The 56,422-nt window shown below is 68.3% G+C and carries 58 protein-coding genes (2 of these 58 running past the window's edge); 41 read left to right on the top strand and 17 right to left on the bottom strand.

Going from position 1 to position 56,422, the window contains the following annotated elements; all coding sequences use genetic code 11:
* Positions 1-562, bottom strand: the beginning of a protein-coding gene (locus tag ACNQS7_RS14370; protein WP_418013056.1) for a CoA-acylating methylmalonate-semialdehyde dehydrogenase. Its footprint begins 959 nt before the window's first position; only the first 562 of its 1,521 coding nucleotides appear in the window; the start codon lies at positions 560-562; its stop codon lies beyond the left edge, outside the window.
* Positions 563-686: 124 nt separating this feature from the next.
* Between ACNQS7_RS14370 and ACNQS7_RS14365 the strand changes: the two genes are divergently transcribed.
* From ACNQS7_RS14365 to ACNQS7_RS14355, 3 genes are read left to right on the top strand one after another with little or no spacing between them, the layout of a single operon-like run.
* On the top strand, positions 687-1,244 hold the full coding sequence (locus ACNQS7_RS14365; protein ID WP_418013055.1) for an RNA polymerase sigma factor: 558 nt from the start codon (positions 687-689) through the stop codon (positions 1,242-1,244).
* Positions 1,244-1,945 (top strand): Rieske (2Fe-2S) protein, encoded by a 702-nt coding sequence (locus ACNQS7_RS14360; protein WP_418013054.1) that lies wholly within the window; start codon positions 1,244-1,246, stop codon positions 1,943-1,945. Before ACNQS7_RS14365 ends, ACNQS7_RS14360 begins: the two co-directional genes overlap by 1 nt.
* A gap of 50 nt (positions 1,946-1,995) precedes the next feature.
* On the top strand, positions 1,996-3,267 hold the full coding sequence (locus tag ACNQS7_RS14355; protein ID WP_418015995.1) for a DUF222 domain-containing protein: 1,272 nt from the start codon (positions 1,996-1,998) through the stop codon (positions 3,265-3,267).
* On the opposite strand, the gene ACNQS7_RS14350 is transcribed toward ACNQS7_RS14355, so the two are convergent.
* The 5 genes from ACNQS7_RS14350 to ACNQS7_RS14330 are packed head-to-tail and all read right to left on the bottom strand — an operon-like array spanning position 3,264 to position 7,173.
* Positions 3,264-3,770, bottom strand: a complete 507-nt coding sequence (locus ACNQS7_RS14350; RefSeq protein WP_418013053.1) for a lipoprotein LpqH — start codon at positions 3,768-3,770, stop codon at positions 3,264-3,266. The genes ACNQS7_RS14355 and ACNQS7_RS14350 overlap by 4 nt on opposite strands.
* Positions 3,771-3,821: 51 nt before the next feature.
* The gene (gene rfbC, locus ACNQS7_RS14345) at positions 3,822-4,430 is read right to left on the bottom strand and encodes a dTDP-4-dehydrorhamnose 3,5-epimerase (RefSeq protein ID WP_418013052.1); all 609 of its coding nucleotides are present in this window, start codon (positions 4,428-4,430) and stop codon (positions 3,822-3,824) included.
* A gap of 1 nt (position 4,431) precedes the next feature.
* Complete coding sequence (gene rfbB, locus ACNQS7_RS14340; protein ID WP_055579872.1) at positions 4,432-5,427, bottom strand: dTDP-glucose 4,6-dehydratase; 996 nt, start codon at positions 5,425-5,427, stop codon at positions 4,432-4,434.
* A gap of 11 nt (positions 5,428-5,438) precedes the next feature.
* Positions 5,439-6,311 carry an LLM class F420-dependent oxidoreductase gene (locus tag ACNQS7_RS14335; protein ID WP_418013051.1) on the bottom strand — a complete coding sequence of 291 codons (873 nt, stop codon included), beginning with the start codon at positions 6,309-6,311 and terminating at the stop codon, positions 5,439-5,441.
* 19 nt (positions 6,312-6,330) lie between these two features.
* A complete protein-coding gene (locus ACNQS7_RS14330; protein ID WP_418013050.1) occupies positions 6,331-7,173 on the bottom strand; it encodes an LLM class F420-dependent oxidoreductase in 843 nt (280 codons plus the stop codon).
* 240 nt (positions 7,174-7,413) lie between these two features.
* Between ACNQS7_RS14330 and infA the strand changes: the two genes are divergently transcribed.
* The 8 genes from infA (at position 7,414) to truA (ending at position 11,938) form a co-directional block, all read left to right on the top strand.
* A complete protein-coding gene (gene infA, locus ACNQS7_RS14325) occupies positions 7,414-7,635 on the top strand; it encodes a translation initiation factor IF-1 (RefSeq protein WP_003418601.1) in 222 nt (73 codons plus the stop codon).
* A gap of 37 nt (positions 7,636-7,672) precedes the next feature.
* On the top strand, positions 7,673-7,786 hold the full coding sequence (gene rpmJ, locus ACNQS7_RS14320) for a 50S ribosomal protein L36 (protein ID WP_003886927.1): 114 nt from the start codon (positions 7,673-7,675) through the stop codon (positions 7,784-7,786).
* A 148-nt stretch (positions 7,787-7,934) separates the two neighbouring features.
* A complete protein-coding gene (gene rpsM / locus ACNQS7_RS14315) occupies positions 7,935-8,309 on the top strand; it encodes a 30S ribosomal protein S13 (RefSeq protein WP_055579869.1) in 375 nt (124 codons plus the stop codon).
* Between the two features lie 3 nt (positions 8,310-8,312).
* Positions 8,313-8,729, top strand: a complete 417-nt coding sequence (gene rpsK, locus ACNQS7_RS14310) for a 30S ribosomal protein S11 (RefSeq protein ID WP_055579868.1) — start codon at positions 8,313-8,315, stop codon at positions 8,727-8,729.
* An 18-nt stretch (positions 8,730-8,747) separates the two neighbouring features.
* Positions 8,748-9,353, top strand: coding sequence for a 30S ribosomal protein S4 (rpsD, locus tag ACNQS7_RS14305; protein WP_418013049.1), 606 nt, complete (start codon positions 8,748-8,750; stop codon positions 9,351-9,353).
* A 75-nt stretch (positions 9,354-9,428) separates the two neighbouring features.
* A complete protein-coding gene (locus ACNQS7_RS14300; RefSeq protein WP_055579866.1) occupies positions 9,429-10,472 on the top strand; it encodes a DNA-directed RNA polymerase subunit alpha in 1,044 nt (347 codons plus the stop codon).
* 58 nt (positions 10,473-10,530) lie between these two features.
* Positions 10,531-11,097 carry a 50S ribosomal protein L17 gene (gene rplQ, locus ACNQS7_RS14295; RefSeq protein ID WP_418013048.1) on the top strand — a complete coding sequence of 189 codons (567 nt, stop codon included), beginning with the start codon at positions 10,531-10,533 and terminating at the stop codon, positions 11,095-11,097.
* Complete coding sequence (gene truA, locus ACNQS7_RS14290; protein WP_418015994.1) at positions 11,042-11,938, top strand: tRNA pseudouridine(38-40) synthase TruA; 897 nt, start codon at positions 11,042-11,044, stop codon at positions 11,936-11,938. The genes rplQ and truA overlap by 56 nt, the downstream gene beginning before the upstream one ends.
* Here the strand turns inward: truA and ACNQS7_RS14285 are convergent.
* Both ACNQS7_RS14285 and ACNQS7_RS14280 read right to left on the bottom strand, forming a co-directional pair.
* Complete coding sequence (locus tag ACNQS7_RS14285) at positions 11,935-12,573, bottom strand: cutinase family protein (protein ID WP_418013047.1); 639 nt, start codon at positions 12,571-12,573, stop codon at positions 11,935-11,937. The two genes, truA and ACNQS7_RS14285, sit on opposite strands and share 4 nt — an antisense overlap.
* A gap of 31 nt (positions 12,574-12,604) precedes the next feature.
* Entirely contained in the window at positions 12,605-13,402 is a 798-nt protein-coding gene (locus tag ACNQS7_RS14280) for a cutinase family protein (RefSeq protein ID WP_418015993.1), read from the bottom strand.
* Between the two features lie 134 nt (positions 13,403-13,536).
* Here ACNQS7_RS14280 and eccB point away from each other — a divergent pair, with 134 nt between their 5' ends.
* On the top strand, positions 13,537-14,901 hold the full coding sequence (gene eccB / locus ACNQS7_RS14275; protein WP_418013046.1) for a type VII secretion protein EccB: 1,365 nt from the start codon (positions 13,537-13,539) through the stop codon (positions 14,899-14,901).
* On the opposite strand, the gene mycP is transcribed toward eccB, so the two are convergent.
* On the bottom strand, positions 14,866-16,173 hold the full coding sequence (gene mycP / locus ACNQS7_RS14270; RefSeq protein WP_418013045.1) for a type VII secretion-associated serine protease mycosin: 1,308 nt from the start codon (positions 16,171-16,173) through the stop codon (positions 14,866-14,868). The genes eccB and mycP overlap by 36 nt on opposite strands.
* Complete coding sequence (eccD, locus tag ACNQS7_RS14265; RefSeq protein WP_418013044.1) at positions 16,170-17,486, bottom strand: type VII secretion integral membrane protein EccD; 1,317 nt, start codon at positions 17,484-17,486, stop codon at positions 16,170-16,172. The genes mycP and eccD overlap by 4 nt, the downstream gene beginning before the upstream one ends.
* 93 nt (positions 17,487-17,579) lie before the next feature.
* On the opposite strand from eccD, the gene eccCb reads away from it, so the two are divergent.
* The 9 genes from eccCb to ACNQS7_RS14220 all read left to right on the top strand — a co-directional run bounded on the left by eccCb (position 17,580) and on the right by ACNQS7_RS14220 (position 27,096).
* Complete coding sequence (gene eccCb, locus ACNQS7_RS14260) at positions 17,580-21,077, top strand: type VII secretion protein EccCb (RefSeq protein WP_418013043.1); 3,498 nt, start codon at positions 17,580-17,582, stop codon at positions 21,075-21,077.
* Complete coding sequence (locus tag ACNQS7_RS14255; RefSeq protein ID WP_418015992.1) at positions 21,074-22,234, top strand: type VII secretion-associated protein; 1,161 nt, start codon at positions 21,074-21,076, stop codon at positions 22,232-22,234. The genes eccCb and ACNQS7_RS14255 overlap by 4 nt, the downstream gene beginning before the upstream one ends.
* A gap of 67 nt (positions 22,235-22,301) precedes the next feature.
* Positions 22,302-22,628, top strand: coding sequence for a WXG100 family type VII secretion target (locus ACNQS7_RS14250; RefSeq protein ID WP_418013042.1), 327 nt, complete (start codon positions 22,302-22,304; stop codon positions 22,626-22,628).
* Positions 22,629-22,640: 12 nt separating this feature from the next.
* Entirely contained in the window at positions 22,641-22,937 is a 297-nt protein-coding gene (locus ACNQS7_RS14245; protein WP_418013041.1) for a WXG100 family type VII secretion target, read from the top strand.
* A gap of 173 nt (positions 22,938-23,110) precedes the next feature.
* Entirely contained in the window at positions 23,111-23,554 is a 444-nt protein-coding gene (gene rplM / locus ACNQS7_RS14240) for a 50S ribosomal protein L13 (protein ID WP_055579855.1), read from the top strand.
* Positions 23,551-24,006: a 30S ribosomal protein S9 gene (gene rpsI, locus ACNQS7_RS14235; protein ID WP_063892910.1), complete on the top strand. Its 456-nt coding sequence runs from the start codon at positions 23,551-23,553 to the stop codon at positions 24,004-24,006. The genes rplM and rpsI overlap by 4 nt, the downstream gene beginning before the upstream one ends.
* A gap of 119 nt (positions 24,007-24,125) precedes the next feature.
* Positions 24,126-25,463 (top strand): phosphoglucosamine mutase, encoded by a 1,338-nt coding sequence (gene glmM / locus ACNQS7_RS14230; protein WP_418013040.1) that lies wholly within the window; start codon positions 24,126-24,128, stop codon positions 25,461-25,463.
* A 44-nt stretch (positions 25,464-25,507) separates the two neighbouring features.
* Complete coding sequence (locus tag ACNQS7_RS14225; RefSeq protein ID WP_418013039.1) at positions 25,508-25,795, top strand: type VII secretion target; 288 nt, start codon at positions 25,508-25,510, stop codon at positions 25,793-25,795.
* Positions 25,796-25,797: 2 nt separating this feature from the next.
* A complete protein-coding gene (locus ACNQS7_RS14220) occupies positions 25,798-27,096 on the top strand; it encodes a hypothetical protein (RefSeq protein WP_418013038.1) in 1,299 nt (432 codons plus the stop codon).
* A 2-nt stretch (positions 27,097-27,098) separates the two neighbouring features.
* Here ACNQS7_RS14220 and ACNQS7_RS14215 read toward each other — a convergent pair whose 3' ends face one another.
* Genes ACNQS7_RS14215 through ACNQS7_RS14200 form a run of 4 tightly spaced genes read right to left on the bottom strand, consistent with a single transcriptional unit; the run spans position 27,099 to position 29,877 of the window.
* On the bottom strand, positions 27,099-28,142 hold the full coding sequence (locus tag ACNQS7_RS14215) for an LLM class F420-dependent oxidoreductase (RefSeq protein WP_418013037.1): 1,044 nt from the start codon (positions 28,140-28,142) through the stop codon (positions 27,099-27,101).
* Between the two features lie 36 nt (positions 28,143-28,178).
* Positions 28,179-28,529: a nuclear transport factor 2 family protein gene (locus ACNQS7_RS14210; protein WP_418013036.1), complete on the bottom strand. Its 351-nt coding sequence runs from the start codon at positions 28,527-28,529 to the stop codon at positions 28,179-28,181.
* 46 nt (positions 28,530-28,575) lie between these two features.
* A complete protein-coding gene (locus ACNQS7_RS14205) occupies positions 28,576-29,427 on the bottom strand; it encodes a hypothetical protein (RefSeq protein ID WP_418013035.1) in 852 nt (283 codons plus the stop codon).
* A 9-nt stretch (positions 29,428-29,436) separates the two neighbouring features.
* Entirely contained in the window at positions 29,437-29,877 is a 441-nt protein-coding gene (locus ACNQS7_RS14200; RefSeq protein WP_396890925.1) for a DUF2510 domain-containing protein, read from the bottom strand.
* Between the two features lie 82 nt (positions 29,878-29,959).
* On the opposite strand from ACNQS7_RS14200, the gene glmS reads away from it, so the two are divergent.
* The 14 genes from glmS to tsaD all read left to right on the top strand — a co-directional run bounded on the left by glmS (position 29,960) and on the right by tsaD (position 47,748).
* Positions 29,960-31,837 (top strand): glutamine--fructose-6-phosphate transaminase (isomerizing), encoded by a 1,878-nt coding sequence (gene glmS, locus ACNQS7_RS14195; RefSeq protein WP_418013034.1) that lies wholly within the window; start codon positions 29,960-29,962, stop codon positions 31,835-31,837.
* An 11-nt stretch (positions 31,838-31,848) separates the two neighbouring features.
* Positions 31,849-32,691 carry a DUF4436 domain-containing protein gene (locus ACNQS7_RS14190; RefSeq protein WP_418013033.1) on the top strand — a complete coding sequence of 281 codons (843 nt, stop codon included), beginning with the start codon at positions 31,849-31,851 and terminating at the stop codon, positions 32,689-32,691.
* Positions 32,688-33,521, top strand: a complete 834-nt coding sequence (locus ACNQS7_RS14185; protein ID WP_418013032.1) for a DUF4436 domain-containing protein — start codon at positions 32,688-32,690, stop codon at positions 33,519-33,521. The genes ACNQS7_RS14190 and ACNQS7_RS14185 overlap by 4 nt, the downstream gene beginning before the upstream one ends.
* A gap of 50 nt (positions 33,522-33,571) precedes the next feature.
* On the top strand, positions 33,572-34,453 hold the full coding sequence (locus ACNQS7_RS14180; RefSeq protein WP_418013031.1) for a DUF4436 domain-containing protein: 882 nt from the start codon (positions 33,572-33,574) through the stop codon (positions 34,451-34,453).
* 53 nt (positions 34,454-34,506) lie between these two features.
* Complete coding sequence (locus ACNQS7_RS14175; RefSeq protein ID WP_418013030.1) at positions 34,507-35,223, top strand: rhomboid-like protein; 717 nt, start codon at positions 34,507-34,509, stop codon at positions 35,221-35,223.
* Between the two features lie 2 nt (positions 35,224-35,225).
* Positions 35,226-36,641 carry an NAD(P)H-hydrate dehydratase gene (locus ACNQS7_RS14170; RefSeq protein WP_418013029.1) on the top strand — a complete coding sequence of 472 codons (1,416 nt, stop codon included), beginning with the start codon at positions 35,226-35,228 and terminating at the stop codon, positions 36,639-36,641.
* A gap of 23 nt (positions 36,642-36,664) precedes the next feature.
* Positions 36,665-38,047 (top strand): glutamate decarboxylase, encoded by a 1,383-nt coding sequence (locus ACNQS7_RS14165; protein ID WP_418013028.1) that lies wholly within the window; start codon positions 36,665-36,667, stop codon positions 38,045-38,047.
* Positions 38,048-38,275: 228 nt separating this feature from the next.
* Positions 38,276-42,826 (top strand): PE family protein, encoded by a 4,551-nt coding sequence (locus ACNQS7_RS14160; RefSeq protein ID WP_418013027.1) that lies wholly within the window; start codon positions 38,276-38,278, stop codon positions 42,824-42,826.
* A 64-nt stretch (positions 42,827-42,890) separates the two neighbouring features.
* Complete coding sequence (alr, locus tag ACNQS7_RS14155; RefSeq protein ID WP_418013026.1) at positions 42,891-44,051, top strand: alanine racemase; 1,161 nt, start codon at positions 42,891-42,893, stop codon at positions 44,049-44,051.
* A 59-nt stretch (positions 44,052-44,110) separates the two neighbouring features.
* Positions 44,111-45,175: an alpha/beta fold hydrolase gene (locus ACNQS7_RS14150; RefSeq protein ID WP_418015991.1), complete on the top strand. Its 1,065-nt coding sequence runs from the start codon at positions 44,111-44,113 to the stop codon at positions 45,173-45,175.
* A complete protein-coding gene (gene tsaE, locus ACNQS7_RS14145) occupies positions 45,168-45,641 on the top strand; it encodes a tRNA (adenosine(37)-N6)-threonylcarbamoyltransferase complex ATPase subunit type 1 TsaE (RefSeq protein ID WP_418013025.1) in 474 nt (157 codons plus the stop codon). Before ACNQS7_RS14150 ends, tsaE begins: the two co-directional genes overlap by 8 nt.
* Positions 45,638-46,258 carry a tRNA (adenosine(37)-N6)-threonylcarbamoyltransferase complex dimerization subunit type 1 TsaB gene (gene tsaB, locus ACNQS7_RS14140; RefSeq protein ID WP_418013024.1) on the top strand — a complete coding sequence of 207 codons (621 nt, stop codon included), beginning with the start codon at positions 45,638-45,640 and terminating at the stop codon, positions 46,256-46,258. The genes tsaE and tsaB overlap by 4 nt, the downstream gene beginning before the upstream one ends.
* The gene (gene rimI, locus ACNQS7_RS14135) at positions 46,255-46,722 is read left to right on the top strand and encodes a ribosomal protein S18-alanine N-acetyltransferase (protein ID WP_418013023.1); all 468 of its coding nucleotides are present in this window, start codon (positions 46,255-46,257) and stop codon (positions 46,720-46,722) included. The genes tsaB and rimI overlap by 4 nt, the downstream gene beginning before the upstream one ends.
* On the top strand, positions 46,723-47,748 hold the full coding sequence (tsaD, locus tag ACNQS7_RS14130; RefSeq protein WP_418013022.1) for a tRNA (adenosine(37)-N6)-threonylcarbamoyltransferase complex transferase subunit TsaD: 1,026 nt from the start codon (positions 46,723-46,725) through the stop codon (positions 47,746-47,748).
* Here tsaD and ACNQS7_RS14125 read toward each other — a convergent pair.
* Entirely contained in the window at positions 47,745-48,983 is a 1,239-nt protein-coding gene (locus tag ACNQS7_RS14125; RefSeq protein ID WP_418013021.1) for a threonine/serine exporter family protein, read from the bottom strand. The genes tsaD and ACNQS7_RS14125 overlap by 4 nt on opposite strands.
* Before the next feature lie 487 nt (positions 48,984-49,470).
* On the opposite strand from ACNQS7_RS14125, the gene groES reads away from it, so the two are divergent.
* Both groES and groL read left to right on the top strand, forming a co-directional pair.
* Positions 49,471-49,773, top strand: a complete 303-nt coding sequence (gene groES, locus ACNQS7_RS14120; RefSeq protein WP_011739140.1) for a co-chaperone GroES — start codon at positions 49,471-49,473, stop codon at positions 49,771-49,773.
* A 109-nt stretch (positions 49,774-49,882) separates the two neighbouring features.
* Positions 49,883-51,505 carry a chaperonin GroEL gene (gene groL / locus ACNQS7_RS14115; protein WP_418013020.1) on the top strand — a complete coding sequence of 541 codons (1,623 nt, stop codon included), beginning with the start codon at positions 49,883-49,885 and terminating at the stop codon, positions 51,503-51,505.
* A 180-nt stretch (positions 51,506-51,685) separates the two neighbouring features.
* On the opposite strand, the gene ACNQS7_RS14110 is transcribed toward groL, so the two are convergent.
* Positions 51,686-52,192, bottom strand: coding sequence for a hypothetical protein (locus ACNQS7_RS14110; protein WP_418013019.1), 507 nt, complete (start codon positions 52,190-52,192; stop codon positions 51,686-51,688).
* A 26-nt stretch (positions 52,193-52,218) separates the two neighbouring features.
* On the opposite strand from ACNQS7_RS14110, the gene ACNQS7_RS14105 reads away from it, so the two are divergent.
* The 3 genes from ACNQS7_RS14105 to ACNQS7_RS14095 all read left to right on the top strand — a co-directional run bounded on the left by ACNQS7_RS14105 (position 52,219) and on the right by ACNQS7_RS14095 (position 54,782).
* Positions 52,219-53,085 (top strand): alpha/beta fold hydrolase, encoded by an 867-nt coding sequence (locus tag ACNQS7_RS14105; RefSeq protein WP_418013018.1) that lies wholly within the window; start codon positions 52,219-52,221, stop codon positions 53,083-53,085.
* Positions 53,086-53,196: 111 nt separating this feature from the next.
* Complete coding sequence (locus ACNQS7_RS14100) at positions 53,197-53,556, top strand: YciI family protein (RefSeq protein WP_418013017.1); 360 nt, start codon at positions 53,197-53,199, stop codon at positions 53,554-53,556.
* An 8-nt stretch (positions 53,557-53,564) separates the two neighbouring features.
* Positions 53,565-54,782 (top strand): RNA polymerase sigma factor, encoded by a 1,218-nt coding sequence (locus tag ACNQS7_RS14095; RefSeq protein WP_418013016.1) that lies wholly within the window; start codon positions 53,565-53,567, stop codon positions 54,780-54,782.
* Positions 54,783-54,788: 6 nt separating this feature from the next.
* On the opposite strand, the gene ACNQS7_RS14090 is transcribed toward ACNQS7_RS14095, so the two are convergent.
* Positions 54,789-56,138: a WS/DGAT/MGAT family O-acyltransferase gene (locus ACNQS7_RS14090; RefSeq protein ID WP_418013015.1), complete on the bottom strand. Its 1,350-nt coding sequence runs from the start codon at positions 56,136-56,138 to the stop codon at positions 54,789-54,791.
* 201 nt (positions 56,139-56,339) lie between these two features.
* On the opposite strand from ACNQS7_RS14090, the gene ACNQS7_RS14085 reads away from it, so the two are divergent.
* A protein-coding gene (locus tag ACNQS7_RS14085; protein ID WP_418013014.1) for a PucR family transcriptional regulator crosses the window boundary here: on the top strand, positions 56,340-56,422 show its start. 1,192 nt of this gene lie beyond the right edge of the window; 83 of the gene's 1,275 nt are visible here — the first part of the coding sequence; it begins with the start codon at positions 56,340-56,342; its stop codon lies off the right edge, out of view.

The raw sequence follows: 56,422 nt of genomic DNA, 5'->3' as shown, positions 1-56,422 counted from the left end.
CGGCCAGTCGGACCGGAACCGAGGGGTCGCGTTCACTTGGCTTGAGCACGAACGCATTTCCACACGCCAGAGCCGGGCCGGCCTTCCACAGCGGAATCATCGCCGGGAAGTTGAACGGGGTGATGCCGGCGACCACGCCCAGCGGCTGGCGCAGCGAGTAGACGTCGATGCCGGGACCGGCGCCCTCGGTGTAGTCACCCTTGAGGAGGTGCGGGATGCCGATGCAGAACTCGATGACCTCGATGCCGCGCTGAATGTCGCCTCTGGCGTCCGGCAGCGTCTTGCCGTGTTCGAGGGAGAGTAACTCGGCCAGCTCGTCGATGTTCTTGTTGACCAATTCGACGAACTTCATCAGGACCCGGGCGCGGCGCTGTGGATTCCATGCCGCCCAGCCTTGTTGGGCCTCGACGGCAGAGGCCACCGCGGCGTCGATGTCGGCCTGATTGGCCATCGGGACGGTGGACTGGACTTCTCCGGTGCTCGGATTGAGAACGTCGGCGGTGCGGGTGGAGGAGCCGGCGGTGCGCTGCCCGTCGATGAAGTGCGGAATCTGCGAGGTCATGGTTGTCCCGAGGAAGTAGGCAAGAGGTTTACTTGGATATCCTAGTAACTGTGGCCCGGGGCTGCAAGGAGGGTGGCTTGGCCCCGTCACTTGCCGGTGTAACCCGATCCCGTATTCACTATTCGTGAAGGGATCGGCGCGACGCAGGAGTCAGGAAACGGTCAGCGATCAACCACGGCCTTTGCGTGCGGTGCCGGATGACGGTTATCCCAGCTGGGAGGCCGTCTATCAGGACAACGCCACTTGGGTGTATCGCACGCTTTTCGCAAGGGTGGGCAATCGGGCGGACGCGGAAGACCTGACAACGGAAGTCTTTCTGGCAGCCTTGCGGCCGCTGCGGTTGACCGCCAGTGTGGCCGAGGTGCGGGCCTATCTGCGGGCCACCGCGCGAACCGTGCTGGCCGCGCACTGGCGCGAGACCCTGGGCCGCGAAATCACCTCGATCGACGACATCGAGCAGCCACCTCAAAGTAAGGAAGCGGTCAACAACGCACCGCAGCGCGTCGCCCGCGTACTGGACCAACTGCCGGAGAATTATCGTCGGATTCTGCAGCTGAGATTTCTGGGAGGTAATTCAATCAAGGAGTCCGCGGCCCTGCTCGGGGTGAGCGTCGCCAATGCCAAGGTGCTCCAACATCGCGCGCTGCGGCTCGCCGCACAGATGAACGAGGGGAGCGAGTAATGAACGTCCGTGCTCTGCGCCGATACCTCGACGACTTGCTCGGCGGCCGCCGTCCGCGGCCGTTCCAGCCCGACGACTTCGAGGCCGCACAGATCCGCACCGCGATAGAGCTGCGGGCCGCGCAACCCGGGGGAGACGCACCGAGGCCGGAATTTCTTGCGGAGCTGCACCGGCGCCTCGCCGAGCAGCAATCCGAATCGGTTGCGCCTCAACCGTTTAAGGCTGGGGCCACGCGCAGGCAGGTGGTGGTCGGAACGTCGGCCGCCGCTGCCGCCGCGGTGGCCGCAGTCTCCGTCGACCGGCTCGTCATCGGCGACCGCGGTCCGGCAACGCCGCCGGGAGGTGGGGAACTCACGCCCAACGCCGGGCGCTGGGTGCCGGTCGCGGCCAGCTCCGAGGTGCCCGACCGGATGATGCGGCCCTTCGACCTCGGCACGGTCAACGGATTCGTTCGACGGGTGGACGGCAAGCCCGAGGCGGTATCGGGTGTGTGCACCCACCAAGGCTGCCGACTGTGGTTCGATGCGCCAGACGACCGGCTGCGCTGCCCGTGCCACTCGGCGTCGTTTTCGCCGGCCGGCGAGGTGTTGACACACCAAAACCCGGTTGCACCAAGCCCTTTGCCGAAATTCCTGGTTCGCGAGGTGGACGGGGAGATCGAGGTGTTCGCCCCGGCGCCCCCGGACAAACCGTCCGTGTAAGGCGTCTGCGGGCGGGTCAAATTGATGGTAGTATCGAACATGTGTTCGATATGCTGCGGTTCTCGCAGGTGGACCCGGGTGCCACCGAAGCCGAACTGGTCGCGCGCATCACCGAGTTGGAGCAGGTGAAATCCGCCGCGGCCGCGGGGCAGGCGCGGGCGGCGGCCGCCCTGGATGCGGTCCGGCGTGCCGCGGAATCGGCCGCGGCAGTGCCGGCGGGCAAGCGGGGCCGCGGGGTGGCCAGCGAGGTCGCCCTGGCCCGGCGGGATTCCCCGGCCCGCGGGGGCCGGCACCTGGGGTTCGCCACAGCTTTGGTGCACGAGATGCCCCACACCCTGGCCGCGTTGGAACACGGCGCGCTCAGCGAATGGCGGGCCACCCTGATCGTGCGGGAATCGGCCTGCTTGGACGTCGAGGACCGCCGCGCGCTGGACCGCGAACTGTGCGCCGAGATGGACACGCTGGTGGGCCTGGGCGACAAGCGGATCACCGCCGCCGCCCGAAAGATCGCCTACCGCCTGGATGCGCGCGCCGTCGTCGATCGCGCCGCCCGGGCCGTGCACGACCGCACCGTCACCATCCGCCCGGCGCCGGACACCATGACCTGGGTCAGCGCCCTGCTGCCCGTGGCCCAGGGCGTCGGGGTCTACGCCGCGCTACGCCGTGCCGCCGACACCACCTTCGACGGACGCAGTCGCGGCCAGGTCATGGCCGACACTCTGATTGAGCGCATCACCGCCACCCCCGCCACCACCCCGGCCCCCATCGCCCTCAATGTGGTCATCTCCGACCGGGCCCTGCTCGGCCACACCGACGACGCCGCGACCCTCGAGGGCTACGGGCCCATCCCCGCCGAGGTCGCCCGCCGATGGCTCACCGCCGCGCTGGCCGAGAAGAACTCCCTGGCCACCCTGCGCCGCCTCTACGCCAGCCCCACCACCGGCGCCCTGGTTGCCATGGAATCACGCGCCCGCACCTTCCCCCGCGGTCTGGCCGAATTCATCAACCTGCGCGACCAAACCTGCCGCACCCCCTACTGCGACGCCCCCATCCGCCACCGCGACCACATCACCCCCGCCCACCACGGCGGACCCACCACCGCCACCAACGGCCAAGGCCTGTGCGAACGCTGCAACTACGTCAAAGAATCACCCGGCTGGCGCGTCACCGCGCACGACGACAACGGTGTGCACACCACCGAATACATCACCCCCACCGACGCCCGCTACCGATCCGTCGCGCCACCGATCTACGCCATCACCCATATCAGCGAGATGGAAGACGCCCTGGGCATCACCATCATCGACTTCCATGCCGCCTAGGGGCAGGTGGCATCGACCTCGAAGGTCTTGCTGACCTGCTGCCCCGCATCGTCGACACCCGTTGCGGTGCCGGTGATCTGGTAGGCGTTACCGTTCTTCGTCGCCTTGGCGCTGTTGCCGGGAGCGCCTTCGGTGAAGCTGAGGACCACGCCGTCGACGGTGCCCAGGCCGGCGCTGCGGACCGTGGAGGCGTCCTGCTCCAGGCCGACGATCACGCCGGTCATCATGTCACCGATGGCGATGGAGAACTTGCCCTGGTTGGTCTCGCACACGACCGCTCCGCTGACCGGCTGCGGCTGGCCGCCGATGATGACCTTCGTCTCTCCGGCGGCGGCAGGTGCGGCGGGCGGGGCGGAGCTGGTGGCCGGGTTGGCCGGCGCGGCCGCACTCGACGAAGCCGGCGAGCTGGAAGAGGTGCCCGGCGACTTCTCATCCTTCGAACATCCGGCCATGCCCACCACGAGGGTCGTCGCACTCAGGGCGACCAACAGCTCACGCTTCACCAATGTCTCCTTCGACTGATCGGCACACAGCAGATGTTGAGAAGCAGTATGTCAGTGAGCGCGCAGGTCGGCGACAAAATCTTGAGCCTGTTGCCAGGTGGGAAGCAGGCCGGAAGCCCGAACGTCGGCGAAGCTGGGCGCCGCGGCGTCGCGATCGGACAGGCTCGGTGCGGCGCCGTCGACCAGTGGCCAGTCCACCCCGATGGCTGGGTCAGTGGCGCAGATGGTGTGCTCGCGTTCCGGGTTGTATTCCGCCGAGCACAGGTACATCACGGTCGAATTGTCCTGCAGTGCAAGGAAACCGTGAGCCAGGCCCTCGGAGATGTAGACGCTTCTGCGGTCCTGGTCGTCGAGTAGCACCGAGTCCCATTTGCCGAACGTCGGTGAGCCCTCCCGGATGTCGACGACCACGTCGAACACCGCACCCCGCACGCAAGTCACGTACTTGGCCTGGCTCGGCGGCAGCTGTGCGAAATGCAAACCACGCAACACACCGGCCGAGGACGTCGAACAATTGGCCTGGCGGACATCCAACCGGTGTCCGGCGAACGCGCTGAAACCTTTGTCGGTGAGCCATTCGAAGAACACGCCGCGGGAGTCGCCGTGGACGGTAGGGGTGATCTCCCAGGCGCCCGGGATGTCGAGTTCACGAACTTTCATGTCACTGACCGCGCTTCTCGTAACGTGCCTCTGCGGCGTCTTTGATTGGCCGCCACCATGATTCGTTGTCGCGATACCAGTCGATGGTGGCTTGCAGCCCTTCTTCGAAGTTGGTGTGCTTTGGCGCCCAACCCAATTCGTTGTAGAGCAGGGTCGGGTCGATGGCATAGCGAAGATCGTGGCCGACACGGTCGGTGACGTGATCGAAGTCGTCGGGATCGCGGCCCATCAACTGCAGCAGCGTGCGCAGCACGGTCAGGTTGTCCCGCTCGCCCTCCGAGCTGATCAGATAGGTGCGGCCGGACTCACCCTTTTCCAGAATTCGCCGCACCGCGCTGTTGTGGTCCTCGACGTGGATCCAGTCGCGTACGTTGTGTCCGCTGCCGTAGAGCTTGCACCGCCGCCCCGTGAGCACGTTGGTGATCTGGCGCGGAATGAACTTCTCGATGTGCTGGAACGGGCCGTAGTTGTTCGAGCAGTTCGACAGCGTCGCGCGCACACCGTAGGACCGCACCCAGGCCCGGACCAGCATGTCGCTGCCGGCCTTGGTCGCCGAGTAGGGACTTGACGGGTTATAAGGCGTGGATTCGGTGAACCGCTGCGGGTCGTCGAGTTCCAGGTCGCCGTACACCTCGTCGGTCGAGATGTGGTGCAGTCGCACCCCGTTGCGTCGCACCGCTTCCAGAATGGTGAAGGTGCCCACCACGTTGGTGTGCAGGAACGGCTCGGGGTTGTCCAGCGCGTTGTCGACGTGAGATTCAGCCGCGAAATGGACGACCGCATCGCACTCGGCCACCAGCGCCGACACCAGTCCGGCGTCGCAGATGTCGCCCTCGACCAACCGGATCGAGTCCGCGACGCCGGCCAGTGACTCCCGGCGTCCGGCATAGGTCAACGCGTCCAGGACCGTCACGGAATCTTCGGGGTGTTCGCGCACCGTACTGTGCACGAAATTCGCCCCGATAAAGCCCGCCCCCCCGGTGACTAGCAGCCGCATGGCTACAAACCTTAACCGGAGAGCCCGAGCGCTCCTGCCAGTTCGGTGAGGGCGGGTAGCAGCTTCTCCGGTCCCGAGGAACCGAGCACCTGGATGGCGACGTGGTCGGCGCCAGCGTCCAGGTGCTCGTTGAGGCGGCGCGCGATCGCGTCCGGGGTGCCGTAGGCGACCAAGGCGTCGATCAACCGGTCACTGCCGGGCTTGCGCACGTCCTCGTCGGTGAATCCCAGCCGCAGCCAGTTGTTCACGTAGTTGCTCAGGCCCAGGTAGAAGTCAATGACCTCGCGCCCGACGGCACGCGCTTCGTCGGCGTCGGTGGTGAGCACGACCTTGTGTTCGGGTGCCAGGAACACCGTGTTGCCCAGCAGGTGACGGGCGGTGCCGGTGTGCTCGGGTGTGGTCAGATATGGGTGGGCACCCGCGCTGCGTTCGGCCGACAGCCGCAGCACCCGGGGTCCGAGTGCGGCGAGTACCCGGCGGCTGTTCGGCACCGGGTGGCCCTGAAATCCACTGTCCAGCTCGTCGAGATAGGACACGAGAGCGTCGTACGGCTTCTGGTACTGGTCGGTGTGCTCGGGGTGACCGACGCCGACGCCCAGCAGGAACCGGCCCGGATGCGCGTCTTCGATGCGGTGATAGGACTTGGCGACGGCCGCGGCCGGCGCCGCCCAGATGTTCACGATGCCGGTGGCCAGCTGCAGCGTGGTGGTCTGCTCGAGCGCCGGCTCGACCCAGGCCAGTTCGGCATCCGGTGACATGCCGATCCAGGCGGCGCCGTACCCCAGCGCCTCGATCTCGCCGGCCAACTCGGGCGCGATGCCCCGGGTGCCCAGCCATACGCCGAACTTTCCCAGGTCGGGTTTGAGTGAAACGGATTCAGTCATCGCCGGTGCCTATACCCGTTTACAGCCCGAGTGCCCCGGCCAATTCGGCAAGCGCGGGGACCAGGTTCTCGCTGCGGGTCAGAACCTGCACCGGCACGTGGTCGGCGCCGGCATCGAGGTGCTCGCGCAGCCGTGCTGCGATCGCGTCGGTGGTGCCGTAGGCGACCACGGAGTCCACCAGACGATCGCTGCCGGGTTTGGCCAGATCGTCATCGGTGAAGCCCAGTCGCTTCCAGCTGTTCAGGTAGTTGGCCAGGTTGAGGTACATGCCGAGGGCTTTTCGGCCCACGGCGCGAGCCTGCTCCGCGTCGGTAGTGAGTACCACCTTGTGCTCAGGTGCCAGGAACGCCGATGGCCCGATGAGTTCACGCGCCCGGGCGGTGTGCTCGGGCGTCGTCAGGTACGGGTGCGCGCCGGCACCGCGCTCCGCCGACAGCTTGAGGACCCGCGGGCCCAGCGCCGCCACCACCCGGCGGTTGGCGGGCACGCCGTAGTCGTCCAGCTGGTCGAGATACTCGGTGAGGGCGTCTATCGGCTTGCGGTACTCGGTGACCACCTCGCGGTGGCCGACGCCGATACCGAGCAGGAAACGCCCCGGGTAGGCCCTGTCGATCCGGTGGAACGATTCGGCGACCGGCTTGGCCGGTGCGGTCCAGATATTGACGATGCCCGTGGCGACCTGCAGCGTCGTGGTCGCGTCCAGGATCGGTTCCACCCAGTCCAGTTCAGCGGGCGGGGAACCGCCCACCCACACGGCCCCGTAGCCGAGGGCCTCGATTTCTTTGGCCTGTTGGGGCGTGACGCCGCGTCCGAACGATCCGAACCGGCCGAGATCGGGCTTGCTGTCAGCAGAAGCGGTCATGATCGCTCCAACCGGGCGGGCGGTGTGGCGTATTCCGGTTCGCGGGTGATCCGGGCGTTTTTGCGTCGAACGCGGGGCTACGGGTATCGTGGACCAACGGTGCGGCGTCCGTGCCGACTCTTGGCGTGCCCTGTCTGAAATTTCTTCCGGGAATTTCCATTATCGGCTCACGTTTTGTAGTTCGGACGAATGCTGCGCCCAACCAGGTACGGACGAAAAGTAGAGGATCTCCGAAAAGTAATGGCCAAGAAGGACGGTGCCATCGAGGTCGAGGGTCGCGTGGTCGAACCCCTGCCCAATGCGATGTTTCGCATTGAGCTGGAAAACGGCCACAAGGTGCTCGCCCACATCAGCGGCAAGATGCGGCAGCACTACATCCGCATCCTGCCCGAGGACCGGGTGGTGGTGGAGTTGTCTCCCTACGACCTTTCCCGGGGCCGCATTGTGTACCGGTACAAGTAGCAACTGACACGACCAGAAGAACAGGACCGAGACTGCCGTGAAGGTGAACCCGAGCGTCAAGCCGATCTGTGACAAGTGCAGGGTGATCCGTCGGCATGGACGGGTCATGGTGATCTGCCAAGATCCCCGTCACAAGCAGCGGCAAGGCTGATTGCCGACGTCCACAACTGAATGCTGACCTCCCAGCACCACTGAGCGAATACGTCGCTCAGACACGCCCGGACGGAGGCCGGGCCCTCACCCTCAGGTGAGGAACGGACTGGGAAAAGACCTCCGCTGAGAAAGAGGAAACGCCACCTATGGCTCGACTAGTAGGCGTCGATCTGCCGCGCGACAAGCGCATGGAGATCGCGCTGACGTACATCTTCGGCATCGGCCGCACCCGCTCGATCGAGATTCTCGCGGCCACCGGCATCGACAAGGACCTGCGCACCAAGGACCTGACAGATGACCAGCTGACCCATCTGCGCGACTACATCGAAGCGAACCTGAAGGTCGAGGGTGACCTGCGCCGTGAGGTGCAAGCCGACATTCGTCGCAAGATCGAGATCGGCTGCTACCAGGGCCTGCGACACCGTCGCGGGCTCCCCGTGCGCGGCCAGCGGACCAAGACCAATGCGCGGACCCGTAAAGGCCCCAAGCGCACCATCGCAGGCAAGAAGAAGGCCAGGTAACCGATGCCACCGAAGAAGGGAACCGCTTCGGGTCCCAAGAAGGGCCAGAAGACCCGCCGCAGGGAAAAGAAGAACATCCCGCACGGCGCCGCTCACATCAAGAGCACGTTCAACAACACGATCGTGACGATCACCGACCCTCAGGGCAACGTGATCGCCTGGGCCTCGTCGGGTCACGTCGGGTTCAAGGGATCCCGGAAGTCGACGCCGTTCGCGGCTCAGCTGGCCGCCGAGAACGCCGCCCGCAAGGCGCAGGAGCACGGTGTCAAGAAGGTCGATGTGTTCGTCAAGGGCCCGGGTTCGGGCCGCGAGACCGCGATCCGTTCGCTGCAGGCCGCGGGCCTGGAGGTGGGCGCGATCTCCGACGTCACTCCCCAGCCGCACAACGGCTGCCGCCCGCCCAAGCGTCGGCGCGTCTAGGTCTAGGAGGACATACCCATGGCTCGTTACACCGGACCCGTCACTCGCAAGTCACGCCGGCTGGGCACCGACCTCGTCGGTGGCGACCAGTCCTACGAGAAGCGGCCCTACCCGCCCGGCCAGCATGGCCGCGCCCGGGTCAAGGAAAGCGAATACCGCCAGCAGCTGCAGGAGAAGCAGAAGGCTCGCTTCACCTACGGCGTGATGGAGAAGCAGTTCCGCCGCTACTACGAAGAGGCCGTTCGCCACTCGGGCAAGACCGGTGAGGAACTGCTGCGCATCCTGGAAAGCCGGCTGGACAACGTCGTGTACCGCGCCGGCCTGGCGCGTACCCGACGGATGGCCCGCCAGCTCGTCAGCCACGGTCACTTCTCGGTCAACGGCGTGCACGTCAACGTGCCCAGCTACCGGGTGTCGCAGTACGACATCATCGATGTCCGGGACGGCTCGCTGAACACGGTGCCGTTCCAGATTGCGCGGGAGACCGCGGGCGACCGCCCGATCCCGAGTTGGCTGCAGGTGGTGGGGGAGCGGCAGCGCATCCTGATCCACCAGCTGCCTGAGCGTTCGCAGATCGACGTCCCGCTCACCGAGCAGCTGATCGTCGAGTTCTACTCGAAGTAAGAATGTTCCGCGCCGCCCGGCGCGGGATACCTAACGGCATCAAATAGCGGGTGCCGAGAAGGAGAAGAAGAAACAATGCTGATCTCTCAGCGGCCCACCCTGTCCGAGGACATCCTCACCGACAGCCGGTCCCAGTTCGTCATCGAACCGCTGGAGCCGGGATTCGGTTACACCCTTGGCAATTCGCTGCGGCGTACGTTGCTGTCGTCGATCCCCGGCGCGGCCGTCACCAGCATTCGCATCGACGGCGTCCTGCACGAGTTCACCACCGTGCCCGGCGTCAAGGAGGATGTCACCGACATCATCCTGAACCTCAAGAGCCTGGTGGTGTCCTCCGAGGAGGACGAGCCGGTCACCATGTACCTGCGTAAGCAGGGCCCGGGTGAGGTCACCGCGGGCGACATCGTGCCGCCGGCCGGTGTCACGGTGCACAACCCGTCGATGCACATCGCGACCCTGAACGACAAGGGCAAGCTCGAGGTCGAGCTCGTCGTCGAGCGCGGCCGCGGCTACGTGCCGGCGGTGCAGAACCGGGCCTCGGGCGCCGAAATCGGCCGTATCCCAGTCGATTCCATCTACTCGCCGGTTCTCAAGGTGACCTACAAGGTGGACGCGACCCGTGTCGAGCAGCGCACCGACTTCGACAAGCTGATCCTGGACGTCGAGACCAAGAGCTCGATCACCCCGCGCGACGCGCTGGCCTCGGCCGGTAAGACGCTGGTCGAATTGTTCGGTCTGGCACGCGAACTCAACGTCGAGGCCGAGGGCATCGAGATCGGACCGTCGCCGGCCGAGGCGGACCACATCGCCTCGTTCGCGCTGCCGATCGACGACCTGGACCTGACCGTGCGGTCCTACAACTGCCTCAAGCGGGAAGGCGTGCACACCGTCGGCGAACTGGTCTCCCGCACCGAGTCGGACCTGTTGGACATCCGCAACTTCGGGCAGAAGTCCATCGACGAGGTGAAGGTCAAGCTGCACCAGCTCGGCCTGTCGCTCAAGGACAGCCCGCCCAGCTTCGACCCGTCCGAGGTCGCCGGCTACGACGTCGCCACCGGCACCTGGTCCACCGAGGGTGCCTACGACGACCAGGACTACGCCGAAACCGAACAGCTCTAAAGAACCCCGTCCCGGCCCTACCTGATACGGGGGCCGGCCCCACATAGGAGAAGTCGCAATGCCCAAGCCCACCAAGGGTCCTCGTCTCGGCGGGTCGTCCTCGCACCAGAAGGCGATTCTGGCCAACCTGGCCACGTCGCTTTTCGAGCACGGCCGGATCAAGACCACCGAGCCCAAGGCGCGGGCGTTGCGGCCCTACGCGGAGAAGCTGATCACCCACGCCAAGAAGGGCACGCTGCACAACCGGCGTGAGGTGCTCAAGAAGATCCGTGACAAGGACGTCGTGCACACCCTGTTCGCGGAGATCGGACCGTTCTTCGCCGACCGCGAGGGCGGTTACACCCGCATCATCAAGGTCGAGAACCGCAAGGGCGACAACGCTCCGATGGCCGTGATCGAGCTGGTTCGGGAGAAGACGGTGACGTCGGAGGCCGACCGGGCGCGGCGGGTGCAGTCCTCGAAGAAGGCCGCGCCGGTCGCGGCGGCGGCGGCGCCTCAGGCGGCGGTCGAGCCGGAGGCGGCCGAGGGCCCGACGGCCGAGGAGGCCACCGAGGCCACCGAGACCGAGGCTGTCGAGACCGAGGCCGTCGAGGCCGACGAGACGTCGGAGAACCCCGAGAATTAGTGGGGACGTCCGTCTGCGGCTTGATATCGCCTACGACGGAACCGAATTCGCGGGCTGGGCGGCGCAAGCGGAGCAACGCACGGTCGCCGGCGTCCTCGATGCGGCGCTGACGACCGTGTTCCGCACACCGGTGCGGCTACGCGCGGCCGGACGCACTGACGCCGGCGTACACGCCACCGCGCAGGTGGCTCACGCCGATATCCCGGTCGAGGCTCTGCCGCACGCCTATTCGCGGGCCGATCGGACCGGTGAACCGGAATTCCTGGCGCTGGTGCGGCGGCTGGGCAGGTTCCTGCCGGCCGACGTCCGGGTCATCGAGATCACGCGTGCGCCAACTGGTTTTGACGCCCGATTCTCGGCGCTGCGGCGGCATTACGCGTATCGACTGTCGACAGCGCCCTACGGCGTGCTGCCGCAGCAGGCGCGCTTCGTCACCGCCTGGCCACGCGCGCTGGACCTGGACGCGATGACCCGCGCATCGCGAGAACTGTTGGGACTGCACGATTTTGCGGCTTTCTGCCGGCACCGCGCAGGTGCCACCACGATTCGGGAGCTGCAACGGCTGGACTGGACGCGCGACGGGGATCTGGTCACCGCGCATGTGAGCGCCGACGCATTCTGCTGGTCCATGGTGCGCTCGTTGGTCGGTGCGCTGCTCGCCGTTGGCGAGCATCGGCGAGACCCGCGATGGTGTCGTGAAATGCTCAGTGCAACAAGCCGATCCAGCGATTTCGCGGCAGCGCCACCGCAAGGACTGACGCTGATCGGAGTGGACTACCCGCCGGATGACCAGCTGGCCGCGCGGAATCTGATCACCCGCGACATCCGTTCGCCCCGTTAAATCCTGCCCGCGACAAAGTTCGCGGCCTCATTGGTCAGGCCGGGGACGTAGCCGAGGTGCGCCTTCCATACGTTGCCGTCGGAGCAGATCGGGTCGCCCTCGTTGCACAGATTGAGTATTTTGCCGCCGAATTGCGGGCTCAGAGCGGTTAACAAGCCGCCGGCCCGGCCGGAAGGATTGCCGAACAGGGTGACCGCGGAGACATGGTCGGCAGCCTCGGGCGGCAGTGGCTGGGTGAAACCGAGGCCGGCCAGCGGTGCGGCCGTGACGATGTCGATGACCGCGGCTCCCTGGGAATAGCCACCGAGCACCATCCTGGTGTCGGGGCAGGAGTTGGCCATCTGCTGAACATGGTCGCTGGCGTCGTTGGCTCCGTCGGTGGCGGCCAGGAAGTCCTTGCTGGCGGGATAGTTCACACCGTAGGCGCCGATATTGCGGCCGGTCTGCTGGCGCAGCGACCCGACCAGAGCGTTACCCACCCGGCCGAGGCCGGGCGGCTCGCCGGTTCCCCGGGCGAAGATCACCTCGACATCCGGACAAGCCGCCTGCGCCGGCGGTGCCAGCGGAGGGGCCATCAACAGAGCGGCCGCCGCGAGTGCGGCGGCCGTCAATCGACCCAGGGGGGCGCATCTCATGGCCCCAATGCTAGGCGTTACCGACGGTGCGTCACTGCACCTGGACGACGGGCTGCTGCACCGGGGTGATGGGAGTGGCGGGCACCTGCGGTGCCAGGGCGGGGTTCTGCGGCACGACGCCCGGTATCTGAGGAACGAGGGGCAGCTGGCCCGGCATGTGCGGAGTGCCGTTCATGATCTTGGGCGCGGCGAAAGCGGCCCCCTGGGTCGTGTAGAAGGGCACGTAGCCTTCGGTATGTCCGCTCCACTCGTTGCCGGCGCCGGCGTGGCAGATCGGGTCCTGCGGATTGCAGTAGTCGACGGCTTTGGACCCCAACAGGGTGCTCTTGGTAGGCAGTGATCCGCCGGCGCGGTCGGCGATGTCGCCGAAGGTGACCACCGCCGCGACGTTGCCGACGTATTCGGGCGGCAGGGAACTGCCCCAACTGATGCCCCCGATCGGAACGCCGGCCACGATGTCCATCACGGACGCACCCTGCGAGTAACCGCCCAGCACGATCTTGGTGTTCGGGCAGGAGGACACCGTGGCTTTGACGTGAGTGATCACGTCATTGGCTCCATCGCCGCCGTGCAGCTGCAACTTGCTGGCCGCGTAGTTGACGCCGTAGGTGCGAATGTTGAGACCACTGGTTTGTTGACGCAGCGAGTCCACGAACGCGTCGCCCACCCGGCCCAGGCCCGGCGCCTCATTGGTTCCGCGGGCGAACACCACCTCGGCGTCAGGGCAGTCGTCGGCCCACGCGGACGGCGCCGAGGCGAGCGGGCTGACCGGCAGGACAGCGGCGGACAGGGCTGCGAGGCCTACACCGGCCCGACCGGCAAGGCGCATGAAGTGCTGATACACGCCGAAATTTTACCCGCGGCGCGGCGGAGCAAAACCTCCACGGTTGTGGATAGCGGGTGAGAAGGAGCCGCTGAGCGGCCTACCGTCACAGTTAAATCGGGTGAAGACATGGGAGAAATGTGCCTCTGCAGGCGGCGACCTGGTTGCATGTGAGCGGCTACCGGTACCAGCTCCGGCGCATGGAGAATGCGTTGCTGGACGCGCAGGCCGACTCACCGGGCAGGCTGTGGCGGGGTTCGCTGGCGGCGGGCTCTGTCTTGACGGTCGTCGCCTTGGCGGGTTGCTTGTTTCTGAGCGGGCTGTGGCCCCAGCCAAGTCTGGGCGATGCCCGGATCGCCATGGGTCAGGCATCCGGAGCGCTGTACGTGAAGGTCGGTGACACCTGGCACCCGGTGCTGAACCTGGCGTCCGCGCGGTTGATCGCCGCGACCGATGCCAATCCGCGGCCGGTGGCGGAGTCTGCGCTGGCGCAGACCAAACGCGGCCCGCTGCTGGGCATCCCGGGAGCGCCGGGTTTGATCGCTCCGGCGCTGCGCGCGCAGGAGTCGCGCTGGACGGTGTGCGACGGTGCGGGAGGGACGGCGGTCTTACTGGGGGCGGATTCGCCGGCCGGTCGCGTCGGCGCCGGACAAGCGCTGCTGGTCGCCGTCCGTACCGGCGGGCCGGCCTACCTGCTGTACCGCGGCCGTCGGGCGCTGGTGGACCTTCCCGATCGTGCTGTCGTGCGAGCGCTGAGGTTGCCGGACCGGGCTCCACACATCGTCTCTCAAACTTTGCTGAACGCCGTTCCGGAGGCACCGCCCATCGCGGCTCCCCGGTTACCTGGCGCGGGCGGCCCGGCAGGGGCATGGCTGCCCGGGTTTCGGGTGGGCACTGTGCTACGAATCACACGGGCCGCGGGTGACGAGTATTACGTCGTGCTCAACGCCGGGGTCCAGCGAATCAGCCAGGTCGTCGCGGACCTGCTTCGGTTCGAGGTCTCGGCCGAGATCACCACCGCGGACCCCGCCCTGCTGCGCACGGCCCCCAATGTGGACACACTGCCGGTCTCCGGGATCCCCGAGCAGGTGCCGTCGGACCCCGGGGGTTCGACGTGGTGTGCGGTGTGGACTCCCGTCGCGTCCGGTCTGCCCGACATCGGATTCCTGGCGGACCCGCGCCCACCGGCCACGGCGGCGGTGAGGCTGGCGCAAGCCGACGGACCGGGACCGGCGGTGGATGCATTCTCCCTCGCCGGGGGCCACAGCGCCTACGTGGCCACGCAGAGCCGGGTCGGAAACAGCTCCCGGGTGGACACGCGTTATCTGGTGACCGACACCGGGGTGCGGTTCGCGATCCGCGACGACGAAGCGGCTCACCTGCTCGGGCTGCCGGCGACGCCAACGCCGGCGCCGTGGCCGGTGCTGGCCGCGTTGCCGTGCGGTCCGGAACTGAGCCGGGAGAACGCGTCAGTCGCCCGGGACAGCCTGCCGCCGGGACCCTGACCGTCGACTCGTCGCCAGCGCCCCCAGCAGGAGCGTCAGGCAGATCGCGGCGCCGACGACCATGCGCGACTGGTCGTCCGGGCGGGTGCTGGTACCCGGTGCCGGCACGCTGAGCGGCTTGGCACCGGGTGCGGCACTGGGCGGGATGTCGGCGCTGACCGCAGCGAGGGCGTCGATGGTGCCGTTGCCGACGAGTGGGTCCCATCCGGCGGCCGGGTGGTGCGCGGTGGCCTCGATGCGCTGCATCACCTGACGGGCGGTCAACGCCGGGAAGCGGGCCCGGATCAGGGCGGCTAGTCCGCTGACGACCGGAGCCGCGTAGCTGGTACCCGAGATGGCCGACTGTCCGTCGATTCGGTTCACCAGGCCGTCACCGGCCGGGCTGAGCGAGGTGACCCCCTCACCCGTGGCCGCGACATCCACCCACGGACCGGCCAGGCTGAACGATGACGGAATGCCCTGGGAATCAACCGAACCGACGGTCAGAACGTAGTCGTCGTACCAGGCCGGGCTGACCACCACCGCCACGGTGTCGCGAGTGACGCCGGCCGGCTGGGGTGGGCAGTGCGACCCACTGTTGCCGGCCGCCGCCACCACGACCGCGTTCTTGACGTCCACCGCATAGGCGAGTGCGGCGCCCAGTGCCCGGTCGTCGGGAGCCTGGGCCACCGGGACGCAGGCGACGGACGAAACATTGATCACGGTGGCCCCCAAATCGGCGGCGGTGCGCACGGCCCTGGCCAGCGTCGCGACGTCGCCGACACCGGGGTCGGAGCGTTTGGCGGCAGGCGCGAACTTGGAGCTGGACTGGCGGATGCTGATGAGCGTGACGTCGGGAGCCATACCGGTGTATGCGGAATCGGTTGCGCCGGCGATGATGCCGGCGACCAGGGTGCCGTGGGCGTCGCAGTCCTGGGTGCCGTCTCCGGTGGCTACGTAATCACCGCCGGCTATCACGTTCTTCAGTAGGGGGTGCCGGTGGACTCCGGTGTCGATGACGGCAACTCGCTGACCCGAGCCTCGGGTGAGTTGCCAGATCTGGGGCAGGTCGACGCCCGCGAGCTGCGCCGGCGCCTCTGCCCCACCCGGTTCCATCGTCGCCACCGCGCACGTCTCCCGTTGCACGGTGCGTTCCACGGGTGCCGGCAATGCCGGCGCCGGCAGCCACTTCTCGTCGACCGAAGGCGGCGTGACCGCCTGCGCCGGCGGTGCCGCACACTGGGACACCAGCACCGCGACGATCAGGGGACGCACCACCCGGACGGTGCTCACGCACGAACCAGGCTCAAGCCGCGGACGGCGCCGAACGCGCCACACGTCCAGCACGCCAGCGGAGCCACGGCGGCGAGTGCAATGCACCCCATGGCATTGACACCGCGGCGCGCCACCGGCGTAACGGCAGGAGCCACGAAACCCAGGTAGATCGCTGCGGCGGCCGCCGCAGCGGACAGCGCGGCGATCCACGGCGCCTGCTGCGGCAGGTCGATGGCCGCAATGACGAATGTGGTTGTCAGCGTTACGGTTCCGATGATGACATACATCGGTGCCCGCGCCCTGTCGGTCCGTGCGTGCAGCATCAACACGGCTGCGGTGAGGGCGGCCAGCGCGATCGCCCGGTGTGCGGCCAGCGCGGCGGTCGCGGCGGCACCGGCCGCAGCCGCCGCGCAGCCGCCGCGCAGACCGGTCAGCCAACTGTCGGCACGCAAGGCCCTGGCCGTCAGTTCACATTCGGGCCTGGGGTTATCGTGCTCGCCGGGCACCAGGCCGGCCAACCGGATCGACAGCCGCGGTGAGACCTCGATCAGTCCAAGGCAGGCGAGCGCGGTCACCGACCCGACGGCGTGCGGCGGCGCTCCGGTGACGATGGCTGCCAGCGCGGCCGCGGCCGCGACCAGCGCACAGCATGCCGTGGCTACCAATGTGACTGAGCCACAACCGGTTAAGCGGACCGCCAGGACCGCCATCGCGCCGGCCGCCATCGCGGCGAGCAGCAGATGCGGGGCACCGGGAACACCGGGCACCGCAAGTAGCCCAGCCAGCGCCGCAGACGTTGTGGCAATGAGGCTGAGGGTGAGGGCGGCAGTCGGGTCGCGGCGGACGCGCAGGACGATGACCGCGAACATCAAGGCAGTGACAGCGGCGACGCCCGCTGCCGCTGCGGCGATGTCGGCATGACCGGCGCCACCTGCCCAGCGAACCAGCACCAGCGCGCCTAGGCCGGCGAAGCAGGCGGCGGCCAGGCCGGCGGTCATTCCCTGCCAGGATCGCGGGGAGCGGACCAGCGCCGCGGACACCGCTTGGGCCTCGTCGTCGTGACGCACGGCCGGAGGTACGGGCGGCTGCCGGCTCAGCACCAACGCGGTACCGTCACAAACACCGTTCTGCCGCAGAGTTGTCGAACTCGGCAACGGGGGGCAGCCGAGCCGCGCCAGGTGGTAGCGCGTCCCCGGTGTCATGCCCCCGAACACGTCGACTATCGGCGGAATCAACTCCGCGACGGGCACCGCGGCGGGCAATGTCAGGTCGACGGAGGCGCTGCCGGCGTGGACGGCTACGCGACGCAACTCCGGATCGGGTGTAGACATCCTCGGCACGCTAAGCGGTTCGGCAGCCGGCTGCTTGCGGCTATCCACAGCTGAATTGCCGTGAATTTCGCTGCCGCTTAACGTCGTCGAACTATGGTCGCGGTCATCGAAGTAGCCGCCCCGCCCGAATTATCGCGATCGGCGTCCTCGGGCACGCTGGTGCTGCCGGCCGTGATGGCCGTCGCGTCCGTGGCCGTCGCCGGGGTGGTCTTCTGCACCGGGTCTCCCGCCGCGCGCAATCCCGCATTGTTGGCCGTTCCCGCGATGATGCTGGCGTCGCTGGCGCTGACGGCCGGACGGGACCGACGCCGGGGTGCGGCGCTGGGAGGCGACCGGGACGAGTATCTGGACTACCTGTGCGCATTGCGCCCGAAAGTCACCGAAGCCATTGTCGCGCAGCATGCGTCGTTGACGTCGTTGCATCCCGAGCCGGACAGTCTCTGGACGTTGGCAGGCGGCGAGCGCATGTGGAGGCGACAGTCCGCCGAACCGGCGTCCTGCTCGGTCAGGATCGGTATCGGAAGTATTCCGCTGGAACCCGCTCTGGTGGTCGCGCCGGGACGACCTGCGCGCCGGTGTGATCCTGTGACGGTCTCGGCCCTGAATCGTTTCGTGCGAACATATTCGACGCTCCCGGATGCGCCGATCACGATGCCGCTACGCGTACTGGACGGGGCGACCATCGACGGCGACGCAGATCGGGTGCGCGGACTGCTCCGCGCAATCGTCTGCCAGCTGGCGATAGCGCATCCGCCCGAGAAGTTGCTGATCGTCGCCGCCGTGACGGATCGAGCGGAGTGGGACTGGCTGAAGTGGCTGCCGCACAATCGACATCCGAGTGCGACGGACCCGGCCGGTTCGGCGCGGATGGTGCACCCGCATGTGGTGGTGATCGTCGACGCTGCGGGAAACGACGACGTCGAGATCAGCGGCGCGACCGTGCTGCGGACCGGCGTTCCGGCGGCATCGTTGACGATTCGCCATTCCGCCGGGCAGGACCTGCTGGAGGCTCCCGATTACCTCGACCGGGACGATGCGGTGGTGTGCGCGCGCCGGATTGCGGCGTCCGCCACAGGTGTGCCCGGACCCGCCGACGCGGCCGCTTTCCTCGGCATCCATGCTGACCCGATCACGTTGTGGCACAACCAGAACCGCCGGGACCGCTTGCGGGTCCCGATCGGCGCCACTCTGGACGGCCAGCCCGTGCTCCTGGACATCAAGGAGGCAGCCGAGGGAGGGATCGGGCCGCACGGGCTGTGCGTCGGAGCCACCGGATCGGGCAAGTCCGAGCTGCTGCGCACCGTCACGATGGGCATGATGATGCGCAACTCGCCCGAGGTGCTGAATCTACTGCTGATCGACTTCAAGGGCGGCGCTACGTTTCTCGACTTCGCCAGGGCGCCGCATGTGGCGGCGGTCATCACCAACCTCGCCGACGAGGCAGCCCTGGTCGCACGGATGCGTGAGGCCCTGGCGGGAGAGATGAACCGACGGCAACAGTTGCTGCGTAAGGCCGGTAACTTCGCCAGCGCGGCGGCGTACGCGCAGGCTCGGGTGCCCGGATCGGTTGCGCTGCCGACACTGTTCATCATCGTCGACGAGTTCTCCGAACTGCTCAGTCAGCATCCCGATTTCGCCGACACGTTCGTCGCGATCGGTCGGGTCGGGCGGTCCCTCGGCATGCACCTGCTGCTGGCCAGTCAACGCCTTGACGAGGGGCGGCTGCGTGGCCTGGAAGCCCACCTGTCCTACCGGATCTGCCTGAAGACCCTGTCCGCCGGCGATTCACGTGCAGTGCTGGGCACCACGGATGCATACGAACTGCCCAACACGCCGGGAGCGGGGTTGCTGCGGGCAGCTAGCGGAGAGCCGGTCCGCTTCCAGGCCGCGTGCGTGTCGGGACCGGCGCCGTCGGGCGGTGCCGGCGGCCGGGTAGCGCCCGGCGTACGCCGCTTCACCGCCGAAAATTTTGGGGCAGTCCGGCATTCGGAGCAGGAACACGGCCCCTCGCTCCTGCGCACGATCCTCGACCGCCTGGAGCGCCAGGGGCCTCAGGCCCACCAGGTGTGGTTGCCTCCGCTGAATGCGGCGCCCCGACTGCGGACGCTGCTGGAGGGTCGACCGCCGACACGTCTGGTCGTTCCGATAGGCGTCGTCGACCGACCCTACGAGCAGTGTCGCGTGCCGCTGACGGTCGACCTGTCGGGCGCTGCCGGCAATGTCGCCGTTGTCGGAGCGCCCCGATCGGGCAAGTCGACGGCGCTCTGCACCCTCATCACCGCACTGGCCGCCACGCACGGTCCCGGACAGGTGCAGTTCTATTGCCTCGACTTCGGCGGCGGAGCACTGTCCGCCCTGCGCGGCATGCCGCACGTCGGCGCGGTCGCCGACCGGACTCAGCCAGAGCTCGTCTGGCGGATGGCGGCCGAGATGGAATCGGCGGTACACGCCCGCGAAGTATGCCGCCGCGACGGTGGTTCGCTCGGCTGCTTCCCGGACGTGTTCCTCGTGGTCGACGGGTGGGCGGGCCTGCGCCAGGACTTCGACGCGGTTGCGGATTCGATCACCGTGCTTGCGGCTCAGGGACTTTCGTACGGGGTGCACGTGCTGGTGTCAGCCGGTCGCTGGGCGGAGATCAGGCCGGCGCTGAAGGATCGGCTCGGCACCCGCATCGAGTTGCGGCTCGGTGATCCCGCCGATTCCGAGCTTGACCGCCGGCAGGCCCGTCAGGTGCCCACCGACCGTCCTGGTCGCGGTCTCAGCGAAGACGGCCTGCACATGATGGTCGCCCTGCCGGGACCGGAGGAACTCGAATTGCACCGCGGCGGCCCCGCAGCGCCGCCGATACCGCTGTTACCCACCCAGGTCGACTACGACGCCGTCGTCCTCGAACGCGAGCCCCGGATCGTGCTCGGTCTCGAAGAGCACCGATTACAGCCGGCTGCAATTGATTTCCAGCAGCGGTCGCATCTGTTGATACTCGGGGACAACGGCTGCGGCAAGACCGCCGCGCTGCGCACCCTGTGCCGCGAGATCGTCCGCATAAACAGCGCGGCGCAGGCCCGGCTGTTCCTGGTCGACTTCCGGCGCACACTGCTCGGCGTCGTCACGTCGGAACATCTGGGCGGGTACGCCATGGCGCCCGCGGCCCTGGAGGTTCTGGTGTCAAAGCTGGTCGATCTGCTGCGGCTGCGGATGCCGGGTCCTGAGGTCGGCCAGGCTGAGCTGCGGGCGAGATCATGGTGGACCGGTCCCGAGATCTACCTCGTCGTCGACGACTATGACCTGGTTACCACGTCTACCGCGAACCCGTTACTCCCGTTGCTCGAATACCTGCCGTATGCAACAGATCTGGGACTGCACATGATTGCCGCACGACGGAGTGGGGGCGCCGCGCGGGCATTGTTCGAGCCGCTGCTCGCCGGTCTGCGAGACCTGGGCTGCATGGGAATGATGATGAGTGGCCGCCCGGAAGAGGGTGCCCTGCTGGGATCGAGGCCACCCGCACAGCTGCCGCCCGGTCGCGGCACACTGATCACGCGCCCCGGCGTCGAGCAGCTGGTGCAGGTGGCCTGGTGCCCGCCGGCATGACCGCGCACCGCGCAGTCGTCGTGGCCGGGCCGGTGCGCATCAGCCGATTGTGTTGCGCGACAGCCGAGACCGACGCGCGCTTCGTAGCGGCGCTGGAGGCCGTGGACGACCCGGTGGCGTTGGTGGACGAGCGGCCCATCGCCGTTGAGACGCTGTGGCGCGACGTGCTGCGCTCGTTGACCGCGGGGCACCTCGGCGTGCTCGTGATGTGTCCGTCGTGGTGGTCGACGGCCCGGGTCGACGTCGTCACCGCGGCCGCGGGCGCTGAGGCCACCGTATGCACGCGTTCGTCCATTCTGGCACAACAGAATTCGGCGATGGTGGTGGAGATCGCCGAACGGCTGGTGGCCGTCTCGGGAGACGGTGTCGTTGCGGTGCCGCGCCGCACCGGCGAGCAGGGCGTCGTCGAGGAGGTTGCCCGCGTCATCGCCACGATGCCACCGGGCAGCGTGGTGATCGACGCCCCGACCGCGGTACCCGGAGCACGTCGGCTCGCCCGAGCGATCACCGACGCTATTGTGACCGGTTACCTCGTCACCACGGTCGAAGACATCGGTGCGACGAAGCCGGCCCGCGCGGCGGCATCGATTCCGGACCGGGAACCGGTCGTGACATTCGGTGGTCGAACTCGTGCGCGGCTGGCGGTCGCGGGTGTCACGGTGACCGCGGCGGGTCTGGTGCTGCCCGCGGTGACCGCCGAGGATCCACCCCCGGTGGCCCGGGCGGAGCCCACGACGGTTCTGGTCGAGGGTGACGTGGCGTTGACGATCCCCGCCGGCTGGCTCACCCAACGGGTCACCTCCGGGCCGGGTTCGGCGCGGGTCCAGATCACCTCACCGTCTGACCCCGAGGCGGCGTTGCACGTCACGCAAGCGTCGACGTCCGGCGAGACGCTGGCCGGTGCCGCCGACCGGTTGCGCCGCGCGATCGACGCCGAACCAGCCGGGGTCTTCGTCGACTTCGACCCGGCCGGGGTCAGCGCCGGCCGTCCCGCAGTGACCTATCGCGAAGTGCGGGCGGCCCACGATGTGCGGTGGACAGTGCTGCTGGACGGATCGCTGCGGATCAGCATCGGATGCCAGAGCCGGCCCGCGGAGCGGGACTCCGTCCGGTCCGCCTGCGAGCAGGCCGTGCGGACCGCGCACGCCGTGGGGTGAGCCCGGGAAGTCGATGGAACCAAACCGCGTCCACGCGGGTCGAACAAGGAGACAACAGGAGGACCAGATGAGCACTTCTGCAGGTGCCGACGCACTCAACACCGACTTCGACCTGATGAGATCGGTCGCAGCAACCACAGACGTCCGCAATGACGAGATCCGGTCCATGCTGCACGCATTCATCGGGCAGATGGGCGCCGTACCGCCGTCGGTGTGGGGCGGGGCCGCCGCGGCGCGGTTCAAGGACGTGGTGGATCGCTGGAACGCCGAGTCGGCGCGGCTTCATCACGTCCTGCACGCCATCGCCGAAACCATCCGCCACAACGAAGCGGCGCTGCGTGAGGCCGGCCAGAGCCATGCCGACCGAATCGCCGCCACCGGCGGAACCCTCTGATCGGAGACCGTCATGGATTCAACGCTGTCGTATCACTTCGACGCCATCGAACACTCCATCCGGCAGGAGATTCACATCACAGCCGCTCGCTTCAACGCGGCGCTGGATGAGCTGCGGTCTGAGATCACGCCCCTGCAGCACCTCTGGACCCGGCAGGCGGCCGCCGCCTACCAGGCCGAACAGCTCAAATGGCACCAGGCGGCCACCGCGCTCAATGAGATCCTGATCGAATTGGGGCAAGCGGTCCGCGACGGCGCAGCCGAGGTGGCCGGCGCCGATCGCCGGGCGGCCGGCAGTTGGTCGTGGTAGTCGTTTTGACCTGCGGGGATGCGCGTCGGTAAGCTGCTCCGTTGGCGTGCGGTACCTGCGGGTACGTGGGTCCTCGGGTCACTGTCGGTCGCCGAGACCAGCCCCTGCCGCAAACGCCTGACCGGCCCCCGGTTCGCACCGGGATCCACCCGAGAGAAGAGAAGGTAAGCGCTGTGCCCACATATGCGCCCAAGGCGGGTGACACCACGCGGTCGTGGTACGTCATCGACGCCACGGACGTTGTGCTTGGCCGCCTTGCCGTAGCAGCGGCGACGCTGCTGCGCGGCAAGCACAAGCCCACGTTCGCGCCCAACGTCGATGGTGGTGACTTCGTCATCGTCATCAACGCCGAAAAGGTCGCCATCAGCGGCGACAAACTGCAGAGCAAGATGGCCTACAACCACTCGGGGTATCCCGGCGGTCTGCGCCAGCGGAGCATCGGTGAGCTGCTGCAGAAGCACCCCGACCGCGTGGTGGAGAAGGCGATCGTCGGCATGCTGCCCAAGAACAAGCTGAGCCGGCAGATCCAGAAGAAGCTTCGCGTCTACGCCGGCCCGGAGCACCCCCACACCGCTCAGCAGCCGGTTCCGTTCGAGATCAAGCAGGTGGCGCAGTGACCGAGACCAGTCTGGAAACCACCGAGGTCGCAGAGGCCGTGGTCGAGACCGAGTCGTTCGTGTTCGAGCGCCCGATCCAGACCGTCGGCCGCCGCAAGGAGGCTGTGGTGCGGGTGCGCCTGGTGCCCGGCACCGGCAAGTTCGACCTCAACGGCCGCAGCCTCGAGGACTACTTCCCGAACAAGGTGCACCAGCAGCTCATCAAGGCGCCGCTGGTGACCGTCGAGCGGTTGGAAAGCTACGACATCTACGCCCTCCTGCACGGCGGCGGCCCCTCCGGCCAGGCCGGGGCACTGCGTCTGGGCATCGCCCGCGCGCTCATCGTGGCGACCCCCGAGGACCGGCCGGCGTTGAAGAAGGCCGGCTTCCTCACCCGCGACCCGCGTGCCACCGAACGCAAGAAGTACGGCCTGAAGAAGGCTCGCAAGGCGCCTCAGTACAGCAAGCGCTGATCAGCCACCACTTTTTGGCTGCGAGCGTGTGTCAGTCGGCGTGTCGCACGCCCGGTCGGCACGCTCGCAGCCAAAAGTGGGTATGAGCACTATCGCTATCTTGTGAGAGGTTTGTCCGCATGGGTCGACTATTCGGCACCGACGGCGTCCGTGGAGTCGCCAATCGCGAGCTGACCGCCGAGTTGGCGCTAGCGCTGGGCGCCGCCGCGGCGCGGCACCTGGCGAGTTCAACCGGACCCGGCCGCCGGATGGCCGTGATCGGCCGCGATCCACGGGCCAGCGGCGAAATGCTCGAAGCCGCCGTCATCGCGGGCCTCAGCAGCGAAGGCGTGGACGCGCTGCGAGTCGGTGTGCTTCCGACGCCCGCAGTCGCCTACCTCACCGGCGCTTACGACGCCGACTTCGGCGTGATGATCTCGGCCTCGCACAACCCGATGCCCGACAACGGCATCAAGATCTTCGGCCCCGGCGGCCACAAGCTGGACGACGACACCGAAGACCAGATCGAGAATCTGGTCGCGACCGGGCCGGGACTGCGCCCGGTCGGCGCGGGGATCGGCCGGGTCGTCGACGCCGAGGACGCGGCCGAACGCTATCTGCGCCACGTCGGCAAGGCCAGTACGAGCCGCCTGGACGGGCTCACCGTGGTGGTCGACTGCGCCCACGGCGCAGCCTCGCAAGCGGCTCCGAGCGCCTACCGCGCTGCCGGAGCCCGCGTCATCGCGATCAACGCCGAACCCAACGGCCTCAACATCAACGACCGCTGCGGCTCCACCCATCTGGAGGCACTGCGGGAAGCGGTCATCGCCCACCGCGCCGACCTGGGGATCGCGCACGACGGCGACGCCGACCGCTGCCTGGCTGTCGACGCCGACGGCGAACTCGTCGACGGCGACACCATCATGGTCGTGCTGGCCCTGGCCATGAAGGAGGCCGGGGAACTGGCATCCGACACGCTGGTGGCGACCGTGATGAGCAACCTCGGACTACATCTGGCCATGCGCGCCGCCGGCGTGACCGTGCGCACCACCGGCGTCGGTGACCGCTACGTCCTGGAAGAGCTGCGGGCCGGCGACTACAGCCTCGGTGGCGAGCAGTCCGGCCACATCGTGATGCCGGCCCTGGGGTCCACCGGCGACGGCATCGTCACCGGGCTGCGTCTGATGACCCGGATGGTGCAGACCGGTTCGTCGCTGGCCACTCTGGCCGCGGCGATGCAGACGTTGCCGCAGGTGCTGATCAACGTTGAGGTCGCCGACAAGGCCACCGCCGCCGTCGCGCCCTCGGTGCAGACCGCGGTCGCGCAGGCCGAGGCCGAACTCGGTGACACCGGGCGAATCCTGTTGCGTCCCTCGGGAACCGAACCACTCATCCGGGTGATGGTGGAGGCTGCCGACGAGGACATCGCGCAGCGGCTGGCCGCCACCGTGGCCGACGCCGTCGGCGCTGCCGGTTAAAAACCGGGTGGAACCCCGGCGCCCCGGGGGGCGTCGAATGGGGTATGAGACTCGATAGCGCGGATGTGCGAGGGATCGCCGGCCGGATCGACGACGCGGCGGAGCTGATCGGCGATGCGGCCTCAAACCACCTGTCGTGGTTGGCCTTTGACAGAACTCGCGCAGGCCGGGCGTATGCCGGGTGCGGCCAGCGATTGCGCGCCGAACTCGACCGTCTGGCCGCCGAACTGTCCCAGTGGTCACGGGCGACGGTCGAGATCGCCGCCGCGCTGCGGGCCGCAGCCGATCGATACGCTGAGGCGGAGTCGTATGCCGCGGCCCGGATCGCCTGACCGTGGCCGCGCGCCTGGACGTCGCGGGACGCCTCGCCGAAGGCCTGCCCGCGGTTGAGCACACGCAGACGTACCTGCAGGCCTGCGAACAGATCGGTTACCGGGATCCGGACCTGACCGGCGACCCCGCGCAGATTCATTACTGGTACGCCGGCGAAGAGGGGCTCGACCTACCCGCCCTGGACGGCGACTGTGCGGTGCTGCGCGCCGCGGGGTCGGCGGCCACGGACGCGCTGCGATTACTGCGCGACCAGCTCAATGCGTTGGCGACGGCGTGGACAGGGTCGGGCGCCGACGCCGCGGTGGCGTTTCTGCGGCGCCACTGCGACACCGCCGGCGCGCTGGTCGCCGAGGTTCGCGCAGCGGCCCAGCGTTGTGAGTCGCTGCGCGACAACTTGTGGCAACTGGTCGACGCGAAGGTCGCGACGACCACTGCGATCGACGACCGCACGCTGGCGCAGCGGCCGGCATGGCTGGCAGCGTCCGCCGCTGTGGCGACCGATGCGGGCGCCCGCGATGTGGTCACCCAACAGATCAAGCCGTTCGTGGACAACGACATTCGCCGTGAGTGGCGATCGGCGATGTTGTCCTCCCGGGCGGGCGTCACAGCGGCCTACGACATGGTCACCGACCGGTTCGCTGCGGCCCCGCGCGCCTACTTCGAGATTCCCGGTGATTTCGGTCCGCTGGACCGGCCGCCGCGAGGGCCGGCCGCTGGGACGCTGCTGGCGGCGCTCGCACGGTTCGCGCCGATCCCCACGACTACCGCCGCACCCCAGCCGGCACCGACGCCTGCACCAGCGCCGGCACCGACGCCGGCGGAATCAGGGACTGGGTGGTCGGGTGACCCGGTTGGCGCGGGTGGCCTCGACGGCGGCGTCGGCTCCCAAGGCGTCGGCTCCCAAGGTGTCGGTGGCCTGGAGGGTCTCGGTGGTCTCGGAAGTCTCGCCAGCCGGATCGTCGCGAGTATGGGTGACCTGCTGGGATCGTCGGCCCCCGACGGCGGCCCCGCCGACAGCCTCGCCGCCGACCCGTTCGAGGACGAGGACGACCCGCACGAGCCGGACCGGCTCGAAGCAGCCGAAGAACAGAAGAAACCCGAGTCCGCCCCAGCCCAGGGTGAGGCCGCCGTGCCGGTCTCGCAACCGATCGGTGCGGCGCGACCTGCAACCGGATCACCTGTCACCGGGACGATCCCTGGGGAGACGCCGCCGGTCGAGGTGCCGCCCCCCACCCCGCCCGCGACGGGGTCGACCCCCTGCGAAATCGCTGCAAACGAACTCCCGCAGGCGGGGCAGTGACGTCACGGAAGCAGCTGCAGCAGCTCCTCGACATAGCGAACGGCTTCCCCGGCATCCGCCGTCGCCGGCCGCACCAGCAACGTGGTCACCCCCGATTCGGCGAAGACGGCCAGCCGCTCGGCGATGAAGCCACGCGGGCCGATCAACGAGACCCCCTTCACCAGTTCATCTGGCAACGCGTCGATCGCCTCACGTTTGCGGCCGGCCAGGTAGAGCTCCTGAATTCGGTCAGCGGCCTCGCCGAACCCGTACCGGGTGGCCAGGTCGTGGTAGAAGTTGCGGCCCCGGGCGCCCATGCCGCCGATGTAGAGCGCCAATTGCGGTTTGATCCAGGCGAACCGGTCCTCGACGTCGTCGCCGATCGCCAGCGCCGTACCCACCATGACGTCGAGAGGTCCAAGCTCAGGGTCGCGCTTGGCGGCGCCGGCCGCCAGCGCCTCACCCCACACCAGATGCGCCTTGTCCGGATAGTAGAACGCCGGCTGCCAACCTTCGGCGATCTCCGCGGTAAGCTCCACGTTCTTCGGGCCCAGTGCCGCGATCGAGATCGGAATACGTTGCCGGACAGGGTGATTGATAAGTTTCAGGGCCTTGCCCAAACCAGTCCCGCGATCGGCCGGCAGCGGGATCTGATAGTGCCTGCCGTCGTACTCGAGCGGCCTCTCCCTGCGCCAAATCTGCCGGCAGATCTCGACGGCTTCCCGGGTCCGGCCCAGCGGAGCGTCGAACTCGACGCCGTGGAACCCCTCGATCACCTGCGGTCCGGAAGTGCCGATTCCCAGGTTGAAACGGCCACCGGAAACGTAGTCCAGGCCGGCGGCCGTCATGGCGAGCAGCGAGGGCGTCCGGATGAAGAGTGGCAACACGCCCGAGGCCAGTTCGACGGTGCTGGTCCGGGCCGCCAGAAAGCCGAGCTGACTGATGGCGTCGAAGGCATAGGCTTCGGCGACCACGGCTATGTCGATACCGACTTTTTCAAGTTCCACGACGCGGTCGACCGCCTCGTGAAAGCCGCCCGAGTAGTCCAGCGCGATCCCGATTCGCATCAACGACAATTACCACGGCCGCTCCGGGGCCCCGCGTCAGCCTGTCGCTGTGCCGGTCCAGTATTCGGCGAATCGCTGCCCGTCATCGGTGAGCCGCAGAATGTCGTTGCCGGTGAACCGGACCGGGCCGTCCGGGCCCTCGCCGCTGCCGACCCAACGGCCCGCGATCAGGTCGCCGTCGTGCAGCGGGCCGAGTTCGATGTCAAAGGTCAAATCCTTCAACATATTCCGCGTCTGCTCGATGATCTGCGTCAGTTCGTCCGGTCCGTGCACTTCCCGATCGGGCCAGTGCCCGACGAAGTCATCGGTGACGATCTCCGCCGCGACCGGCCGCCCGGCCCACAGCTCGCTGATCCAACGCTGGTACAGAGCCTGTACGTCTGCCATAAGTGGCTATTACCCGCTCGCGTGCGCCGGGACACACGCCTGCCGATCACTTCAACAGCGCGACGATCTTCTCTTCGGGAGTCACCGGTGGCGCTTCTGGATCGACCGGGTCGGTTCGGGGCAGCGCCACGTCTGGATCGGCGAAGTCGCGGTAGGTCTTGTCGCCGGCCAGCGTGTAGAGCAGATAGCCGGTCAGCAGCGCGCGGACCGCCCGCTGGGTCTTGCGGTCTGAACCGGCCAGCCCCACGGCTTTCGGCAGTCTCCGGCCCTCCACCAGGCCGCCGGCTTCTGCCTTGCTCACGATGCGCAGCGTGGCCTTGTCCCAGGCGCGGTCCAGTGCGATGGCGTTGGAGTTGAGCGCTTTGGGATCAACGGGGGCGGTCAGGATGAGACCCGGCACGTCCAGGCCCGCAGCCGGGAGCTCGGCGGGGGGAGCGGTCACCGTCGGGAAGAGCGCCGCCACCGCGGCCAGCGGCCTGCCGGCTGAACCGGACATGCCGGCCGCAGCGAACACCGCGGCCGAAGCGCCGAACCCGTGGCCGGCCAGCCCGAGCTTGGCGGGGTGCACGCTGATCTCGCCAGGGCCCAGCCGCACACCCGAGACGATGTCGAGGGCAACGCCGAGATCGAATGCCAGGTTCATCACCGACGGGACGAGACCGCGTTGGGTGTCCGGCGCCCCGGCCACGATGCCCCAGGACGCCAGATGCTCCAGCAGGCCCGAATACTGGGCCGAGCCGGTCAGCCAGTCATGCCCGAAGGCGATGCCGGGCAGGTTGTACCCGGACTCCGGGGTGTACACCACGCCGGGCAGGCCGGCAAAGGCCAGGTCACCGCGCAGAACGCGATGTGGACCACGACGGTTGAGGGCGGCGACGAGCTTGCGGATGCGGGCCACCCGTCGACGTTAGCGGTGCCCCGGTGGATGGGTAAAGGCGGTCCACGTCGCACCGTCCCAATAACGCTGGACGGGTTGGCCGGACGGGTCGGGATACCAGCCGGGTGGTGTGGCAGGCGGGGCCACCGGGTGTTGGTGGTGCCCGTAAGCGTGTGGATTCTGGGCCAGCGCCCGCACCTGGCGGATGGCGCGCATGTTGGAGAACAGCGCGATCCAGTTGAGCACCACGAGCGACCCCAAACTCCACCAGCCGGCCAGCAGGCAGTGGGTCTGGGCGTCTTTATAGGCCTGCTCACACTGCTGCAGCGTGCCGGTGTACCGCGAGGTCTGCTGATGCCAGAAAATCAGCGCACCGGTGTGCTTGAGCAGGCCGATCTGGAACAGCGGCTCCGGATATCCGGACGCGGCGGGCTGTGGATACGGGCCGGGCGGGCGGTACGGCTGTGACACAGCAGACCTTTCATGCAGGTAGAGAGATAAACGATATCGCCGGTCCCGGTGATAATTCAGCGCCTGCACTACCCTGGTCAGAATGTGCGGAATCGTCGGCTACGTCGGGCAGCGTCCTGCCTGCGACGTCGTGATGAACGCCCTGCGCCGGATGGAATACCGCGGCTACGACTCCTCGGGCATCGCGCTGGCCGACGGCAGGGGCAAGCTCATGGTGCGCCGCCGCGCCGGCCAGCTGGCCAATCTGGAGGCGGCGCTGGCCAAGATGGCTCCGACCGAACTGTCCGGCACCACCGGACTGGGCCATACCCGCTGGGCAACTCACGGCCGCCCCACCGACCGCAACGCGCACCCGCATCGCGACGCGGCCGGCAAGATCGCCGTCGTTCACAACGGCATCATCGAGAACTTCGCCGCGCTGCGCCAGGAGTTGGAGACCGAAGGCGTGGAGTTCGCCAGCGACACCGACACCGAGGTCGCAGTGCACCTGGTCTCGCGCGCGTATCACCACGGCGAGACGGCCGGGGACTTCACCGCATCCGTGCTGTCGGTGCTGCGCCGGCTGGAAGGCCACTTCACCCTGGTATTCGCCAACGCTGACGAGCCCGGCACCATCGTCGCCGCCCGCCGCTCGACGCCGCTGGTCATCGGCATCGGCGAGGGCGAGATGTTCGTCGGCTCCGACGTCGCCGCATTCATCGAACACACCCGCCAGGCCGTCGAACTCGGCCAAGACCAGGCGGTGGTGATCACCGCCGACGGATACCGGATCTTCGACTTCCACGGAAACGACGACCTGCAAGCGGGCCGCGAGTACCGGGAATTTCATATCGACTGGGACCTGGCCGCCGCCGAGAAGGGCGGCTACGAGTACTTCATGCTCAAGGAGATCGCCGAGCAGCCCACCGCGGTGGCCGAGACACTGCTCGGCCATTTCGTGGACAACCGGATCGTGCTCGACGAGCAGCGCCTCTCCGACCAGGAGCTGCGCGAGGTCGACAAGGTCTTCGTCGTCGCCTGCGGCACGGCCTACCATTCCGGCCTGCTGGCCAAGTACGCGATCGAGCACTGGACGAGGCTGCCGGTCGAGGTCGAGCTCGCGAGCGAATTCCGCTACCGCGACCCCGTTCTGGACCGCAGCACGCTGGTCGTCGCCATCTCCCAGTCCGGGGAGACCGCCGACACCCTGGAAGCCGTCCGGCACGCCAAGGAGCAGAAGGCCAAGGTGCTGGCGATCTGCAACACCAACGGCTCGCAGATCCCGCGTGAGTGCGACGCGGTGCTGTACACCCGCGCCGGGCCGGAGATCGGGGTGGCCTCCACCAAGACGTTCCTGGCCCAGATCACCGCCAACTACCTGGTGGGCTTGGCGCTGGCGCAGGCCCGCGGCACCAAGTACCCCGACGAGGTCGAACGCGAGTACCGCGAACTCGAGGCGATGCCGGACCTGGTCGCCCGGGTGATCGCGGCGACCGACCCGGTGGCCGACCTGGCCTACCGGTTCGCCCAGTCGTCGACCGTGTTGTTCCTGGGCCGCCACGTGGGCTACCCGGTCGCGCTGGAAGGCGCGCTCAAGCTCAAGGAACTCGCCTACATGCATGCCGAGGGTTTTGCGGCCGGCGAACTCAAGCACGGCCCGATCGCGCTGATCGAGGACGACCTACCGGTGATCGTCGTCATGCCCTCGCCGAAAGGGTCGGCGACATTGCACGCGAAGTTGCTGTCCAATATCCGTGAAATCCAGACCCGGGGCGCGGTAACCATCGTGATCGCCGAAGAGGGTGACGAGACGGTGCGTCCCTACGCCGACCACCTGATCGAAATACCTTCGGTGTCAACACTTTTGCAGCCGCTGTTGTCGACCATCCCGCTGCAGGTGTTCGCCGCGTCGGTGGCCCGGGCCCGCGGCTATGACGTGGACAAGCCGCGTAATCTAGCGAAGTCGGTGACAGTCGAATAGTCGGAGACGCCATGCGGTGGGGGATTGTCAGTCTCGGGGTTTTCGTGGTGTCTTACGTCGGCCTGGTCGCGCTGTATGCGCTCGCCGGCATGGGTCCCGCCCATCCGTTGACCGAAGGCCAGCCGTCAGCCGACGGAACGACGGTGACGCTGGATATCACGGGCATCCAGCCCTACCGCAACGCGCTCGTCGGAGACCTCACGGTGACGCCCGGACCGGCGCTGCTGGATCCGCTCACCGGCAATCTCAAGGAAGACCTGACGGTCGCCGCCACATCCGCGACCGCGCCGACCAGCCGAACCTGGCCAAAGGGGACGCAGCCCGGCGTCGTCCCGGTCTCGCTCAACATCAGCGGCGACGTGTCGGATTGGCCCTTCGACAGCTACGTCTCCAAACCGGTGTCGATCAAACTGTTCCGGGGCACGCCGCAGACGCCGGAGCGGGCTTCGGTGACCTTCGTCGACCGCCTGCCCGGCTGGAAGGTCGAGGTGCAGGGCGGGACAGGCGATGCCAAGACGCCGTACCGCGCGGAGGTGCAGCGCTCGCCGAGCACCGTGGCGCTCGCGATCGCCCTGCTCGGGGTGCTCGTCGCGATTGCCGGCTTCGCGCTCTTCGTCGCCGTGCAGACCGTGCGCGACCGCCGCAAATTCCAGCCGCCGATGACCACGTGGTTCGCCGCCATGCTCTTTGCGGTGATCCCGCTGCGCAACGCGCTTCCGGACGCGCCGCCGTTCGGCGCGTGGGTGGACGTCACCGTGGTGTTGTGGGTGATCGTGGCCCTGGTCGCCTCGATGGGGATCTACGTGTCCTGCTGGTGGCGGCATCTGGCGCCGGAGAAGCCGGCCGGCCCATGAGGCTCGCGATCGCGAGCGTCCTGCTTTTCATCTCGGCCTACATCGGCTCCATCGTCTTGTACGTCGACAGCGGAATGGGCCATCCGCGTCGGATCGCCGACGGTCCCGCCCCGGCCGACGGAACCAAGGTGACTTTCGACATCGAGGACATCCAGTCCGACAACAGCGTGCTGCGGGCAAACATCACCGTCCTGCCGGGACCGGCGCTGCTGGACCCCGAGACCCACACGCTCAACGACGATCTCAGCGTCGTAGCCACCTCCGTGGTATCGACGAGCAAGCGGACCTGGCCCAAGGGCACGCTGCCCGACATCGTTCCGGTGTCGGTCACCCTCACCGGTGATGTCGCCAGTTGGCCGTTCGACCAGTACGAGTCCGGGCCCCTGGCGATGCAGCTCTTCACCGGGGCAGCCCAGACGCCGGTGCCCGCCACCGCGACACTGGTCGACCGGCTGCTCGGCTGGAAGATCGAGGTCAATCGGCTCGGGGCGGGCAACGAACGAGCGCCCTACCGGCTGGATCTGTACCGGTCACCCAGTACCGCGGCCTTCGCCGTCGTCATTCTCGGTGTTCTGGTCGCGCTCGCCGTGCTGGCGTTGTTCGTCGCGGTGCAGACGTTTCGCGACCGAAGGAAATTTCAGCCGCCGATGACCACCTGGTATGCGGCGATGCTCTTCGCGGTGATGCCGCTGCGGGGCGCGCTCCCCGACCCGCCCCCTGTCGGCGCGTGGATCGACGTGACGGTGATTCTGTGGGTCATTGTGGTGTTGGTGATTTCGCTGACGCTGTACATCGCGTGCTGGTGGCGGCATCTCAGACCCGAGAATTGAGTTCGCTGCTGGTCCTTGCGGGTTTTCGGACGCGGTTATAGGCATGAGATATGAAGCTCGGAATCGCCGGTGTGCTGCTGTTCATCGCGGCCTACGTCGCCACGAACTTCGTCTACGCCGGCGCCGGTCATGGCCCGCACGACCTGACCCAGGGGCGGCCGATGACCGACGGAACCACCATCACCATGGATTTGCAGGAAGTTCAGCAGAGCAACACGGTGTTGCTGGCCAACCTCGCCATCGTGCCCGGACCTACGTTGCTCGACCCCCGCACCCATGATCTGACCCAGGACTTCAGCGTCGTCGTCACCTCCGCGGCGTCTCCCACCAAGCGCTCATGGTCGAAAGGCATGGTGCCCGGCAGCTTTCCGGTGCCACTGAGCATCTCGGGAGCCGTCACCGACTGGCCGTTCGATCACTACGTTTCCGGGCCGGTGACGGTCGAGGTCTTCCGGGGCGACAACCCGGTGCCGGAACGGGCGGCCGTGACGTTCGCCGACCGTCTCGCCGGTTGGCGCATCGACATTTCGACGACCGACAATTCCGCGGCCGCCGCACCGTATCGGGTGGAGTTGGAGCGGTCACCGAGCACCAAGACGTTCGCGGTCGTCATCATCGCGGTTCTGGTGGCACTCGCCGGCATGGGACTGTTCGTCGCGGTGCAGACGGCCCGGGACAAGCGTAAGTTCCAGCCCCCGATGACCACCTGGTACGCGGCGATGCTCTTCGCGGTGGTGCCGCTGCGTAACGCGCTGCCCAACGCGCCGCCGTTCGGGGCCGAGGTCGACGTCAGGGTCGTCCTGTGGGTGATCGTCGTCCTGGTGCTCTCGATGCTGATCTACATCACCTGCTGGTGGCGGCACCTGGCACCGGAGCAACCGGAGAAGCCGGAGAAACCCGCGAAATCCGCTGAGCCAGCGGCAACTAGCTGAACCGAAGCCGCCCACGCTGTACGCTGCGACACCGGGCGTGAAAGGGTTACACGGTGGCGAGGGTATCGGTATCGGTACGGGCTCGGGCGTTGGTGCGCATCGTGTGGCACTACGTCACCAGCGCGCCGCTGACCTACGGCTGGCTGCTCGCGCTGGCCATCACGACGATCGTGCAGAACCTGCTCACCGGGCATCAGTTGCACTCGATCCTGCTGCACCGCTACACCAACGTGCACGCCCTGGCGACCGATCCGCTGGGTGTGCTGTTCTCCAGCCTGTTGTGGATCGACGGCCGGAGCCTGGAGCCCTACCTGCTGTTGTTCACCATCTTCCTGGCCCCGGCCGAGCGATGGCTCGGCCAATTGCGTTGGCTCACTGTGGGATTGACGTCACACATCGTCGCCACCTATATCAGCGAAGGCCTGCTCTACCTGGCTATTCAGATGCATGACGCCTCGTCGAGATCGGTGCGCGCCCACGACATCGGGGTGAGCTACTTCCTGGTCGGGGTCATGGGGATACTCAGCTACCGCATCGCCCGGCCCTGGCGCTGGGGCTACCTGGGGGTGCTGTTGCTCATCTTCGGTTTTCCCGTGCTGGTGATGGACCGGATCGAGCTCAGCTTCACCGCCATCGGCTATTTCGCGGCGCTGCTGATCGGTCTGGCGTTCTTCCCGATGGCCCGCGAGCGCAAGACCGGGTCCTGGAATCCGGCCGAGCGGTTCAAAGCCGTCTTCGGACGGCGCAAGACACAGGAAGCGCCGGGCTGACGATGCGGCATTACTACTCTGCGGACACGATTCGCGACGCGGAAGCGCCGCTGCTGGCCAGCCTGCCTGACGGCGCACTGATGAAACGCGCCGCCTATGGCCTCGCCGTCGCGATCATCCGTGAGCTGACCGCCCGCACGGGCGGAGTCGCGGGCCGCCGAGTCTGCGCGGTCGTGGGGTCCGGCGACAACGGCGGCGACGCGTTGTGGGCGGCGACCTTCCTGCGACGGCGCGGCGCGGCCGCCGACGCGGTGCTACTCAACCCCGACAAGGCCCACCGAAAAGGGCTGGCCGCGTTCCGCATGGCGGGCGGGCATGTCGTCGAAAGAATTTATCCCACAACCGATCTCGTGATCGACGGAGTGGTGGGTATCTCCGGCTCGGGGCCGCTGCGGCCGGCGGCGGCTCACGTCTTCGAACAGGCCGGTGACATCCCGGTGGTAGCCGTCGACATTCCCAGTGGCATCGACGTGGCCACCGGCGCCATCACCGGACCCGCGGTGCGCGCCGCGCTCACCGTCACCTTCGGCGGCCTCAAACCCGTGCACGCGCTGGCTGACTGTGGCCGCATTGAACTCGTCGACATCGGACTGGAACTGCCCGGCGCCGATCTGCTCAGTTTCGAGGCCGCCGACGTGGTTGCGCGCTGGCCGGTGCCGGGCGCCCGCGACGACAAGTACACCCAGGGCGTCACCGGCGTGCTGGCCGGCTCCTCGACCTACCCGGGCGCCGCGGTGCTGTGCACCGGCGCGGCGGTGGCGACCCACTCGGGCATGGTCCGGTACGCCGGCAGCGCCCATCGCGAAGTGCTCGCCCGCTGGCCCGAAGTGATCGCCTCACCCACCCCGGCGGCGGCCGGACGGGTGCAGTCCTGGGTTGTCGGGCCGGGACTGGGCACCGACGAGGCCGGCGCCGCCGCACTGTGGTTCGCCCTGGAGACCGACCTCCCGGTGCTGGTGGACGCCGACGGGTTGACAATGCTGGCCGCTCATCCGGAGCTGGTCACCGGCCGCACCGCGCCGACGGTGCTGACACCGCACGCCGGGGAGTTCGCCCGGCTGGCCGGATCGCCGCCTGGGGACGACCGGGTGGGCGCGACGCGCAGGCTCGCCGACGCCCTGGGGGCCACGGTGCTGCTCAAGGGCAACGTCACCGTCATCGCCGAACCCGGGGGGCCCGTCTACCTGAACCCCGCCGGGCAGTCCTGGGCCGCCACCGCCGGGTCCGGTGACGTGCTGTCGGGGATGATCGGCGCGCTGCTGGCCTCCGGTTTACCCGCCGGCGAGGCCGCAGCGGCCGCGGCATTCGTCCACGCCCGGGCGGCGGCACTGTCGGCCGCCGACCCGGGACCCGGAGAGGCGCCGACCTCGTCGTCGCGGATTCTGCACCACATCCGGGCAGCTGTGGCCGCTCTTTAGCAACCAGCAACGAAAGGATCGCCGTGTCCAAGAGCCACCCGTCGATGGCCACCCACTCGATCACTCCGGCCTACACCGGTCGCCTGTTCACCGCGCCGGTGCCGGCGTTGCGGATGCCCGACGAGTCGATGGATCCCGAAGCCGCCTACCGCTTCATCCACGACGAATTGATGCTCGACGGCAGTTCGCGGCTGAACCTGGCCACCTTCGTCACGACCTGGATGGACCCCGAAGCCGGGAAACTGATGGCCGAGACGTTCGACAAGAACATGATCGACAAAGACGAATACCCGGCGACCGCGGCCATCGAGCAGCGCTGTGTGTGCATGGTGGCCGACCTGTTCCACGCCGAGGGCCTGCGCGACGACGACCCCGGCAGTGCGGTCGGCGTGTCCACCATCGGCTCCAGCGAGGCGGTGATGCTGGGCGGTCTGGCGCTGAAGTGGCGCTGGCGCGCCAAGACCAAGGACTGGAAGGGCCGCACCCCCAACCTGGTGATGGGCTCCAACGTGCAGGTGGTGTGGGAGAAGTTCTGCCGCTACTTCGACGTCGAACCCCGCTACCTGCCGATGGAGGAGGGCCGCTACGTCATCACGCCCGAGCAGGTGCTCGACGCCGTCGACGAGGACACTATCGGCGTGGTGGCGATCCTGGGCACCACCTACACCGGCGAACTCGAGCCGGTGGCCGAGATCTGCGCGGCCCTGGACAAGCTGGCCGCCGGTGGTGGCGTGGACGTCCCGGTGCACGTCGACGCCGCCAGCGGCGGGTTCGTGGTGCCGTTCCTGCACCCGGAGCTGGTGTGGGACTTCCGGCTGCCGCGGGTGGTCTCGATCAACGTCAGCGGCCACAAGTACGGCCTGACCTATCCCGGTATCGGGTTCGTGGTGTGGCGCAGCCCGGAACACCTGCCCGAGGATCTGGTCTTCCGGGTCAACTACCTGGGCGGTGACATGCCCACTTTCACGCTGAACTTCTCCCGGCCGGGCAACCAGGTAGTCGGCCAGTACTACAACTTCCTGCGGCTGGGCCGCGAGGGCTACACCCAGGTCATGCAGTCGCTGTCCTCGACCGCGCGCTGGCTGGGTGAGCAGCTGCGCACCGGCGAGCACATGGAGATCATCTCCGACGGCTCGGCAATCCCGGTGGTCAGCTTCCGGCTGGCCAAAGACCGGGGCTATACCGAGTTCGACGTCTCCCACGAGCTGCGGGGATACGGCTGGCAGGTGCCGGCCTACACCATGCCCGACAACGCGACCGACGTGTCGGTGCTGCGCATCGTGGTGCGCGAGGGGCTGTCGGCCGACTTGGCCCGCGCGCTGCACGACGACGCGATCAAGGCGCTGGCGTCGCTGGACAAGCTCAAGCCCGGCGGGCACTACGAGGCGGAGCACTTCGCCCACTGAGCAGTGCATAGAGCGGAAGTGCTCGGCATCTCGACGTGGCCGGAAACGACTCGACGCGCGATATGCGGCCGCTAATAACCCGAAATGGAGTGGGCTGGCGCGCCCACAATAAATTGCCAACTGCGTAAATTGATTGACGGAAAGTCCCTGAATACCTGGTGCCCCTATGGCATGCTCTAGCCCTCTGCATGACTTTGAACCTCGTACGGGCCGGGTTTGGGAGGCAGGATGTCTTACGTTGCCGTATTGCCGGACATGCTCGCTTCCGCCGCCGCGGATGTGGCACGTCTGGGTGCGTCATTGAACGACGCGACGGAAGCATTCGCATCTCCCGCGACCACGGTGCTCGCCGCCGCTGAAGACGAGATATCAACAGCAATCGCGTCGCTGTTCTCCGGCCACGCCCGTGAGTATCAGGCAATCGGCGCGCGTATCGCAGCGTTCAATGCCGAGTTCGGCAGCACACTAGCGGGGGCGGGCACTGCTTATCTGGTTGGCGATGCGGCCAGCGCTTCGCCGTTGCAAACCCTCGCGGAGGGGCTGTTAGGCGTGATCAACGCACCGACCAACGCGTTGCTGGGACGTCCGCTTATCGGCGATGGCACAAACGGTGCGCCTGGAACCGGGGCCAATGGCGGAGCCGGCGGCATTCTGTGGGGCAACGGTGGCGCCGGTGGGTCGGGCGCGGCGGGTTCGCAGGGTGGGGCCGGCGGCGCGGCCGGTTTGATCGGTAACGGCGGAGCTGGGGGCGCCGGTGGCGTGGGCGGCGGGGTAGGTGGCACGGGCGGAGCCGGCGGCTGGTTGCGGGGCAATGGCGGAGCCGGTGGTGCCGGCGGTATCGGCGGTGCCACCGTGGCCGGCGGGTCAGGTGGAATGGGCGGCAGCGCCCGGCTTTTCGGCGACGGCGGGCCCGGCGGTATCGGCGGTGCGGGTGCGGCTGGTGCGGTCGGCGCCGCGGGCGCCGCCGGCACGTCGTCGACAGCTGACGGCGGTATCGGAGGTGTCGGCGGGCCCGGCGGAAAGGCCGGCGCCGGCGGTGCCGGCGGCAACGGCGGAATGGTGTTCGGCGATGGAGGGGCCGGCGGACGGGGCGGAGTCGGCGGGGCCGGCGGCGTCGGTGGCGCCGGTGGCGCGGGATGGGACACCACGACGCCGGGCGATACCGGTGGTAATGGCGGTGACAGCGGTGCCGGTGGCGACGGTGGAGCCGGTGGCGCGGGCGGCGCAGGCGGCAAAGGATCGGCGCTGTTCGGTGCCGCAGGTCTGAACGGCAACGGGGGAGCAGGCGGAGCCGGTGGCAATGCCGGAGCACCCGGAGACGGTGGCACCGGCGGTGCCGGACCCGACGCCCTGACGCCGGGTGGTACGGGCGGCGAAGGCGGCAACCCCACCGGGGTAGGTAAAGGTGGGGCCGGCGGGGCGGCCGGTGGTTCCGGCGCCGCCACTGGCGCGGCCGGCGCAACGGGCGTCATCATTCCCGGCAATGGCGGTAACGGCGGTGAGGGCGGAGCGGGCTACACCGGCAGCGGTTCCGGGGGCGCCGGAGGTACCGGCGGGGCAGGCGGCGCCTACGGCAACGGCGGTACCGGCGGATCCGGCGGTGACGCTGTGGGCGCGGGCGACGGCGGTGCCGGTGGCGGCGGGGGAGTGAGCGGTGCGCTGGCAGGACGGGGCGGCGACGGCGGTCACGGAGGCGACGGCGCCGGTGCGGGGAGCGGCGGTAGCGGCGGTAACGGGGCCACCGTGTCATCGAACGGGTCCGTTGATGCCATCGCGGGCAACGGGGGGCGTGGCGGCGACGGTTCGACGGGCGGTTCGGGCGGCTCCGGAGGTAACGCGTCGTCCTTTGGGATTGGAAGCGCGACGGGCGGCGCCGGCGGAGACGGGGGTTCGGGGACCACTGGCGCCGGCGGATCCGCAGGAAGCGGTGGATTGGCAAACATCGTCAACTACGCCTCGACCGGAGCCGCCACCGGCGGCGTGGGCGGACAGGGCGGCAGCGGTTCCAGTGGCGGGTGGGGTGGTTCCGGCGGTTCGGTGTACACATCCGCTAAAGGGCAAGCGATCGGTGGTGCGGGCGGCGACGGTGGTGACGGGAGCGTCAACGGCGGCGGAAATGGTGGCAACGGCGGAGCGGTGAGTGTCAACAACTACGCGTCGACCGCGCCCGCCCTTGCCGGCAACGGGGGCAAGGGTGGCAGCGGCGCAACCACCGGCGGTTTCGGCGGATCCGGCGCTTCGGTGTACAGCGTCGGGCTTGGAGACATCACTACTGGTTCGGGCGGGGACGGCGGTTTCGGAGCTTCGTCCGGCGCGACCGGCGGCAGCGGGGGTTACGCGACCCTGTCGAATTCGTCCTCGACGGCCACGGTGACCACGGGCAGCGGCGGCCGCGGCGGCGATGGTGCCGCCGGCGGCGATGGCGGCTCCGGCGGCTACCTCTCCACATCGGGTCGCGGCGACGCGGTCGCCGGTGGCGGTGGCGATGGCGGCAACGGGACCACCGGCACTGGCGGGTCAGGCGGTAGCGGCGGCGAAGCGTTCGCCAATAACAGTGGTGCCACAGGGACGATCACCGCCGGCAGTGGCGGGAATGGCGGCGACGGCGTCAGCGGCGGAGAAGGGGGTCTCGGCGGCAACGCGTCCAGCCAGGGTGGCAGCGTGCACGGCGGTGCCGGTGGCAACGGAGGCGTAGGCACCACGGCGGACGGTGGCGATGGCGCCGGCGGCGGATCGGCTGAAACATCCGGACTTGGCAACGTCACGGCCGGCGCGGGGGGCGACGGAGGCGCAGGTGCCACCTCCGGCGGGGCTGGTGGCGTCGGCGGGAAGGCGACGGTGACCAATACCGCCTCGACGGGTACCGCTACGTCCGGCAGTGGCGGCGACGGAGGTGCCGGGAACACTCTGACCGGCGGATCTGGCGGCAGCGCCGGCAATGCGACCTCCAAGGGCAATGGTGCGGTGATCGGCGGTGACGGGGGCGCCGGTGGCAACGGAGCCACCAGCGGCGGATGGGGCGGCTCGGGTGGATCCGTATCCACCTACGGATCGGGCTATGTCACCGGTGGTGCTGGTGGCGATGCCGGCGCCGGGGTTTCCGCCGCCGGTGGGTCCGGTGGCAGCGGCGGTGCAGGCAGCATCTACAACAACGCGTCCACGGGGACGGCCACCTCGGGCAGCGGGGGATCGGGCGGCCGAGGAGCGTCCGGCGGATCAGGTGGCTCGGGCGGCTACGCGTCCAGCGACGGGCTCGGGGACATCGTGGCCGGCAGCGGCGGTGATGGCGGCACCGGAACCGTCTCCGACGGCGGGGCAGGCGGCTCCGGGGGGACGGCGAACGGCTCCGGTCCCGCGTCCACCGGAACTGCCCGCGGCGGCCATGGTGGGAAGGGTGGCGCCGGGGCAACCAGCGGTGGGGCCGGCGGCTCGGGCGGCTCGGTGTCTACCCAGGGGCTTGGCAACCTGATCGGCGGCGACGGTGGTGACGGCGGCGCCGGGACTACCGCCAACGGCGGCTCGGGCAGCAGTGGCGGCTCTGCCAGCAACTACAACAGCGCCTCGACCGGGAACCTCGTCGGCGGAAAGGGCGGTCGTGGCGGCGATGGCCTTTCCGGCGGATACGGCGGCTCCGGGGGCTCGGCGAACAGCCAGGGGATACTCGGCGATCTGACCGGCGGCGACGGCGGTGACGGCGGCTCCGGGACCACGGGCGCGGGCGCATCCGGTGGAAGCGGCGGGTCGGTCAACGGCTTTGGTGCCGCGTCACAGCAGACGCTCACCGCCGGCGACGGAGGCGATGGCGGCACCGGCGCCAGCGGTGGGAACGGCGGGTCTGGTGGAACGGCATCGTCGTCGGGCCTCGGCGCCATCTTCGCCGGCGTTGGCGGGAACGGCGGCTCAGGCACCGACGGTCCCGGTGGATCCGGCGGTAACGGGGGCAGTGCGACTCTTTCCAACTTCGGCAATCCCTACGATGCCGTCGCCGGCGCAGCCGGCGATGGTGGCGACGGATCCATCGGCGGAGCCGGCGGTTTCGGCGGGTCGGCGTCCACCTCGGGCAATGGCAATGCCATGGCCTCCGACGGCGGTAACGGCGGCTCCGGGACCACGGGCGCCGGCGGGTCAGGGGGCGGTGGGGGCTCTGCGGGTGTCTACAACGGCACGGTCACCGGCAACGCTGTCGCAGGCAACGGGGGTAGCGGCGGCAACGGTGCCAGCGGTGGGTCGGGCGGCGCGGGCGGTAACGTCGTCCAAGGCGGCTTGGGCGATATAACGGCCGGTCGCGGTGGGGACGGAGGCGCGGGTAGTGCCGGTGACGGCGGCTCCGGGGGAGGTGGCGGCTCGGCATTGATCGGCCTCGCCGCCAACCAAAATGATGCCGCAGGTGGCAACGGTGGCGCCGGGGGTGCTGGTACGGCCAATGGTGGTGCCGGTGGTTCCGGCGGCGCGGCGACGAATGCCGGCGGGTACTCCGCCACCGGTGGTAGCGGCGGCGACGGCGGGTCGGGTGCCACGGGCGGTGACGGTGGCAACGGTGGGAATTCTCAGGCCTTTGGCGGCACCGCCACGTCTCTCGCGGTCGGTGGCGCGGGCGGGCGCGGCGGTGACAGCTCGGGAACGGCGATCGACGGAGGTGATGGCGGCGGCGGTGGCGACGCGTCCGCACACGTCTATCCGGTCAACGCCCTTGCCGGTGCCGGTGGGCTCGGCGGGGCTGCCACCGGCGGTGGATCGACCGGGGCAAAGGGTATGGACGGCGGCACCTACCCGCTCTAGGCGCTGGTCCGTCGCATAACGGCAACCGGTGGATGCCGGCGACAGTTCTGGGACAATGGTCGGCGTGTCCGTCACGCCGATCTCCCTGACCCCGGGCGTCCTCGCCGAGGCCGTTATCGACCTGGGCGCCATTGCGCACAACGTGCGGGTGTTGCGGGAGCACGCCGGAAAAGCTCAGGTCATGGCTGTGGTCAAGGCCGACGGCTACGGGCACGGCGCGACTCGCGTCGCGTTCACCGCACTGGCCGCCGGCGCCACCGAACTCGGCGTGGCCACGATCGACGAGGCTCTTGCGCTGCGGGCCGACGGCATTCTGGACCCGATTCTGGCCTGGCTGCATCCGCCGGGCTGTGACTTCGCTCCCGCCCTACAGGGCGACGTGCAGATCGCGGTCTCCTCGGTACGCCAACTCGAAGAAGTGCTGGACGCGGTACACCGGACCGGCACCCAGGCGACCGTCACGGTCAAGGTGGACACCGGTCTGAACCGCAACGGCGTGGCCGCGGCGGATTTCCCCGCCATGGTGAGCGGGCTCAAGTTGGCCGTCGCGGCCGAGGCGATCACGCTGCGAGGGCTGATGTCGCACATGGTCTTCGCCGACGCCCCCGAGCAGCCGATCAACGACATCCAGGCCCAGCGGTTCCGCGACATGTCGGCCTACGCCGCCGATCAGGGGTTGCGGTTCGAGGTGGCACACCTGTCGAACTCCTCGGCCACCATGGTCCGTCCCGACCTGACCTTCGACCTGGTGCGTCCGGGCATCGCGGTATACGGGCTCAGCCCGGTGCCTAGACTGGGCGACATGGGTCTGATTCCGGCGATGACGGTCAAATCCCCTGTCGCACTGGTCAAGTCGATCAAAGCCGGGGAGGGCGTGTCCTACGCGCACACCTGGATTGCCCCCCGCGACACGAACCTGGCGCTGATTCCGATCGGCTACGCCGACGGCGTGTTCAGGTCCCTGGGCGGGCGGCTGGACGTGCTGATCAACGGCCGTCGGCGCCCCGGGGTGGGACGGGTCTGTATGGACCAGTTCGTCGTCGACCTGGGGCCCGGCCGGCCGGACGTCGCCGAGGGCGACGAGGCGATCCTGTTCGGGCCCGGCACCCGCGGGGAACCCACCGCACAGGATTGGGCCGACCTGATCGGGACGATTCACTATGAGGTGGTCACCGGCATCCGCGGCCGGATTACCAGAACCTACCGCGAGGTCGAAGCCCGTTGAGCGCTGACCACAGCCACCGCATCCCGAAGGGCAAGGCCTGGCTCGCGGGTAGTGCTGGGCTGACCGCGGTGGCCACCCTGGTCGGTGCGTCGGCCCGCAAGACGATCATCGAGCGCACCTCATCCGACGAAGACCCCTGGGCGGACGAGGATTTCGAGCGACTCGACAGTGACCGCGCCCAGGTGGTGATGACTTCTGACGGGGTACCGCTGGCGGTCCGGGAGGCCGGGCCGCCCGACGCACCGCTGACCGTCGTCTTCGCGCACGGCTTCTGTCTACGGATGGGCGCCTTCCACTTTCAGCGGATGCGGCTGGGCGAAGTGCTGGGTTCGCAGGTGCGCATGGTGTTCTACGACCAGCGTGGTCACGGCCAGTCCGGCGAGGGCGAGCCGGACTCCTACACGCTCACCCAACTCGGCCGGGATCTGGAAACGGTGCTGCAGGTCACCGCGCCGCGTGGTCCGATCATTCTGGTGGGCCATTCGATGGGCGGCATGACGGTGCTGTCGCACGCCGGGCAATTCCCCGAACAGTACGGCCGCCGCATCGTGGGAGCGGCCCTGATCTCGTCGGCCGCCGAAGGCGTCACCCGCTCACCGCTGGGGGCGTTCCTGAAAAACCCGGCGCTGGACGCGGTCCGGTTCACCGCCAAATCCGCGCCGAAGCTGATGCACCGGGGACGCAACGTGTCCCGGTCCCTGATCGGTCCTATCCTGCGCGCCGCGTCCTACAGCGATCTGCAGGTCAGCCGCAGTCTGGACGCCTTCTCCCAGCGGATGATGAACGGCACCCCGATCGCCACCCTGGTCGGCTTCCTGCGCGCCCTGGAGAAGCACGACGAAACCGCGGGACTGTGGACGCTGCTGAAGATCCCGACCCTGATCGCCTGCGGAGACCACGACCTGCTCACCCCAGACGAATATTCCCGGTTGATGGCTGCCTCGCTGCCGCAGTCGGAGTTGGTGATCGTCCCCGGCGCCAGCCACCTGGCGTTGCTGGACAAGCCGGACACCATCAACGACGGGCTGATCCGGCTGATCGAGCGGTCGCAGCCGGGCAAGCTGAAGTGGCACTACCGCCGATTCGGCGAGCGGGTGCGCGGGCGGTTCCGGCGCCGTGGCTGACTCTGGGTTTGATGGCGGCAAGGCCACGCTCGAGCGTGTCGAGGACACGCTCGCGCTCGGGTCGAAGCTGGGCGAACAGTTGCGCGCCGGCGACGTGGTCGTGCTCTCGGGTCCGCTGGGTGCTGGAAAAACAGTGTTGGCCAAGGGAATTGCCGCGGCAATGGACGTCGATGGCCCGGTGACGTCGCCGACGTTCGTGCTGGCGCGGGTGCATCGTGCCCGTTCTGCGGGCACTCCGTCGCTGATCCATGTCGACGTCTACCGACTGCTCGACCAGCACGGCGCGGACCTGCTCGGCGAGCTCGACTCGCTCGACCTCGACACCGATCTCGAGGACGCCGTCGTGGTGGTGGAGTGGGGCGAAGGGCTCGTCGAGCGCCTCGCCGAACGGCACCTCGACGTCCGCCTCGAGCGCCTCGCCCATTCGGACGTGCGGACCGCGACGTGGGAGTGGGTTCACGCATGATCCTGTTGACGCTCGACACCTCCACCCCCGCCGTCACGGCGGGCATCGTCCAAGGTGACGACTTCGCGACGATGGCGCAGCGGGTCACCGTCGACGCCCGCGCCCACGCCGAGCGGCTGACTCCCAATGTTGTTGCGGCGCTGTTCGATTCAGGGCTGACGATGGCCGATCTGGACGCCGTGGTGGTCGGCTGCGGACCTGGGCCGTTCACCGGTCTGAGGGCCGGCATGGCGAGCGGGGCCGCCTACGGGCACGCACTGGGCATCCCGGTGCACGGCGTGTGCAGCCTGGACGCCATCGGCGTGCTCACCACCGGTGAGGCTCTGGTGGTGACGGACGCCCGGCGCCGGGAGGTCTACTGGGCGCGCTACCGCGACGGCGTTCGCACCGAAGGCCCCGCCGTGAACGCCGCGGCCGACGTCGACCCGGGTGCGGCGCGCGCGGTCGCCGGGTCCCCGGAGCACGCGGCGCTGTTCGACCTGCCGTACTGCGAGCCCGGGTACCCGACGCCGGCCGGTCTGGTGCGCGCGGTGCCCGACTGGTCCGCCGAACCCGCGCCGCTGGTGGCGCTGTACCTGCGTCGACCCGACGCCAAGCCGCTGGCGGCTCGGTCGTGACCGCCCACCTCGACCCGGTCACCCTGGGTCCGCTGACGTACGGGGACGCCGCACGGTGTGCCGAACTGGAAGCGTTGCTGTTCGACGGCGACGACCCGTGGCCGGCCGTCGCGTTCCAACGCGAACTGCACAGCAAGACCAACCACTACGTCGGCGCCCGCAGCGGCGGCACGCTCGTCGGGTACGCGGGCATCTCCCGGCTGGGGCGAGTCGCGCCGTTCGAGTACGAGGTGCACACCATCGGCGTAGACCCCGCCTACCAGGGACACGGGATCGGCCGCCGATTGCTCGGCGCCCTGCTGGACTTCGCGGACGGGGGAGTGGTGTTCCTCGAGGTCCGTACCGACAACGAACCCGCCATCGGTCTCTACCGCAGTGTGGGGTTCGAGCAGATCGGTCTGCGCAAGCGGTACTACCGCGTCAGCGGGGCCGACGCGTACACCATGCGGAGGGACGCTCGATAGATGACGACCATCCTTGCCATCGAAACCTCTTGCGACGAAACGGGTATCGGGATTGCCCGGCTTAATGCCGACGGCACCGTGGCGTTGCTGGCCGACGAGGTCGCGTCCAGCGTCGACGAGCACGTCCGGTTCGGCGGAGTGGTGCCTGAGATCGCGTCCCGGGCGCACCTGGAAGCCCTGGGTCCCGCGATGCGGCGCGCGCTGGCGACGGCCGGATTCGCCAAGCCGGACATCGTCGCGGCCACCATCGGACCGGGGCTGGCGGGTGCGCTATTGGTGGGAGTTGCTGCGGCCAAAGCATATTCGGCCGCCTGGGGGGTGCCGTTCTACGCGGTGAACCACCTGGGTGGACACCTGGCCGCCGACGTCTACGAGCACGGCCCACTGCCCGAGTCGGTTGCCCTGCTGGTGTCCGGCGGGCACACCCACCTACTGCATGTCCGCTCTCTCGCAGAACCGATCGTCGAACTGGGCAGCACCGTCGACGACGCGGCCGGTGAGGCCTACGACAAGGTGGCCCGGCTGCTGGGCCTGGGCTACCCGGGCGGCCGGGTGCTCGACGAGCTGGCCCGCTCCGGCGACCGCGACGCGGTCGGGTTTCCGCGCGGCATGACCGGGCCGCGGGATGACCCGTACGCCTTCAGCTTCTCGGGTCTGAAGACCGCCGTGGCCCGCTATGTCGAGAGCAATCCCGACTACGTGCCCGCCGACGTGGCCGCCGGCTTCCAGGAAGCGGTGGCCGATGTGCTCACCCGAAAGGCGGTGCGTGCGGCAACCGAATTGGGGGTGTCGACGCTGCTGATCGCCGGTGGGGTGGCCGCGAACTCGCGGTTGCGCGAGCTGGCCACGCAGCGCTGCCGCGACGCGGGCCTGACGTTGCGTATTCCCAAACCGCGACTGTGCACCGACAACGGCGCGATGATCGCCTCGTTCGCCGCGCACCTGGTGGCCGCGGGCGCGGCGCCGTCGCCCTTGGACGCGCCGAGTGATCCGGGACTGCCCGTCGTGGTGGGTCAGGTCGGCTAGGACCCCCGAGCGGCTACGACGGCGTTTCGGATGTGATTGGGCACCGCTAGCCCGACTGCCATGGCGGCCACCACGAATACGGCTATCGACCCGTTCGACACGGTGGCGGCAATGACCGATGGGGAGGTGTCTGTGGTCAGCCGCATCAGGCCGGCCAGAACTCTGAACACGTACATGCCTGGGACAAGGGCGACGACAGCGGCAAATCCGATGGCGGCGAACGGTATTCGCAGCAGGTGGCTAACCGGGGCGAGGGCCGCGCCGACGACCAGGCATGACACCAGAGCTGCACCCGGCAGGCCGGCATGCCATACGTCGACGGCGAACCAGTGCACGGCATGCGCGATCATGCCGGCCGCGACGGGTAATCCGATCATCCGGTAGGGCATGGAGAAGTAAACGGGGTAGGCCGCCGCGGCGACTCCCGCTGCGAGGACGTCGGCACAGATCGGGACATCGACGTCGGTCGACCAGAGCGGTAACGTCTGCCCGCCGACAAACAGCCCGAGGACGAGTCCGGCGGCGATCGCCGCGAAAATGACGGCAGCGTAGCCAAGCCGGCTCAGGCCCAGACTTATCCGCGCGGCGAGCAAGTCCATCGCGCCATTGAGGATCTGAGGTCCCGGCACCAGCACCATCGCCGGGCACACGGCCGTCAGCCCGACCACACCGCCGAGTCCGAGGTGCGGCGCGAGAGCTCCGCCCAACCCTGCCACCAGCGCAGCGGTGAAGACCTGAGCGAATGCTCCGACCTGCCACCGGGCCAGCAGGCGACGGCATCCGCCTCCGACGGCGGCACTGGCAGCGACTAGGGCGATCGCCCAAAAATCGGTGATACCGAACACAATCGACAACGCTGCGGCACCGAGCGCGCAAGCGATGACGAACGGTGGTGTCGCGGATCCGCTCTCCCGGGCTGCGTCCGCGAGCTCGCGCCGGAGAAGCGGGCGATCTAGTGTTCCGTCCTCGGCTCGGTCGATGGCCCGCATGGCCGCCGACACCCGCCGCATGTTCACCGCGACGGGGGCCACCGGTACGACTCGGAGTTGTGGCGCCGTCTCCTCGGTAGTCAGGGTCATCGAGGTCCACGACGGAATCGCGACTGCTGTCATCCCGAGACCGCGACTGAGGCGCCGCACGGCGATCAGAGTCATGTCGGTCGACTGGCCGTTTTCGTGCAGGAGCACCGCAGCCCCGAGTACTGTCTCGAAGTCTCCCGCATCAGCTGAGGTCACGCGCCCGCGACCCCGTCGCCGACCATGCTGTGCCCTTCACGGTGAGCGCATCGACCAAGGCTGCTCATCCGGTGCTGGTTGGTGACATGCGGCGAACCCTCTCGTCGGCCCAGTGGGGGACGGCCCACGCTATCGCGCACCGCACAGAATCGGCGTGGTCGGCCGTGTATGCCGGATGTACGGTCTCTTGCGCATTGACCAAGGCGACGCGTCCAGAACCTGGCCCGCGTTGCCGGCGTGGGCGGGCCGATGTTCGCTGTGCGCGTAGAAGCACCGGGGCACCCTTGAGTGCTAGCACTCTCATGTATAGAGTGCTAGGTGGCATTCGGACGACCCCTGTGTCGGCACCCGCGACGACGGCGCGAGGGACCCGGACGATTGCCGAATCACCTGGTAATTCGGACGGTGCGGGGCAGCCCGGACCGACCGCCAACTCCGGTCAGGGCATACGCTCCGGACCCGATTCAACTAGTGGAGGGCTCCAATCGTGGCGAAGGTCAACATCAAGCCACTCGAGGACAAGATTCTCGTACAGGCCAACGAGGCCGAGACCACGACCGCATCCGGTCTGGTCATTCCCGACACCGCCAAGGAGAAGCCCCAGGAGGGCACCGTCGTCGCAGTCGGCCCCGGCCGTTGGGACGAGGATGGCGAAAAGCGGATCCCGCTCGACGTCGCTGAGGGTGACACCGTCATCTACAGCAAGTACGGCGGCACCGAGATCAAGTACGGCGGCGAGGAATACCTGATCCTGTCGGCACGCGACGTGCTGGCTGTCGTTTCCAAGTAACACCGGTCGTTTCCAAGTAACGCAACGTGTTCCGCCCCGGCGATCCCCGCACGCAAGCGCGGGTGATTTCCGGGGCGGCATGCGTTAGGCAGTTTGGCGAAGGAGCCTCATGAGCAAAATTATTGAGTACGACGCGACCGCGCGTCGTGCGATGGAAGCGGGCGTGAACAAGCTCGCGGACGCGGTCAAGGTGACGCTCGGACCCGGTGGCCGCCACGTGGTGCTGGCCAAGGCGTTCGGCGGACCGCAGGTGACCAACGACGGTGTCACCGTCGCACGCGAGATCGACCTGGAAGACCCCTTCGAGAATCTCGGTGCGCAGCTGGTGAAGTCGGTCGCCACCAAGACCAACGACGTCGCCGGTGACGGCACCACCACCGCGACCGTGCTGGCCCAGGCCCTGGTGAAGGGCGGGCTGCGGCTCGTCGCCGCCGGTGTCAACCCGATCGCCCTGGGTTCGGGCATCAGCAAGGCCGCCGACGCGGTATCCGAGGCGCTGCTGGCCGCGGCCACCCCGGTGTCGGGCAAAGAGGCCATCGCCCAGGTGGCGACGGTTTCCTCGCGTGACGAGCGGCTGGGCGACCTGGTCGGCGAGGCGATGAGCAAGGTCGGCCACGACGGCGTAGTCAGCGTGGAGGAGTCCTCGACGCTGGACACCCAGCTGGAGTTCACCGAGGGCGTGGGCTTCGACAAGGGCTTCCTGTCGGCCTACTTCGTCACCGACTTCGACGCCCAGCAGGCGGTGCTCGAAGACCCGCTGATTCTGCTCCACCAGGACAAGATCAGCTCGCTGCCCGACCTGCTGCCGTTGCTGGAGAAGGTCGCCGAATCGGGCAAGCCACTGCTGATCATCGCCGAGGACGTCGAGGGTGAGGCGCTGGCGACGCTGGTCGTCAACTCAATCCGCAAGACGCTCAAGGCCGTCGCGGTCAAGGCGCCGTTCTTCGGTGACCGCCGCAAGGCATTCCTGCAGGACCTGGCCATCGTGACCGGCGGCGAGGTGGTCAATCCCGACACCGGACTGCTGCTGCGCGAGGTGGGTCTCGAGGTGCTGGGGTCGGCCCGCCGTGTCGTGGTCAGCAAGGACGACACGATCATCGTCGACGGTGCCGGCTCCAAGGACGCGGTGCAAAACCGGGTCAAGCAGCTGCGCGGCGAGATCGAAGCCAGCGACTCCGACTGGGATCGGGAGAAGCTGCAGGAGCGGGTTGCCAAGCTGGCCGGCGGGGTGGCCGTCATTCAGGTCGGCGCCGCCACCGAGACCGCGCTCAAGGAGCGCAAGGAAAGTGTCGAGGACGCCGTTGCGGCTGCCAAGGCAGCGGTCGAGGAGGGCATCGTCCCCGGCGGTGGCTCGGCGCTGATTCAGGCGCGCCACGTGCTGGAGTCGCTGCGCAATGAACTCAGCGGCGACGAGAAGCTCGGAGTCGACGTGTTCTCCGAGGCGCTGGCCGCTCCGCTGTACTGGATCGCCACCAACGCCGGAATGGATGGCGCGGTCGCGGTCAACAAGGTCAGCGAGCTGCCCACCGGGCAGGGCCTCAACGCCGCCACCCGGACCTACGAGGACCTGGGTGCCGCCGGCATCGTCGACCCGGTGAAGGTGACCCGTTCGGCCGTGCTGAACGCCTCGTCGGTGGCGCGGATGGTGCTCAGCACCGAGACCGCCGTCGTCGAGAAGCCGGCCGAGGAGGAAGACGACCATGGCCACGGCCACGGTCATCACCACCACTGATCAGTAGTAGGCGATACACCCCCGGCCCTGTTGGTCCGGGGGTGTTTTCGTCGCGGCAACGGTGCTCGCTTTCGCGAGACATAAACCACGCACACATTTCTCGGCGTGTTGTGTGCGTGGAGTCGGTGTCGCGCCCGACTGTCGCGACCGCAGCCGCGGAAGGCCCGGCTGACGCTTAGATCACTGCGACGTCGGCTGAATGGATACCAGTCGGAACCAGTCGGGGTACGCGTCGTCGGGTGTGAACCGCACGACCAAAACGTTCGGCGGGAACTGGGCGGCCAGGTCATTGAGAGTCCGGGGCAGGAACGCTCTGGACTTGGCGTCGCCGTACCAGTTGGGATTGTTCGGGTCGTAGGGGCCCACACTGTCGATCGCGGCATCCCAGCGCTGGATCGGGCCCGGGGGCGCAGCCCCGAATCCGGTCGACTTCAGGTACGCGTCGGCTTGTCCCGAGAGGGTGATCGCGGTCCCGCCGCCGACCGGCTTCCCGGTGATCGTCCCGTCGGTGACATTGGCCGTCACCGATGCCAACCGCACGGTACAGACGTTGTCGGACAACGCGGGTGGCGTGCAGAAGCCGGGTAGCGGCGCGCCGTGGGCTTCGGCGGTGTTCAGCACGGCCGGAACCGACAGGACAGAGAGGGCGGCGGCGATGGTGGCTGCTGCACGACTGCGAGTCGACATCCCTGCACTGTATATAGGCTGCGGGCATGCAGTCATTGCCGCAGGCGCGAGAGGCGGCGGACGCGCAGACGGCGTCACTGTCGCAGGGGATCACCGCCTACCAGGTCGCCGGTGACGAGGGTCCGTGGGTGGTGCTGGTGCACGGCCTGGTCACGCCCAGCTACGCCTGGGAGCCACTGGCCGAAGTGCTTGCCGGGCAAGGATTTCGGGTGCTGCGTTACGACCAGTTCGGTCGCGGGCTCTCCGACCGGCCACCGATCAGGTATGACCTCGACGTGTATGTGCGGCAACTGCGTGAGTTGGTGGACACGCTGGGGATCGACAGCATGCATCTCGTCGGCTGGTCGATGGGTGCTCTCGTTGTGACTCGTTTCGCCGCCGAATCTGCCGACCGGGCCGCAAGCATCGCGCTGATTTCGCCCGGTCTTTATGCGGCAGGGTCACTGAAAATCCTCGCCCAGCGGTTGTTGCGCCTGCCCGGCGGCCAGAAGCTCATCGCCTCCCGCATCGGCGACGTAGTCGACCAGCTGGAAAACCAGCACCTGAGTCGTCCGCGACGATTCCCCGATTACAACCGACGCGCACGAGAACAGCTCCGGTTTCCGGGCATGGCAGAGTCTTTCGCATCGACCGTCGCCCACTTTCCTGCCCGCGCCGGCGACCAGTGGGCCGCTGTCGGACGCCATCGACGTCCGGTGCTCGTGGTGTGGGGCACCGAGGACAAAGTCACCCCCTACGCAAACAGGGAGCGCGTCTTGCAGTTGTATCCCCGCGCGGAGTTGCTCACGGTCCAGGGTGCAAAGCATGCACCACATCTCGACCATGCTGAGGTCGTCCATCCGGCGATTCTGCGGCTGCTGGCGGCGGGAGAACAGGAAAACCAGATCGGTTGAGGCGCCCGATGAATTTTCTTGTCGGGACGTGTCATATCCAGCGTGCCGTCTTCGTAGACATCATGACGGGCAAGCCAGACCGGGCCGCCCGCGGAGTTCAAGGAGCATGTGATGCCGCAGTACTTCCTCGCCGTCAACCACGACGCCGCCGACACCGCCGCCATGGCGGAGATGACCATCGAACAGATGCAGCCGATCTTCGAGGCCGTCGACGCTTTCAACAACAAGTTGCAGGCCGAAGGCGCCTGGGTATTCGCCGGTGGCCTGACCGCACCTGAGTCGGCCACCACCGTCGACAACACCGGCGCGAAGCCGATCATCACCGACGGCCCGTACGCCGAGTCCAAGGAGTACCTCGGCGGTTTCTGGATCATCGAGGCCGCCGACCTCGATGCCGCCCTGGACTGGGCGAAGCAGGGGTCGAAGGCCTGCCAGGGCCGGGTCGAGGTGCGGCCGTTCCAGGAGGGTTAGGCGAACGGGTGAACCCGATCGAGCGGGTGTACCGCGAAGAGTACGGGCGGGTGGTCGCCTCGCTGGTGCGCCGCTTCGGTGACATCGACGTCGCCGAAGAGGCGGCCGGCGAGGCGCTGGTGGTCGCCCTGCAGCGGTGGCCACAGGACGGGGTTCCACCCAACCCGGCCGGCTGGCTGACGCGGACCGCGGCCAACAAGGCGGTCGACCGGCTTCGGCGTGAATCGCTTCGACCTTCAAAACATCTGGCAGCAAACATGATTCGCGATGACACTGCGCACGAGCCGACGGGACCCGTCGAGGATGACCGGCTGCGGTTGATTTTCACCTGTTGTCATCCGGCGCTCGCACCTGAGGCGCGGGTGGCGCTGACGTTGCGACTCCTCGGCGGGCTCACCGTCGCCGAGATCGCCGCGGCCTTCCTGGTGACCGAGACGACGATGGCCCAGCGGATAAGCCGGGCGAAAAAGAAGATCGCGGACGCGCACATCCCTTATCGCGTACCCGCGACCGACGACCTCGGCGAGCGGGTCGCCGCTGTGCTGGCCGTGATCTATCTCGTCTTCAATGAGGGTTACCTGGCGACCGCGGGATCGCCGGTGCGCGACGACCTGACGGCCGAGGCGATCCGGCTCGCCCGCATCCTGCGCGGGTTACTGCCTGAGGTGCCGGAGGTGACGGGCCTGCTGGCCCTGATGCTGCTCATCCAGGCCCGCCGGTCGCGCCGGATCGTCAACGGTGAATTGGTGCCCCTGCACGAACAGGACCGCGGTGGATGGGACCCGGCATTGATCGCTGAGGGACATGCCCTGGTCCGCAACTGCCTGTCTATCAACAGACCTGGCCGTTACCAACTGCTGGCCGCGATCAACGCGGTGCACACCGATGCACCTACTGCGGCCGATACCGACTGGTCCCAGATCGTGGCGTTGTACCGCCAGCTGCTGGAGTTTGATTCCAGCCCCGTGGTCGAACTCAACTACGCGATCGCCGTCGCCGAGCTCGACGGGCCCGCGGTCGCCCTGTCCCGGGTTGACCGACTGCCGCAGGCTGCCATGCAGCGTTATCACCCGTTTCATGTCACCCGCGCCGAGTTGCTCAGGCGCCTCGGACGATCGGATGAGGCCCGCGCCGCCTACGAGGCGGCTCTCGCCCTCGTCGACAACCCGGCCGAACATGCCTACCTGGCGCGCCGCCGCGATCAAGTAGGTTCGCGCACCCGCTGATACGGGTCAGAGTCCGACGGCCCGTTCCAGATCTTTGAGGGAGGTCTCGAGGTGACCCAGCAGGCGCTGCAGGTGTGGGACCGCACGGCGGCACCCCACCAGACCGAAGTCGAGGCTGTCGCCACTACCGACCAGAGTGATGTTCAGCGCCTGACCGTTGGCGGCGATGGACATCGGATAGCTGCCTTGCAGGCGAGCGCCATTGGCGTACAACGGTTTCCGCGCACCCGGCACATTGGAGATGCACACGTTGAAGGGCGGCGGTGTGGCCATGCCACCGGTCACGCCGCCCAGTACAACGGGCGACAGCAGCATCATGCCCATGGCGATCGCCTGCGCCCGGGGCAGGCCGGCCAGGACGGCCTTGCTCTTGCGCATGGATGAGCTGATCGTCGCGAGACGCAGTGCCGGATCGTCGACGTGCGTCGCCAGATTTGCCAGCACGGCGGTGACCGCATTTCCTCCTGGACCTTCGTCGGCGGTGCGCAAGCTGACCGGAACCATTGCCACTAAGGGCTTTTCGGGGAGCGCGTGCTGCTCGCAGAGGTAGGCGCGCAGTGCGCCGGCGCACATCGCCAGTACTACGTCGTTCACGGTGACGCCGGCGGCGTTCTTGACATCCTTGATCCGTTGCATCGGCCATGATTGCGCAGCACATCGTCGGGCACCGCCGATCGGAACGTTGAACATGGTGCGCGGCGCCCGGAACGGCAGCGTGAGCTGTTGTTCGAACAGCGCGGAACGGGCCAGTCCCAGCGTCGAGGAACCAAGGCGCGGAATGGATCTGACTGCCTGAGCCAGCGCCTGCAATCGCGACGGCCCGTCGGCGTGATCGTCAGCGCCGGCCACCGACGACCAGGGCGCCCTAATGCTTTCGTCGAGTGCGTCCGCGCTCAGTGCCCCCTGGAGCAGGTTGATCGCCGAGACCCCGTCGACGAGGGCGTGATGGATCTTGGTGTAGACGGCGAAGCGTCCGTCGGCCAGCCCTTCGATGACGTGGGTCTCCCACAGCGGCCGGTGCCGGTCGAGCATGGTGGAATGCAGCCGGGACGTCAATTCCAGCAGTTCCCGCACCCGGCCGGGACCGGGCAGTGCCGAGTGGCGCACGTGGTAGTCGAGGTCGATGTCTCCGGAGGAAGACCAGCCGAGGTTCAGTCCCGTCGGCAGGCTCGCCGGGTACCTGCTGAACAGGGGTGCTACGTCATCCCTGGACCGCAGTGACCGGTAGTAGTCGCCGGCGAACTCCGGCCCGGCGCCATCCGGTGTCTGGAACAGCTGCAGTCCGGCGACGTGCATCGGGTGCCCGGGTGACTCGGCAAGCAGCATCATCGATTCGATGGGTGACATCAGGTCCATGGTTTGTCCTCTGGTGGGTAGCTGTGTTCTGAGCGGTGTTGTCCCGCCGATCACCGCAGAAGTTAGGCGCTCAGCATCGGTCAGCGCTCGTCTCCGCGTGCCAAGGTCGAGTCCGGTGGTTGTGACGTGATCACAAATGCCCACCGCCAAAATCGCCGATCCCGATGGTTGCGGCGTCGCGACGGAGTATGTTCAGCCGCCATGAAGCCCACGTGGGAACCGTTCCGCGAGCCCGGCGCTGAGCGGCTCTGGGAGACGTTTCTGCGCCCTCTCGCCATCGAATT

This window comes from Mycobacterium sp. 23 (genome assembly GCF_048287075.1).
In the GTDB taxonomy this organism is placed as follows: Bacteria; Actinomycetota; Actinomycetes; order Mycobacteriales; family Mycobacteriaceae; genus Mycobacterium; species Mycobacterium gordonae_B.
The sequence above is the reverse complement of the archived record's forward strand: the minus strand, read 5'-3'. Positions and strand labels throughout refer to the sequence as shown.

Coding starts and splice junctions, on each gene's coding strand:
- ACNQS7_RS14285 (WP_418013047.1), bottom strand. CDS start 12,573: ATGAGATGCGCCCCCCTGGGTCGATTGACGGCCGCCGCACTCGCGGCG.
- ACNQS7_RS14355 (WP_418015995.1), top strand. CDS start 1,996: ATGCTGCGGTTCTCGCAGGTGGACCCGGGTGCCACCGAAGCCGAACTG.
- ACNQS7_RS14100 (WP_418013017.1), top strand. CDS start 53,197: ATGCCGCAGTACTTCCTCGCCGTCAACCACGACGCCGCCGACACCGCC.
- ACNQS7_RS14215 (WP_418013037.1), bottom strand. CDS start 28,142: ATGCGAATCGGGATCGCGCTGGACTACTCGGGCGGCTTTCACGAGGCG.
- rfbB (WP_055579872.1), bottom strand. CDS start 5,427: ATGCGGCTGCTAGTCACCGGGGGGGCGGGCTTTATCGGGGCGAATTTC.
- rplQ (WP_418013048.1), top strand. CDS start 10,531: ATGCCCAAGCCCACCAAGGGTCCTCGTCTCGGCGGGTCGTCCTCGCAC.
- ACNQS7_RS14090 (WP_418013015.1), bottom strand. CDS start 56,138: ATGGACCTGATGTCACCCATCGAATCGATGATGCTGCTTGCCGAGTCA.
- ACNQS7_RS14250 (WP_418013042.1), top strand. CDS start 22,302: ATGAGCACTTCTGCAGGTGCCGACGCACTCAACACCGACTTCGACCTG.
- ACNQS7_RS14210 (WP_418013036.1), bottom strand. CDS start 28,529: ATGGCAGACGTACAGGCTCTGTACCAGCGTTGGATCAGCGAGCTGTGG.
- infA (WP_003418601.1), top strand. CDS start 7,414: ATGGCCAAGAAGGACGGTGCCATCGAGGTCGAGGGTCGCGTGGTCGAA.
- eccD (WP_418013044.1), bottom strand. CDS start 17,486: ATGTCTACACCCGATCCGGAGTTGCGTCGCGTAGCCGTCCACGCCGGC.
- groL (WP_418013020.1), top strand. CDS start 49,883: ATGAGCAAAATTATTGAGTACGACGCGACCGCGCGTCGTGCGATGGAA.
- glmS (WP_418013034.1), top strand. CDS start 29,960: ATGTGCGGAATCGTCGGCTACGTCGGGCAGCGTCCTGCCTGCGACGTC.
- ACNQS7_RS14110 (WP_418013019.1), bottom strand. CDS start 52,192: ATGTCGACTCGCAGTCGTGCAGCAGCCACCATCGCCGCCGCCCTCTCT.
- ACNQS7_RS14170 (WP_418013029.1), top strand. CDS start 35,226: ATGCGGCATTACTACTCTGCGGACACGATTCGCGACGCGGAAGCGCCG.
- rpsD (WP_418013049.1), top strand. CDS start 8,748: ATGGCTCGTTACACCGGACCCGTCACTCGCAAGTCACGCCGGCTGGGC.
- ACNQS7_RS14255 (WP_418015992.1), top strand. CDS start 21,074: ATGACCGCGCACCGCGCAGTCGTCGTGGCCGGGCCGGTGCGCATCAGC.
- ACNQS7_RS14160 (WP_418013027.1), top strand. CDS start 38,276: ATGTCTTACGTTGCCGTATTGCCGGACATGCTCGCTTCCGCCGCCGCG.
- ACNQS7_RS14185 (WP_418013032.1), top strand. CDS start 32,688: ATGAGGCTCGCGATCGCGAGCGTCCTGCTTTTCATCTCGGCCTACATC.
- ACNQS7_RS14330 (WP_418013050.1), bottom strand. CDS start 7,173: ATGACCGCTTCTGCTGACAGCAAGCCCGATCTCGGCCGGTTCGGATCG.
- ACNQS7_RS14280 (WP_418015993.1), bottom strand. CDS start 13,402: ATGCGCCTTGCCGGTCGGGCCGGTGTAGGCCTCGCAGCCCTGTCCGCC.
- eccCb (WP_418013043.1), top strand. CDS start 17,580: ATGGTCGCGGTCATCGAAGTAGCCGCCCCGCCCGAATTATCGCGATCG.
- tsaD (WP_418013022.1), top strand. CDS start 46,723: ATGACGACCATCCTTGCCATCGAAACCTCTTGCGACGAAACGGGTATC.
- ACNQS7_RS14180 (WP_418013031.1), top strand. CDS start 33,572: ATGAAGCTCGGAATCGCCGGTGTGCTGCTGTTCATCGCGGCCTACGTC.
- ACNQS7_RS14190 (WP_418013033.1), top strand. CDS start 31,849: ATGCGGTGGGGGATTGTCAGTCTCGGGGTTTTCGTGGTGTCTTACGTC.
- ACNQS7_RS14105 (WP_418013018.1), top strand. CDS start 52,219: ATGCAGTCATTGCCGCAGGCGCGAGAGGCGGCGGACGCGCAGACGGCG.
- rfbC (WP_418013052.1), bottom strand. CDS start 4,430: ATGAAAGTTCGTGAACTCGACATCCCGGGCGCCTGGGAGATCACCCCT.
- ACNQS7_RS14300 (WP_055579866.1), top strand. CDS start 9,429: ATGCTGATCTCTCAGCGGCCCACCCTGTCCGAGGACATCCTCACCGAC.
- ACNQS7_RS14225 (WP_418013039.1), top strand. CDS start 25,508: ATGAGACTCGATAGCGCGGATGTGCGAGGGATCGCCGGCCGGATCGAC.
- tsaB (WP_418013024.1), top strand. CDS start 45,638: ATGATCCTGTTGACGCTCGACACCTCCACCCCCGCCGTCACGGCGGGC.
- rpsM (WP_055579869.1), top strand. CDS start 7,935: ATGGCTCGACTAGTAGGCGTCGATCTGCCGCGCGACAAGCGCATGGAG.
- rpsK (WP_055579868.1), top strand. CDS start 8,313: ATGCCACCGAAGAAGGGAACCGCTTCGGGTCCCAAGAAGGGCCAGAAG.
- ACNQS7_RS14360 (WP_418013054.1), top strand. CDS start 1,244: ATGAACGTCCGTGCTCTGCGCCGATACCTCGACGACTTGCTCGGCGGC.
- glmM (WP_418013040.1), top strand. CDS start 24,126: ATGGGTCGACTATTCGGCACCGACGGCGTCCGTGGAGTCGCCAATCGC.
- ACNQS7_RS14335 (WP_418013051.1), bottom strand. CDS start 6,311: ATGACTGAATCCGTTTCACTCAAACCCGACCTGGGAAAGTTCGGCGTA.
- ACNQS7_RS14245 (WP_418013041.1), top strand. CDS start 22,641: ATGGATTCAACGCTGTCGTATCACTTCGACGCCATCGAACACTCCATC.